Genomic DNA, 42,614 nt, shown 5'->3' on the forward strand with positions numbered 1-42,614 from the left:
TCGGCGACAGTGAGGAACTGTGTTCCGGCCAGAGCCGGTTGACCGTCCGGGGACGAACCCTTGGACGGCTTGTTTATAGACGCCATCAATCCACTTACCTCCGGCACGTCTCATGCGGCAGGCTTCCCCTCCTGCCGAACAGACACGCACGTGCTGCCCCCGAGCCTATAGGGACAGATGGGGTTACTGCGACGGGTGTGGGGAAAAGATTTTTTATTCTGCTGTGATGCCCATCTCAATCGATCGGGCGTTGGCTGCACCGAGAGCATCGAAAAACGCAGCTCGGAGGCCGTTTCGCTCCAATTCGCGTACCGCCGCGGCGGTCGTTCCGCCCGGGGAGGTCACGGCATACCGAAGCTCGCTGGCGGACTCGTCCGAGCGATCCAGCATCGCTCCCGACCCCACCATCGTCTGTGCGACGAGTGCAGACGCGACATCCCGGCTCAATCCCAGGCCCACTCCCGCGTCGATCATGGCCTCGGCGACCAGGAAGAAATAGGCCGGACCGGACCCGGACACGGCCGTCACCGCATCGAGCTGATGTTCCTTGACGACGACGACCTTGCCGACGGCCGAGAGGATGGAACGCACGAGCTCGAGGTGCTCGGCGCGGGCGTACTTCCCCGGCGCAAGCACACTGACGCCCTCCCCCACCAGCATGGGGGTGTTGGGCATGACCCGTACGACCGGGAATCCGGCGGGGAGCTTGGGCTCGAACTTGGCGGTGGGCACGCCTGCGGCGAGCGAGACGATGAGTTGTTCGCGGTCACCGTCGAGCTCGATCTTGGTGATCTGATTCAGTGCGCCCTCGACGTCGGCCGGCTTGACCGCCAGCACGATGACGTCGGCTCCCTCGGCCGCGTCGGCGACACTGGCGGTCAGCACTCCGAAGTCCTTCGCGATCTCTTTGGCGCGCGGCTCGGACTTCTCGGCGACCACGAGGTCGCGCACGGCATGACCGGCCTCGAGGAGTCCCGCAATCAATGCCTCGCCGATCCGTCCGCCACCGATCACTGCAATTCTCGTCATACGGCCAAGCCTGCCATGTCAGTTCGAGCGCGGCACCATCGCCAACTGTCGGCTCTGCACCACCACGGCACCGGTCGAGTCGAGTATCAGGTGGTCCTCCTCGAACCAGGTGCTGCCGATGACGGAGCTGGTCGCTGCCACTCGCAGCCACCCCGGAGCCGGGCGGCGACGCAGATATGTCGTCAGCTGGACCGTCGGCGCCCAGCCGAACATTCCGCGGTTCATCGTCACCGGGGCCGAGATGTCGCCTGCCATCAACGCGAAGAGCACCGACGTGTCGGCGTCGGCTTCGTCGCCCGCGAAGGGGCGCACCCACAGTCGAATTTCGGCCTCACCCTGCTGACCGGTGAGAAACGATGCCGACGACGGTTCGATCCGCATCTCGCAGCCCTTGGCGACGTGCACGATCGACGCCATGGGGTGATCGCCTGCCACCGCGAGGGTGTCCGCAGGAGGCTCCGCGGCCATCGACGTCAGCGACAACGGGGTTTCGTGGTTCGGTTCCTCCGAGTCGGGCCGACCGAGGGTGACCACCGCCCGCACTGCGACGCGTCCGGCCTGAGTCAGCTCGACGTCGACGTGCGAGACCTGCCTGCCGCGCTTGCGCACGATCGTCGTGAGCGCCACTTCGCCTGGGTCGGGCGCGGCCAGATAGCTGACGCTGACGGCCAAAGGCTGGATCTCGACCTGGGCCGGGTCGATCAGCACGATCTGCTGACGCGCCGCGGCCGCGCAGATGGCGAGCATCGCCCCGCCGTGCACTTTGGGGCCGATGGTCCAGGTGGAATCGATCGCACCGGCGAAGGACGCCGTGTCTGCGGAGACGTCGAGTGGGACCAGTGTGGTTGCGGCCCGGAACGGGCTGGTGGAACTCATTCCGGACAACTTACCGGCAGTCAGGACAGGTGTGCGCGGGCGAACTGCAGCGCCTGGTCCAGCATCGACGAACGCTCGGGCACCGTGCGCGCATTCTGAGTGTTGATCTCGATGACGGCTTGACCGTCGAATCCTCGCCGCACCAGTTCGGTGCAGACCTGGGCGCAGGGCTGGCTGCCGTGCCCCGGGATCAGATGCTCGTCCACGGACGCGCCGCGGCCGTCGGCCAGATGCAGGTGCGCTATCCCGTCGCCCATCCGGTCGAGCATCTCGAGTGCGTCCGAGCCTGCGGTCGCGGTGTGCGAGAGGTCGAGTGTGTAGTGGCCGTGACCGACGTCGGTCGGGTCGTACGACGGCGAGAACGCCGACAGCGCCGCTCCCGGGCCTCCCCGTCGTTCGAGCCGCTGGGCGGATTTCTCCTTGCGCCCGAAGAATCTGTCGGCACGCATCGGGAACATGTTCTCTACCGCGACCACGACGTGGGAGTTCGATTCGAGTTCCGCCACCTGATCGGCGAATCCATCGCTGTACTTGCGCTGCCAGCGGAACGGCGGATGCACGACGACGGTCGCCGAACCCAGCTTCTCGGCCACTTCGACCGACCGGGCCAGTTTGACGATCGGATCCGATCCCCACACGCGCTGTGAGATCAGCAGACACGGCGCATGGATGGCCTGCACCGGTATCGAGTACTCACGTGACAGCGCAGCCACCGCATCGACGTTCTGACTGATCGATTCGGCCCACACCATCAGTTCGACGCCGTCGTAACCCAGATCGGCGGCATAGCGAAACGCTGCCTCGGTGTTCTGCGGGTACACCGAGGCCGTGGACAATCCGACCTTGATTCGCTTCGCCGCCATCGTTGTCGAAACTCAGCCGGTACTGAGCTGGAAGGCCAACGGACCGAGTGTGACGAACACACCGACGGCTATGGCAATGACGATCGAGACCAGATCATCGGTACGCCGGAGAATCCTCACCACCGCGACGAGACCGACGATGACCAGCACCGACAGCACCAGCGCCACCCATGGCAGCACGTCCCACAGCTGCTCGAAGCCCTTGAACAGCAGCGCACCGACGACGATCGACACCACTGCCTGCCCGATGAGCACCAGCCACTGCCGAACCGCGCCGCCCTTGCCCTTGACCGGGGACTTGTCCTTGCTTCCCGTGTCCTTGCTCGCCGTGTCCTTGCTCGCAGTGTCCTTGCTCGCCTTGTCCTTGCTCGCCGACTTGCGTCGATCGGCACGCGAGCCGGTACTCGGGGTGTCGGCGGTCTTCGAGTCGGCAGGGTCGTCGTCGGTGGTCGGCTTCGTGAGGTCGACTACCTCGGGTATGACCTGAGTGCCGGCCTCGTCGGCCGATTCATCAGTGGCCTTCTCGTCCGCGATCTTCTTAACAGCGGTCTTTTTGTCGGCGGTCTTCTTGTCGTCGACCTCGTTAGCGCGCGTGATGCGCGGGGTGACCGCGGTCTTCGCCAGGTCGTCCACCTCGACGAGAGCGGCATGTGGGCTCTCCACGAGCGGCGCACGCGAGGTGACGTCGGTCTTGGGTTCGGCGGATTCGGTCGAACGCGGCGGCTGGAATCCCGCCGATCGACGGGCCCGTCCCTGCTCGGCCTGGGTCGACCCGTACGGGCGTCGCTCCGATGCTTGCGCGGCAGGAGCAGCGGGCCGCAACCCGCGCGCGGTGTCGTCGTGAGATCGATTGAGCAGGTCTCCGGCGACGGTCGTGGAGCCCGACAGCAGTTCCGGTTCGGGCTGCTGCTTGTCGCGCTTGCCTGCCGGTTGGTACGGGGTCGGGCGTGCGCTCTGGGGCCGGGCCGGTTGCGGCCTGGACGACGTGGTCGTGTCGCCGTCGGATGCGCTGCTCTTGGTCTCGTTCGCAGCGGTATCGGGAGCTTCGTCCCGCGGCTCGTCGACGACGGGTGCGCTGCGGTCGCCGGGTTCGTCACGAACGACGGGAATCTCCCCGGTCAGTTCGGCCACGGAGATGCCGCCCTTGACGCCTCGCCGGCGTCGCCCTCCTGCCGTCAGGTTGGTCTTCTGGCCGTTTCTGGCCAACAGCTCGGCGACCGAGATCTGCCCGGTGTCTTCCGGGTTGGCGTCGCTCATCTCGAACTCCCCACCAGATCGCCGTCGGCTTCGGTGTCCAGCTTCCTCAAAATCAAACCTTCCCTCAGCGCCCACGGACAGATCTCGAGTGATTCCACCGACAGTGCCCGCATGCTCGCCTCCGCTACCAGCGCCCCGGCCACCAGTTGTGGTGACCTGTCGGCACTGATGCCTTCCAATTCTGCACGGTCGGCGGCCGTCATCCGCGATATGAACGCGATGAGTTGCCTCAGACCGCTCGCCGTCAGCGTTCTCGTCACTCGCGGACCGGCTGCGGAAGGCGCAGCACCGGTCAAGCGAGCCAACGAACGAAATGTCTTCGACGTTCCCACCGCGCGGTCCGCATCGCCCGCAGCCAACAGTTCTTTGGCCGGTGTCGCGAGTTCGGCATCCAACCAGTCACGAAGAACGGCGATACGACGCTTTCCCGGAGGATCCTCGTCGAGCCAGTCCCGGGTGAGGCGGCCGGCACCGAGCTGCAGGGAGAACGCCACGTCGGGATTCTCGTCGCTGCCGCTGGTCAGTTCCAGCGATCCGCCGCCGATGTCGAGTCCGAGGATGCGCCCGGCGCTCCAGCCGTACCAGCGGCGCACGGCCAGGAACGTCAATCTGGCCTCGTCCACGCCGGACAGGGTTTCCAGGGCCACTCCGGTCTCGGCGAGAACACGCGCGAGAACGTCGTCGGAGTTGTAGGCGTCGCGCACCGCGGAGGTGGCGAACGCCATCAGTTCACTGCAACCCGACCGGGCGGCGATGGCGGCGAACTCACGCACCTCGTCGACGAGCCGATCGGCACCCGCAGGAGTGATGTTGCCGAACGCGTCGGTGTTCTCCGACAGGCGCAACGTCGCCTTGCTCGAGCTCATCGGCGTCGGGTGTGCGCCACGGTGTGCGTCCACTACGAGCAGATGCACAGTGTTGCTACCGACGTCGAGCACCCCTAATCGCACAACCCCACGGTACTGGGTCTAGCGTCGTCCTTTGTGACAGCAGGTCGTGAGCAGCCACCGTTCGCTGCAGAGGTCGAGATGGATTTCCCGCGAGAATGGGTCGAGTTTCCCGACCCCGACAATGCCGAACATGTCATCGCCGCCGATCTGACGTGGCTGTTGTCCAACTGGACCTGCGTGTTCGGTACCCCCGCCTGCCAGGGCACCGTCGAGGGTCGCCCCGACGACGGATGCTGTTCGCACGGCGCGTTCCTGTCCGACGAGGACGACAAACGCAAGCTCGACGAGTCGGTGAAGTTGCTCACGCCGCAGGACTGGCAGCTGATGGACAAGGGTCTGGACAAGAAGGGATACGTCGAATACGACGATCTCGACGACGAGCAATCTCTGCGCACGCGGCGGTACAAGGGTGCGTGCATCTTCCAGAACCGACCCGGGTTCGAGGGTGGCATCGGGTGCGCATTGCATTCGATGGCGCTGCGCAAAGGCATCGAGCCGCTCGAGGTCAAGCCCGACGTGTGTTGGCAGTTGCCCATCAGGCGCACCCAGGATTGGGTGACGCGTCCCGACGGCTCCGAGATTCTCAAGACCACCATCGGCGAGTACGACCGACGCGGTTGGGGCGAAGGCGGACTCGATCTGCACTGGTACTGCTCCGGCTCACCCGACGCGCACGTCGGCGCGAAGCAGGTGTTCGAGTCCTACAAGCCGGAATTGACCGAGTTGCTCGGCAAGGCCGCGTACGACGAATTGGCGTCACTGTGCAAGCGTCGCCGTGGCCTCGGTCTGATTGCCGTACATCCGGCCACTCGTGAGGCCCAGCGCCGGTAGAGCGGCTGGCGCCGCACGTGAGTGGAAACTCGTAGCCCACTACGCTTTTCCACTCACATGCCGCAGGCTCTACCCCTCGAGCTTGTAGCCCAGACCGCGCACGGTGACGAGATGCTCCGGCTTGGCCGGGTCGGTCTCGATTTTCGACCGCAGCCGTTTGACGTGCACGTCGAGAGTCTTCGTGTCGCCCACGTAGTCCGCACCCCACACTCGGTCGATCAACTGGCCCCTGGTCAGTACCCGGCCGGAGTTGCGCAGCAGGTATTCGAGCAGGTCGAACTCCTTGAGCGGCAACGTGATCTGATCGGATCCGACCATCACCACGTGGCGTTCGACGTCCATCCGCACCGGACCGGCTTCGAGCACTCCGGTGTCGGTGCCGCCATCGACCTCGGCGTCACTGCCGCGGCGCAGTACGGCGCGGATACGAGCGATCAGCTCACGGGCCGAATACGGCTTGGTGACGTAGTCGTCGGCACCGAGTTCGAGCCCGACGACCTTGTCGATCTCACTGTCGCGCGCGGTCACCATGATCACCGGAACGCCTGAGCGCGAACGCAATTGCTTGCACACGTCGGTGCCGCTCATTCCGGGAAGCATCAGGTCGAGCAGCACGATGTCCGCGCCGGCACGATCGAATTCGGCCAGAGCCGACGGTCCGTCGCCGACGACGGTGGCCTCGAACCCCTCTTTGCGGAGCAGGAAGGCCAGTGGATCGGCCAACGACTCTTCGTCTTCCACGATCAGAACGTTGGTCACTGATTCTCTCTTTCTGTAACCGCGGCGTCGTCTTCTTCTTCGAAGTACGCGGGGATCTGGAGGGTGAAGGTGGATCCGGTGCCCAGCTTGCTCCACAGCGAGATGCTGCCGTTGTGGTTGGCTGCGACGTGTTTGGCGATGGCAAGGCCGAGGCCTGTCCCGCCGGTGGCCCGCGACCGAGCTTTGTCGACGCGGAAGAATCTCTCGAAGACGCGTTCCTGGTCCGCCTTGGCGATACCGAGTCCGCGGTCGGTGACGGCGAACGCCACGTTCGATCCGCGCAGTGCCCTACTGACCGAGACGGGTGAACCGTCGGAGGAGTACGCGATCGCGTTCTGGATGAGGTTGGCCAGCGCCGTCACCAGTAGTGCCTGGTCGCCGAGTACTTCGAGCCCGCTCGGGTGGTCGGTGGTGACGGAGATGCCCGCGTTCTCGGCAGCGAGTTTGGACCGGTCCATCGCCTCGTTGACGACGGTGTCCACGTCGACCACTTCCAGGTCGGGCAGTTTCTCGGCCCCCTGCAGACGCGACAGCGCGATCAGCTCGGTCACCATGTTGCCCAGGCGTTTGGATTCGGCGACGACCTTGCCGCCGAAGTGCCGGACGGAATCGGGATCGTCGGCGGATTCGAGCAGCGCCTCGGCCAGCAGGCTCATCGCACCGACCGGCGTCTTGAGTTCGTGACTGACGTTGGCCACGAAGTCGCGACGCGTGGCCTCCATCCGTACCTGCTCGGAATCGTCGTCGGCGAAGAGAACGACGAACCGTCGGTCCTCTTTGCTGAGCAGTCGCGCGACGCACCGGACGGCGATCTTGTCGCGGCCGGGCCGGGGGGCCTTGGCACTGAGATCGACTTCGACGGGATTGCCGTCGGACAGCACTTTCGTCGCCGCGGCCCACGCCCGCTCGTCGATGGAACGGTTACGCACCAGGCCGAGCTCCTCGGCCCGAGGATTCGACAGCACGACGTCGTGAAATTGATCGACGACGGCGATACCGCTCTCCGACGCCAGCACGATGAGGTCCAGTACCTGCGACATCGTCAATCCGGAGGTGGCGCGGCGGCGCTCCGAGTGTCGAGTGTTGAGGTACGGGATCAGAACACCGCCGACGAGGTATCCCACGAAGGCCGCGGCAATTGCCAGTAGTACGGCCGATGCAACACTCACACCGGAATCGTACGTTCGATGGACGGCTCACATACGCAGGGTGCAGGCATTTCCCTGGTCGTCATAGCCCTCGTCGGCAGTGTTCTTCGTTCGTTCACCTGCAGTTTCGACAAACTGCCGGTTTGTGCGTGGCGGAGTTACTTGCCGCCCTGGTTTGCCACGGCAGCCGCACCCGCAGCCGCTGCTTCCGGATCCAGGTAGGTGCCACCCGGATTGGTCGGCTTCAGCTTGCCGTCGACCTCGGTGAGGTCGTACTGCAGTGGGATGCCGGTGGGGATGTTCAGTTCGGCGATGTCCGCGTCGGAGATCTCGTCGAGGTACTTCACGAGTGCACGCAGGGAGTTGCCGTGTGCGGCGACGAGCACATTCTTGCCGGCCTTCAGATCGGCGACGATCGTCTCCTCGAAGTACGGGATGAGCCGTTCGACGACGTCGGCGAGGCATTCGGTCAGCGGAACGCTGTCCAGGTCGGCGTAACGGGGATCGGCATCCTGGCTGAATTCGCTGCCGACCTCGATGGCGGGTGGCGGGGTGTCGTAGCTACGACGCCACAGCATGAACTGCTCGTTGCCGTACTTGTCCTTGGTCTCGGCCTTGTTCAAGCCCTGCAGTGCGCCGTAGTGCCGCTCGTTCAGACGCCAATCTCGCACGACGGGGATCCAGTGCCGCTCGGCCGCGTCGAGCGCGAGGTTCGCGGTGCTGATCGCGCGGCGCAGCAGCGAGGTGTACAGCAGGTCGGGCAGTACGCCCGCCTCGGCGAGGAGCTGGCCGGCGCGCTTGCCCTCGGCCTCGCCCTTCTCGGTCAGTCGCACGTCGACCCAGCCGGTGAACTGGTTGGACGCGTTCCATTCGCTCTCGCCGTGACGAAGCAGAATCAGGGTTCCGATACTCATGTGGTCAGTTTCTCATGCGGGACGCTGGGGAGTGGAGCCTGCGGAACGACCTAACGCTGGGGGGTCGTGGCCCGCGTGCGACGAGCACGCCGACGACGACGATCATGACGACCGCGGTGAGGGTGATCGGGATGGGAATGATCGGGTCGAACAACACGAGCACGGCACCGACCGGAACTGCGATGTTGACGACGCGATCCGCGTGGGCGCGGATGGCGATCAGCCAGACCCCGAGGACGAATATCGCAATCGGAACCGTGACGGTGAACGACGCGGCGACGTCGCCGAGCTTGCTGTGTTCGGTGAGCACATCGATCTCGACCTCGATGCCGGCCGAGAACGCGCCCGCCGCGGCGAAGATGAAGTAGTGCGTGTAGCCGTAGATCAGCGAGTTGCCGAACTTTCCGATGGCCCGGTGGTGCGGCGGCCAGAAGTAGATCCACCACAGACTCGCGGTGACGACGAGGGTGAGGACGGAAATCGAGATCAAGGGTGCCAGCGCCGTCTCGTCGTGCAGCGCTTCGATGATGGCGTTGGCCGATGCGAGCAGACTCTCGCCGAGCAGTATCAGCGTGAACAGCCCGTAGCGTTCGGTGATGTGGTGCGGGTGCCATGGCGTCGACCCGCTGCGTTCGGCGATCAGTGGAACCGCCATTTCCGCGGCTGCCAACACGAAGAACAAGACGACGGCGGCTGTGCCGTCGAACAGCACCAGCCAGAGAATCCACAGAACTTGAACGCCCGCAATGCCTGTCGCGTATGTCAGTGCGGTCTTCTTGTAGTCACCGGTCCGAGACGCTCGAACCCATTGCGTCACCATCGCCACGCGCATCACGACGTAGCCGAGCACTACGACCGCAAAATCCTTGTCCACGAACGCCGATTCGACTCCGGCGGCGAGCACCAGCACGCCGGCCATCTGTACGACGGTCAGCGTTCGATAGAGCCAGTCGTCGGTATCGAAGGAGGTGGCGAACCACGTGAAGTTCATCCACGCCCACCAGATCGCGAAGAACACGAGCGCGTAACTGAGCAGGCCGTCGGCGACATGGTTCTCGGTGAGCGCGTGATGGAGTTGCACCGCCGCGATACTGACGGCCACGACGAACACGAGGTCGAAGAACAATTCGAGTGGACTCGCCGCGCGATGCGGTTCGTTCGGATCGCGCGGACGCATCTGTACCAGCCGGGCCGTGGAAAGATTCACGAAGGCAGAGTAAGGCATCCGATTCGCGAATGTTGTCGTGATTGCGTTGCCGTAGTTGCCTTTACGGACATTTCGGGCAGGGTCGACGGTATGGCGTTGGCAATGCACGGAACCTCCCACCCTTTTGGGCGACCGCACGCCGGGGTTCCGCGCATAGCGGGGGTGCGAGGTCCGGAGAAAGGGTGTGAGGTTGCGGGACTACTCCCCCAGCGCCGCCCCGATCTCGCCGACCCGAGCTCCCACGCTCTGATCAACCTCTTCGGTGTCGACGAAATAGCGACGAAACACCGAGCGCATCAATTCGATGACCTCGATGTGTTGCCTGATCGCAACAGCCGCCGACCGTTCCTCACCATCGGCCAGTCGCTTGAACTTGCGACCCAGCTGTCGAGCTGAAGGAAGCGTGCCGAATGCGTCGATATCGACGAGAAACTCCGTCTTCTGCAACATGCCATTCAGGTGTCTGAGATATTCGGCGCACGCCTGGTCGCACTGGAACGCCACGCCCTCCGGAATCTCGAGCGCCCCCGCGGCCGCCTGCTCGGACAGGTTGCGCCACTGCTGCATCGACACTGCAAGACTATTGACGTTAGTCCCCACCAGATCCCCCATCCGTCAATTTGTTGCCGGAGGCAGCGACGAACGCAGAGAGCCTGCGATCCGCATGATCTCCACGCACGGGTCACCCTGCGGGTCTTCGGAACCCATTGTGTCGAGGACGAAATACACCAGACCCTTCTCCACCTCGAATGCCATGCCACAACTTCGTCCGGCGGGGCGATCGGCGCGGAGGAATTGGTATCCGCCGAGACCGTCGACCTTCGAGAATTGATTGAAGCGGTCGTTCGCCTCCAGATCGTCCAGCGAGTGGAAGCCCGAGAACGCGCCCAGGAAGTACCACGATCCAGGGTCAGGGTCTGTCCAGATACACGTCTTCCAGTCGTTGGACAGCGGGGCGTCTCCGAACAAGTTCGAGCTTTTGCTTTCCACATCCAATCCCGCAACCTCGACGGCATTGTCCGGGATGGTGCATGGATCCCAGGGCTCGGTGGCGATCGGCGCAGCGCTGGTCGACGTCGGCAACGCAGCATTCGGTGCACTCGGCGTCGACTCACCACATCCGGCGACCAGCATCATCAGTCCGACCACACCCGTTACCCAGCGCCCCGTTGCTCTCACAACTGGTTGGACGCGGCGAGCCCCGACTCGGTTCCCCGGCAACCTCACACCCTTACTACCGACTGCGCGCCCCCGCTCGCTCAGGAGCAAGGGCGCGCAGTCGACAAATGCGGTGTGAGGTCACCACCCAGCGGACATCAGCCGCAGTTCGACGGTGCCGGCTCACCTCGGAATCGTGCGTCCACGTACGCGTAGGCCTCGGGCAATCCGACCAGCGATCCACTGAAGTGCTCCGCCAATGGGTAAGCCCGGAACTGAACGGTTGCCCCGGCTGCGCAGTAGCGGTCGACCGTCTCCTTCACCGGCGCGTAGGGGGTGATGAAGTCGTTGATTCCATGCCAGATGTATACCGGGGCCGTGGGGACGCCGTCGTAGTCGACGAGACTGTTCTTCTTCAGTACCGCCTGCGCAGAGGGCAGGGACGCGATGTCGACGTTCGACAGATCTCTTGCGCTCTTGAACGCTCCGCCGATGATGATGGGGCGCCTGCATTCGTTGCTCACGCGATCTCGCAGGGCCAGGCCCGCTGCATTCAGGTTCTCCGAGACGGGGAATTCCGTCGGGTATTCACGTTCGAGTCCGAGTGATGCCGCGAGTGCCATTCCGAAGGCGGGGTGGGGAATCGCGCTGTAACCCAGGTTCTGTGCGATCAATCCCAGGTCCGCCGGAGTTCCACCGTGCACGCTGGCCACGATGTTCAGCTCCGGCGCGTATGCGGGTGCCATGGCACCGGCCCACGAGGTCGCCAGTGCGCCTCCCGAGTAACCCAACAGTGCAACGGGACTGTCCTTCAGCGGCAACTGCTCGAAGTTCTGCACGGCCCGCACACCGTCGAGCGTCAAACGACCTTCGTACTCCGCGGCTCCGTAGGCTCCGGTCGGGCCGAGGTAATCCGGCACCGCCACCGCCCAACCGCGGGCGACCATACCGACGTACAGGCTCGGCGCTTCACCGATCTCGTATGTAAAAAGACCATGCGACGGTGCACATTTGACGCCCAGGGCATTGATGACGGCTTGATAGGACACCAGTGGGGTTCCCGCGCCCTTGCCTCGCGGCATCAGCACGGTCGTCACCGCGGCGACGGGTGCACCTGCGGAGTTGGTGGACCGATACTTGAGTTGCCAGATGTCGGTGTTGGGGTACATCCAGGCGTCGGCCCGTCGGCTGGCCAGGATGTCACCCGGCGCGTGATCGGCGATGTCGGCCGGTGCCGCGTAGAAGACGTCCGGATCCGGGGCCGTCGGCGCGGGAGCCGCCGAAGCTGTTGTGCCCACTGCGAACAGGGACGCACAGAGCGCCACCAGGATGGACCCCAGGGTAAAGAATTTTCGGATCACAGCGAGCCCTTCGGGTGAGCAAAATCGAAGATCACGGGACTACGGGAAGAGAAAGCTGGTTGATCGGATCCGTCGAGGACACGGTGACGTCCGCTGGGCCCGGCCCACCTGCGAAGGACGGATCCGACGCGGTGATCTCGACGGCGACGCGATGACCGCGGTCGAATCGATGGACGATGCTGGGTAGCGAGATGGTCACCGGTTCAACGGATCCGGTGAGTACGGCGGGTGCGAGAAGTCCGTGAATCGGGCTTCGCGCACCGTCGGGTGCTACGTCGAGCACGGTGACGAAGACGGTCGCGGGACCGGACACCGTGGGACCGATCGACAGTTCCGGTGCGCCGACGACGTCGATGGGTTCGGTCAGTGGCGGCGTCGTCCAGTTCGCGGCAGAGTCGGGTAGCGAGACCCGCGGCACGGGCAACTCGGCCGCGAGATTCGGCAGTCCGAACGTGGTGGGTATCGGCGCACCTGCACCCCGAATCGTCTGGGTCCACAGTTCATTCGACGAATCCCCCTCCGCCAGTGATCCATTCGACAAACGGAACGTGCGGCGAGCACCGACGGGAAATGTCTCGGATTCGACGTAGGCCGGCGACGCGACACCGGTATAGGGCACCCAGTCCCGGAAGTAGGTGAAAGCCGGTCCTGGGTCGACGTCACGATCCTTGAGGTGTCGGTCGAGCCAATTGCCCACCAGTGCCGCTTCGTGCTGAGTGAACGGGTCGGGGGCCTTGATGTCGAACTCACCCGGATAACCCTTGCGATCGTTGTGTCCCCACGAGTGCCAGACCATGGACGTTTCCACTCCCCGCGCCCGCAGGGCCTCGAATGTGGCTGCAGCCTCGTCGAGACTGAACAGCGAATCCTTCTGCCCCTGCGTGAGCAACACCGGCACATCGACTCGATCGAGATAGTCGACGGGCGAGACATGACGCATCGCCGCCAGAGTTCCCAGGTCGGGTTCGCGATTGGCCGTGAAGGCGGACGCGGCGTCGCACACCCACTGGGCGTAGTTCGGGCACCGCTGTGCCCGTGCCGGATCCACGGCGTATCCGCCCGGTCCGGTCAGAACGGCACCGGCGGCCAGAAATGCCGAACCGAACACGCTCTTGACCGGCCCGACGGATCTGCGGCCGGCCCCGTCCGGTGCCAACGACCGCGCCAGATCGTTCCAGGTGATCATCGACGCGACGGTGTCCAATCGTGGATCGACCGATGCCGTCGCCAATCCCGTTGCGCCGGCGTAGGAACCGCCGAGGTAGCCGACGCGCGGGTCACCCGGTGCGTCGAGGCGAACGACATCCAGTGCCGGGGCGGCCACCGTCCGTGCGGGATCGGTGAACACCCCGCCGCTCTCACCGGCGAGATAGCCGATCAGAGCCGATGCGGCCATGCCGTCGTAATCGGGATCGGCGAAGTAGATCTTGCATGTCGAGCCGCCGAAACCCAGAGCCGAGTACGTCAGAACCACGTAGCCGTGAGTGGCGAATCTGGCCGCGGCACCGGCCTGGTCGTCCTTGGATCCGCCGAAACCGTTGCTGGTCAGAATGGCTGGAGCTCGGTGGTCCGGTCCCAGCCCGACAGGAACGTACACATCTCCGACGACGGTGCAGTGCTGATCGTGTTCGGGCCCCACTGCGACGTCGAAGTACCGAGTCTGCACCGAGAAGTCGCCGAGCGCCTGCGGTGCCAGGACCGGAAGCTCCGCTGCATATCCGGGCGCGGAAGCCGCGACCAGAGCCGTCGTCACAGCAGCGACGACGGCTGCCAGTCGTCTCATCGGAGGCAGTTCGTCGGCGGCGCGGCACCCCGGAACCTGTTGTCCAGGAATGTCAGTGCCGCGGGAAGACCCTCGAACGCCGCCTGGATGTGCTGCGGTGCATGGACGACGTCGAACTGCAAGGTGGCACCACGCGCGCAGTACCGAGCAGCAGTGTCACGCAACGCACCGATCGGAATGAGCGGATCGTTGTCGCTTCCCCACAGCAGTGTGGGTGCCGTCGGCACACCCGCGTACTTGACCAGACTGTTCTCGTCGATGATCTGCTGCGCCTCGGGGCTGTCCACCAACGACGTAGTGGTCGAGACCGCCAGCGCGCTCTTGAAGGCTCCGGTCGCAAGGATCACCGGCGTGCACGCATTCGACACCTGATCCTTCAACGCCAGACCGGTGGGATTGAGCTGCGCGGTGATCGGCAAACGATCCGGGTATTCACGTTCGAGTCCGAGGGCGGCCGCGAACGCGAGACCGAATGCCTGATGGGGCTGAAAACCCAAGGCGCGAGCGATGTTGTCCAGATCCGCAGGCACACCTCCGGCTGCGGCACCCACGATGTTCAGCTCGGGTGCATAGCTGGGAGCGAGCGCCGCGGCCCACGCCGTCGCCATACCGCCGCCGGAGTAACCGGCCATGCCTACCGGGCTCGCTGCCAAACCGAGTTCCGGCACGCGCTGTGCGGCGCGGACGCCGTCGAGCGTGATCTGTCCGCCCAACTTGGCTGCGCCGTACGCACTTTTCGGCCCGAGGTGGTCCGGTACCGTCACGGTCCATCCACGCATCAGCGCGAGGTTGAGGAATTCGCGTTCCTGCACACCGGTCGTCGGGTCGGCACCGAACAGGGACTCCGACGGTGCGCACTGCAACCCGAGCGCGTTGACGAACGGCTGATACGACAGTAGAGGCCCACCGGGTGCGCGGTTCGTCGGTGCCAGAACGGTTGTCACTGCGGCGATGGCGTCGCCTCGGGAATCGGACGACCGGTACTGGAGCTGCCAGATGTCGGCACCGGGATACAGGGGGCTCGAAAACCGCCGACTGGCAACGACATCGCCGTTGTTCTTCCCGTTCAGGTCCGCAGCCGCCGCATACAACGTGCCGGGTACCGGGGCCGGATCACCGGGCGCGGCCGACGCATGGGGAGCAGATACGAACAACAGCGACATCAACCCGACGACGAGTGTCGAGGTCACGAGGGTGCGAAACATGGTGTAACTCTTCTCGATTTCGATCGGCCCGAACTCCTGGTCCGGGTGAGACATTGTCGGATACTGTTGCGGGACAATCACTTAAGAATATTCACGGCACACCCTGGGAGACCATCGACGAGCTGCGTTCGACGACGCCGCGGGGCAGCGCGGCCGCGACTGCGGTGGCCACCACCATGGTCGCGGCCAGCCCGAACAACACCGTCCGCTGAGACGCCAGATAGTCCGCGGCAACCGGCTCCGCAGGAAGCAGACCGAAGTACAGGGCCCCGGTCACCGCGGTTCCCACAGCCGATCCCACTTGTTGGACGGTCGGCAGAATTCCCGAGGCCGAGCCGATAGCGTGCGGGGCTACCCCCGCGACGATGGTGCTCTGCAACGGCGCGATCACCGACCCGAGACCCGCTCCCAGTACCCCGAGCGGCACGACCGCCCACCAGGGAAAGCCGGCACGGTCCAGATATTCGGTGGTGACGCCGAGAACGAGCAGAGCCAGTCCCATGGCAGCCGCGCCGGCCGCAACGACGCGAGAATCCCAGTGGTGGAACGAGATCGGCGCGGCCACCGAAGCGAGCACCGCCCCGAGAGCGAAGGGAACAGTGATCGCTCCCACCGTCGACGCGCTCTCACCCAATCCGGATTGCAGTGTCACCGACATCGTCAGAACGAACCCGGTGAAGGTCCCGTACACGAGAGCCGATACGGCGCATCCCACGGAGAATCCTCGCTCACCGAAGACGCCGATGTTCACCATGACGTGTGCTCCTGCAGCACGTCGACGACGCTCCCACATCGCGAACCCGGCCAGTGTCGTCAGACCGAGCGCAACCGCGGGCAACGCTGCGGCGACACTCGAGCTGATCATGACGGGACAGACGATCAGCAGGGCCGCGATCGACCACAGGACGGCGCCGACCGGGTCGAACCGCCCGCCGTGTCCGGCCGGGACCTGCTCGGTACCCGGTGCCACGAACCTACGGCCGAGAACGATCGCCGCCGCCGCGATCGGGACGTTGATCAGAAACAGTGCTCGCCAACCGGTTTCGAGGATGTCGAGGTGCAGCAGCGCTGCGCCGATGGACGGCCCGGCGAGTCCGGCCAGCCCCGCGGTGCCACCGTACAGCGCGAACGCGGTGGTGCGCCGGGTGCCGGAGTAGGCCGCTGTCACGATCGCCACCGTCTGGGCCGACATCGCCGCTCCCGCGAGCCCCTGCAGCACGCGAGCGAGGACGAGCAGTTCGACGGTGGGCGCATACGCGCAGAGCACCGACGTCACGGCGAACAGTGCAGTGCCGGTGACGAATACCGTTCTGCGCCCGAACACCTCGCCTGCGCGCGCCATCGTGAGCAGCGCGCAGGCGAAGGCGAGCAGATACGCCGTCGGGATCCAGACCTGCTGGGTGCCCGACGCGTCGAGGTCACGCGCGATCGTCGGCAACGCCACGGTGACGGCGGTGACGTCGATCATCTGCATCGTGACGGCCAGCAGGCAGGCACCCAGCGTCAGCCACGACCCGCGGCGAGGGAGCGTCATACCCTGCTGACGTCCGGAAGCTCGTGGGCCAACACGTGAGCCTCGGGTGGCTGTGGGATGTAGTCGCCCTTGTCGACCACGGCGGCGTAGATTTCGGAAATCTTGGAGAAGTACAGGTCGATCGAACGATCGGCCTCGTCGGTGCCCGGGTACAGGAACTCGACGCCGGTGTGGTCCTCGAAGCGGTTGATCCACATGAAGACTTCCTCGGAACTGCCGCGGTTGCCGTACAGACCCGCTCCCGCCGCATCCAATTCGGCTTCGCCCGGCAACTTGCGAACGTCGACGTACGAGATCATCGGCGCGGTCCATCCCGGCTGCGTCGTGATTCCGTGTTCCGGCAAGGCCAGCTCGAGCACCCGGTGGTACGAGGTGTTCGCCAGCAACTTTCCCGAGTCGAATGCCGCCTGTGCGAGCACTGCGAGGGTACGGAACGTCGGCTGCTCACCGAGGTCGAATTGCACAGGAATCAGGCTCGAATACCACCCGATCGACGCGAATTCGCCCGGAGTCGCCCGAGTGCTCTTGGGCGTAAGACCGAGGTAGCTGCCCCGGCCGGCGAGCTCGTACTCCGCCAGAGCTGCGGCGGCGAAGATTCCGCCGATGAACTTGACTCCCACGGCTGCACACGCCTCGTCGACTGCCTGCGCGGTGGCACCATCGAACAACGGGAACGAACTGTGCGAGGTCCGGGTGTAGTCGGCGCTGCTGCGTCCCAACGGAAGTGGGAACGTCGGCAGATCGCCCCCGTTGTCGGTGACCAAGTCGATCCACGTCCGAACCGCAGGGCTCTCGAGAGTCGTCGCGTCGCTCTCGAGACGTTCGCGCTGGCAGTACTCGAGGTAGCTGCCCGGGGTGAACAGGCCGTCGGACTCCCCCGTCACCGCGTTGCGATAGAGCTGGCGCAGTTCGTTGTAGGTCAGGGCCTGCGAGATGCCGTCGGTGTCGAGGTGATCGACCGCCGCGTACACCACGAAGTGATCGTCGTGTTCGATCGTTCCGAACGAGAAGCAGTCCCAGCTCTCTGGACCGGGCGTGCTGTCCTGCACGTGACGCCGAATGGCCTCGGAGTCCGCAGGCGTTCCGAAATCGGTCGCTTCGAGCGCGATGTCGGCGACGTCGACAAGGTGGCGCGTCGAACCCTCGGCCGTCGTCGAGAACCAGCTACGGAACGAATCGTGTCGGGTGACGAACGTGTTGAAAGCTCGTCCCATCGCGGTGCGGTCCAGTGCGCCTTCGATCTTGAACGTCACCAGGCACAGCCGCGAGAATCGGAACGACGATCCCCGGTTGCGGTAGGCGGCTTCGAGATACGCCTGCTGGATGTGCGAGGGCGGTGCCGGGTGAACGGGCGCAGCCGCGGCAGCAGCTCGTGAGGCGACGGTGGGTGACCACGTGGTGAGCGGTCCTGGAGCGGGCTTCCACTCGTCGATGAGTCCGAATGCGACCACGACACAACCTTTCGAAGGAGACAGAGCGATTCGACGCGGCGAGGTGCGTCGGAGGGGTCAGTGCATCACCCGGGCAGAGGCCGAGAAACCCCGTCGACGAGCATTTTGGAAAATTGACAACGATTCGCGGGATATCTGTGTCAGAACTGAAGGATCGTCAACATTGTTGTCGACACCAGTGATCCGCATTACCGTCCAAAGGCACATCGCGCTCGCCGGAGATTTGTCGTGCGTGGCTCCCACAATGTCAGGAACCGTTGATGCCCAGTCGATTTCGCCTCGGTCAGGCGACCTTGTCGGCGCTGAGTGTGCTCGCTACCGTCGTCGTTCTCCTATCGATCACGACGGGGTCGGCTTCCGCCGACACCGTCTCGTCGGTGGTCGGCGTCGAGGGAGTCGCCGACCGACGAGACATCGTGTGGGTGCATTCGGCAGCCATGGACCGCGATATCCAGCTCGACGTATTTCGGTCGGCGCAGCCCGGTTCACCCACGCTCTATCTACTCAACGGGGCGGCGGGCGGTGACGGGGGAAGCAGCTGGTTCGACCAGACCGACATCGCCGGCTTCTTCGGAGACAAGAACGTCAATGTGGTGGTTCCGCGGGGCGGCGCTGCGAGCTATTACACCGACTGGTTGCACGACGATCCGGTACTGGGCCGAAACATGTGGTCCACCTTCCTCGGTCGCGAACTTCCTCCGGTGATGGATGCTCTGCTCGACGGCAACGGGGCCAATGCGGTCGCCGGGATCTCGATGGCAGGCACGTCCGTTCTGCAGTTGGCCATCGCCCATCCCCCGGTGTATCGATCCGTCGCCGCGTTCAGTGGATGCGCACGCACCAGCGACCCGGTGGGTGCCATGTACGTCAGGTCCGTCGTCGAGGCCCGCGGCGGTGGGTCGACCGCCAACATGTGGGGACCACAGGGCAGCGCCGACTGGATTGCCAACGACCCCTACGTCAATGCCGAGGGGCTGCGCGGCATGGCCGTCTACATCTCGTCCGGAACGGGAGCGCCCGGTGCGTTCGACGTGCCGGGCGGCCCCGGTATCGGCAGCGATTACGGCAAGCTCGCCCAACAACTCGCCGTCGGCGCAGTGATCGAAGCAACGACAGATGTGTGCTCGCAACAGATGCGGAAACGGTTGCAGGAGTTGAACATCGAGGCCACCTACAACTTCCGACCCAACGGGACCCATTCCTGGGCCTACTGGCAACAGGATCTGCACGATTCGTGGTCGGTGATCGCACCGTCGTTGGGGCTGCCGACCGGCCCGTCCTGAGCCGTGCACTCCTCGAGCGATGACGAAGGAAAAGCGATGAACCGAACCGACGTTGCGGGCACTCCGGCTCTGGCTGCCACCTGGGCCCGCTCTCCGTGGCCACTGGCAGACATCATCCGGGCCAAACGTGGCCGGACCGTCTCGGTCGTGCTGCCCGCTCTCGACGAGGAAGAGACCGTCGCCGGCGTCATCGCCTCGATGACTCCCCATCTGGGCAGCCTGATCGACGAGCTGGTGGTGCTGGATTCGGGGTCGACCGACCGCACCGCGGCGCGGGCCCGCTGCGCCGGTGCCACCGTCGTCTCCAGGGAGGACGCCCTACCCGGCACACCCGTGGTTCGCGGCAAGGGTGAAGCGCTGTGGCGCGGAGTGGCCGCCACCTCGGGCGACCTCGTGGTGTTCGTCGACTCCGATCTGGTCGATCCCGGTTCGCACTTCGTTCCCTCCCTCGTCGGTCCACTGGTCATGTCCGACGACGTCGAGTTGGTCAAAGGCTTCTACCGTCGACCGCTGACGATCGGTGACACCACCGACGAGGACGGCGGCGGCCGCGTCACGCAGCTGACGGTACGTCCTCTGCTGACGGCGCTTCGGCCCGAACTCGCCGGCGTCTTCCAACCGTTGGGCGGGGAATACGCCGCGACTCGTCGCCTCCTGGAAGCACTTCCGTTCGCCCCCGGCTATGGAGTCGAGATCGGTGTACTGCTCGATACGTGCGACCGGTTGGGTATCGGCGCGATCGGCCAGGTCGGACTGGGAACCCGACGGCATCGAAATCGGCCGACGTCGGAGTTGGCTGTCATGAGTCGGCAGATCATCGCCACGATGTTCTCGCGCCTGGGCCTGAGCGATTCCGGAGCCGGGTTCACCACGTTCTCCACCACCGGAACTCAGCTCTCGATGAGCGTGGCACCGTTGTCTCTCGTCGACCGTCCCCCACTGACCACCCTGGACGAATACAACCGCCTCACCCGATGCCCGGCGATGAGTGCACCCGGCTGATTCGAGCGCGGTTCCACGACAACCTCACACCCCTGCTACCGACTGAGCGCCCATGTTTGCGCCCGAGGAGGGTCGCGCGGTCGGAAAAATGGGTGTGCACTATCGAAACGTCTGCGCCACCACACAACACCCCGCCCCACTGAGTGTGAGACGGGGTGTTGTCGTGGAACGGAGTTTTACTTTCCAGCCTCCGCTGCCCGCAGATCCTTACGAAGAATCTTGCCGGCCGCAGACTTCGGCACGATGTCGATGAACTCGACGCGTCGAACCTTCTTGTGCGGGGAGACGCGCTCGGCGACGAACGCGATGATGCCCTCTTCGTCGATCGTGGCACCCTGCTGGCGGACGACGAACGCCTTGGGGATTTCCTCGCCCTCGTCGTCGAGCACACCGATGACGGCCGCGTCGGCGATTTCCTCGTGCGTGAGCAGCAGCGCCTCGAGCTCCGCCGGGGGCACCTGGTAGCCCTTGTACTTGATCAGTTCCTTGAGGCGGTCGACGATGTAGACGACGCCCTCGTTGTCGGCGACGGCGATGTCGCCGGTGTGCAGGTAACCGTCGGAGTCGAGGGTCTCCGCGGTGGCGGAGGGATTGTTCAGGTATCCCGCCATCACGTTCGGTCCCTTGACCCACAGCTCGCCCGGCTTGCTCAATCCCTCTGTGGGCAGCTCGATTTCCTCGAGCGTGCCCGGGTCGACGAGCTTGTTCTCGGTGTTGGCCAGTGGCTGGCCCACCGAGCTGAGCGGCATGTCGTCGCGATCGAACGGGATCGCGTGGCTGACCGGGCTGAGCTCGCTCATGCCGTAGCCCTGACGCACCCGCGTGTTCAAGCGCTTGGCGACGGCCTTGCCGAGCTCCTCGTCCAACGGGGCCGCGCCGGAGAAGATGGTGTGCACGCTCGAGAGGTCGTACTGATCGATCATCGGGTGCTTGGCGAGCGCGACGGCCACCGGCGGGGCGATGAACAGGTAGGTCAGCTTCTGGTCCTGGATGATGCGAAGGAACTCGACGAGGTCGAACTTCGGCATCGTCACCAGGTGCGCGCGCAGCTTGAGGGCGATGTTGAGCAGCACCGTCAGGCCGTAGATATGGAAGAACGGCAGCAGCGCCAGGATCGCGTCGTTGCTGTCGATGCCCACGCGCGGTTCCATCTGGGCCACGTTGGCGACGAGGTTGCGGTGCGTGAGGATGACGCCCTTGGGCACACCCGTCGTGCCGGACGAGTACGGCAGCACGGCAACGTGCGTGGCCGGATCGAACGAGACCTCGGGAGCAGGTGCGCCCTGGGTGAGCAGGTCGCGCAGGCTCGGGTGGCCCTCGGCGCCGTCGAGCACGATGACGTGATCGGCGTCGATGCCCACCTTGTCCGCGGCGGCCTTGGCCTGCGGGTACAGCGGGGAGACGGTGAACAGGAACTTCGCGCCCGAGCCGGTGAGCTGCTTGGCGATGTCCTCGGCGGTGTACAGCGCATTGATCGTCGTCGCAGTTCCGCCGGCACGCAGAATGCCGTGCAGCACCGACGCGAATGCGGGGACGTTCGGCGAATGCAGTCCGACGACGTCGCCGACCTCGAGCCCACGGGCAGCGAGCGCCCCGGCGATCGCGTCGACCTGGCCGATCAGGCTCTTGTAGGTGGTGACGTCACCCGACGTGCCGTCGATGAGCGCAGGCTTGTCCAGATCGGACTCGGCGATGGACCCGAACAGGAAGTCGTAGACGCTCAGATTCGGGATCTCGACGTCGGGAAAGGGACTGCGGAAGCTCATGGCTCTCCTTCGAAAAACTGCGGCAACAATGATCGAACCTTACAGTGAAAGCGGTCACATCGGACAGCGACCCTACCGCTGAGTCAGATGGCGAAACCGTCAACTCCTGGACGCGTACGGTTTGCCCGCTGCGGCCGGTCCTCGCACGTGGCCCACCAGGCCGGCGACGGCGAAAATGGTGACCACGTACGGCAGCATCAGCATGAACTCGCTCGGCACCGGGGACCCGATGATGCCCAGTACGTTCTGCAGATTCGACGCGAAGCCGAACAGCAATGCGGCCAGGGTGCACGCACCGGATCCCATCGGCCGAAGATGACCGCGGCGAGTGCGATGTAGCCGGCACCTGCGGTCATCTCCTTGCCGAAGGCTCCGACGGACCCGAGCGTGAAATACGCACCGCCGAGCCCGGCGATGGCACCGGCGAGGCAGACGTTCCAGAACCGCGTTCGGGCCACGTTGATTCCGACGGTGTCGGCGGCTTGCGGATGCTCACCGACGGCACGTAGTCGCAGACCCCACTTGGTGTGGAACAGACCGAAGAACACCAGGGCCACGGCGATGTACATCAAATAGACGATCAGTGTCTGTCGAAACAGCACCGGACCGAGGATCGGAATCTGCGAGAGCACCGGAATGTCGATGCGCGCGAAGCGCGGTGGCGAATTCAGCGTCTCGGCGTTCTTGGTGAGCACCACCGAGTACAGGAAGCTCGTCAGTCCGACGACAAGCACGTTGAGCACCACACCGACGATGACTTGATTGACGAAGTAGCGAATCGAGAACACCGCCAGCAGCGACGCGGTCAGTGCGCCGGCGACCAGAGCTGCGAGCAGCGCCACGTAGGTCGAACCGGTGATCGACGCGACGACGGCGCTGACGAAAGCCCCTGCCAGCAGCTGCCCCTCGATGGCGATGTTGATGACGCCGACACGCTCGGAGATCACTCCGCCCATCGCACCGAAGATCAGCGGTGTGCTCAAAGCGACTGCGCCGATGAGCAATCCGGGTACGGGGATCGTCTCCCCGTCCGCGGCCCACGCGAGAAATCCGAACACGAACAGCACTGCGAACACGGCGAGCAGCCACAGCGGCGTCGACCGGTAACGCGACGCCAACAGGGCCGCGTAGCCGGTGATGACGGCCAGCAATACGACCACGACCAGGCCGGCACCGTACGACGGTACGCCGACGGCGGGCAGTGCGAAGAAGTCGTCTTCGGAGGCCAGCGCGAATGTACTGGTGCCCGAGCCTTTTCGGACCACGAACAGCACCAACGCCAGCAGTGTCACGACCCCGAGGATCGTGGGCACCTTCCAACTACGACCGAGGACCGTCTCTGCGGGTGAGTCGACGGAGGTGGTCACAGTGCACCCACCTTCGCGGTCTCGGCTTTGGCGAGTTTCTCTTCACCGGGTTTGGGCAATCGGAACACCGCTCGCACCAACGGCGGTGCGGCGATGAACAGCACGATCACCGACTGCACGACGAGCACGATGTCGATGGGTACGCCCTCGGCCGCCTGCATGGCGAACCCGCCGGCCTTGAACGCGCCGAACAGGATTCCCGCGAAGAAGACGCCCCACGGTTTGGATCGCCCGAGCAGGGCCACGGTGATGGCGTCGAATCCGATACCGGCGTCGATGTCGGCACTGAAACCGGTGGTGACCGTACCGAGCACCTGAGCTACACCGGCCAGGCCGACGAGAGCTCCGGACAGGATCATCGCGTAGAGGTAGATACGGTTGACGTTCATGCCGGCGACGCGTGACGCGTGCGGGTTCTCACCGACGGCACGGAACCGGAATCCGAGGCTCGATCGTTCGAGCAGCCACCACACCGCGACCGTCACGAGGATCACTAGCACGAACCCGAGATGCAGGTTGTACTTGTCGCCGAACAGCTTCGGGAACACGGCCGTCGATTCGATGGGGGCCGTCTTGGGATTGTTCGATCCCGGAGCCTGCAGCGCACCGGGAGTACGCAGCAGGTACGAGATGAGATAGAACGCAACGTAATTGAGCATGATCGTGACGATCACCTCGTGAGCACCCGTGCGGGCCTTGAGGAATCCGGCGATGCCGCCCCAGACCGCGCCGCCGACAACGCCTGCGACAACGGCCACCAGCAGATGGATGCCGGCGGGCAGGCTCACCCCGAAACCGACCCAGCCCGCGCATGCGGCGGCGATCAGCATCTGGCCACGACCACCGATGTTGAACATACCGACTCGAAAGGCAAGGGCCACACCGAGTCCGGCGACGATGAGCGGTGTCGCGAATGTCAACGTCTCGGTCAACGGCCGGATGCCGTTCTCGAACCCGGGACGACGGAAGTTGTACACCGACCCCTGGAACAGCGACAAATACGCGCCGGACACCGAATCCCAGATCGCCGTCAGCATGTCCGACGGACGGGAGAAGAAGTAGCCTGCCGATTCCTGGACGCCGGAGTTGGTCGCGGCAATGAGGACGGCACCGACGATCAGCGCAAGCAGGACCGCGAGAACCGAGATGATCGCACTGCCGGTGAAGATCTGCCGAAGTACGACATGAGCTTTCGACGGCTGCTCGGTCTCACTCACCGCGCTCGCCGCCCATCATCAATCCGAGTGTTTCGCGGGACGTATCCCCGGGGACGATTCCCACGATTGCTCCTCGATACATGACGGCTATGCGGTCGGCCAGTGCGGCGACCTCGTCCAGTTCGCTCGACACCACGATGACCGGGATCCCCGAATCCCGGGTGGCGACGATGCGCTTGTGTACGAATTCGATGGATCCCACGTCGATTCCGCGAGTGGGCTGCGCGGCGACGAACAGTCGCAGATCGCGGCTCAGTTCGCGTGCGAGTACCACCTTCTGCTGGTTACCACCGGACAGGCGTCCGACAGCGGTTCCGATTCCCGGTGCCCGCACGTCGAATTCGGTCAGTTTCTCCGACGCGAACGTGTCGAGATACTCCCGCTGTACCGCTCCGCGCCGCACGAACGGCTCGCTGATGGAGCGGTCGAGCATCAGGTTCTCGGCAATCGAGAACTCCCCCACCAGGCCGTCGACGGTCCGGTCCTCGGGCACGAACCCCACGCCGGCGTCGAGCACCTGCTGAACTGTCGCCCCGACGAGCGAGCGGCCGTCGAGGGCGATCTTTCCGGATACGTTCTCCTGCAAACCGAGTAGCGCCTCGACGAATTCGGTCTGCCCGTTGCCCTGCACGCCGGCGATGGCGAGGATTTCTCCCGCGGCGACCTCGAGACTGATGTCGTCGACGGTCTTGTTGCCCTGGGCGTCGAACACCGACAGGTTCTCGACGACCAATGCGGCAGCACCCGGCTCGGCCGGTTCCTTCGAAACTGTCAGCTGCACATCACGTCCCACCATCAACGCGGCGAGTTCGGTGTTGCCTGCCGTCGGCTTCGCTTCGCCGACGACCTTGCCGAGCCGGATGACGGTGATCTTGTCTGCTACTTCGCGTACTTCACGGAGCTTGTGGGTGATGAACACGATGGTGGTGCCCGACGCCGCAAGTTCCCGCATGATCCGCATCAGATCGTCGGTTTCCTGCGGCGTCAGCACGGCCGTCGGCTCGTCGAACACGAGCACCTTGGCTTCTCGAGAGAGCGCCTTGACGATCTCGACCCGCTGCTGAACGCCGACGGGGAGATCGTCGACGAGAGCATCGGGGTCGAGGTCGAAGCCGAACCTCGCGGATATCTCTCGTACCAGCTTTCGTGCTGCCACGAGGTCGAGTCGTCCACCGAGCGAGGTGGTTTCGTTGCCGAGCACGATGTTCTCGGCCACGGTGAACACCGGAATCAGCATGAAGTGCTGATGCACCATGCCGATTCCTGCAGTCATCGCCTCGCCCGGTCCGGCGAAGTTCTGCTCGACGTCGTCGAGCAGGATCTGGCCCTCCTCGGCGCGGTACAGGCCGCTCAGCACGTTCATCAACGTGGACTTGCCAGCACCGTTCTCACCGAGGAGGCAGTGGATCTCGCCGGATTCGACCGTCAGATCGATGTGATCGTTGGCGATCAACGAGCCGAATCGTTTGGTTATACCGCGAAGTTCGAGCTTCATATCCCTTTACGACCGAGGCTACTTGGGTGCCGACGGCGATTCGACGGTGATGGACCCGTCGACGATGCCGGCCTTGATCGTGTCCAGTTCGCCCTGCAGCGCGGGGTCGACCTGGGACTCGAAGTCGTGGAACGGCGCGATGCCGACGCCGTCGTTCTCGAGGGTGCCCACGTACGGGCTGTTGTCGAACTTGTCTGCACCGGAGTTGGCCACTACCTCGTCGACACTGGTCTTGAGGCCCTTGGTCACCGAGGTGAGCAGCAGGTCGCCGACCGACGGGTCCGACTCGAAGACGTCGGCATCCGCACCGATCAGCGCGACCGGACGAGAGGAGTCCCGAATGGCCTGCGCCGCACTCTGATAGATGGGTCCACCGACCGGGAAGATGACGTCGGCGTTCTGGTCGATCAGGCCCTGGGCGGTGTTCTTGGCGACCTCGTTGGCGGTGAATCCACCGGTGAACGAGCCGTTCTGGGAAGGCACGTCCCAGCCGATGACGCGGACTGCCTTGCCCTTCTGCTCGTTGAAGTAGTTCACACCGTCGGCGAAACCGTCCATGAAGATGGTGACGGTCGGCAGCTGCGAGCCGCCGAAGGTGCCGACGACTCCGGTCTTGCTGTAGCTGGCGGCGGCGTAACCGGCCAGGAATGCCGACTGCGACGCGTCGTAGGTCAGCGGCTTGACGTTCGGCAGATCGATCGAGGAGTCGTCGATAATCGCGAAATCGATGTCGGTGTTCGCCTCGGCCGCGACCTTGGTGGCGTCGGCCAGGTCGAATCCGACGGTGACGATCAGGTTGCAGCCCTGATCGACGAGGTTGTTGATGTTGGGGGCGTAGTCGGTGGGCGACGTGGACTCGACGGTGCGCGGCTCGACGCCGAGCTCGCCTGCAGCCTCGGTGAGTCCCTCGAATCCGAGCTGGTTGAACGACTTGTCGTCGAATCCGCCGCTGTCGGAGACCATGCAGGGCAGGAAGTCACCCGAGCCGCCCCCGCCCGATCCTTCGTTCTCGGGTGCGGATCCACAGCCTGCGATCAGGGCGATGGCACCGAGCGACGCGACGCCGCCGAGTGCTGCCTTCCGAGTACTCGTGCGGGTAACGAATGACAAGATGTCCTCCAATATCGATGTGTGTTTCGTCTGTTTCGGGACGGTACTCGCGCGAACCTGGGTGCGCAGGATTTCACTCAGGTATCGGACTCGGGCGCGACCTTGCCGGGCAAGGTTCCGCCTTCGCCGAGTACCCGTGCTTCGTCCTCGCGCACCATCACTGCCGGGCCCGCGGCGACCACCGATGGATTCGACGGCGTACCGGGCTTGAATACGTTGAAGAATACGTTGAGCACCACTGCGACAATGCTTGCGGCACTGATTCCGGAATGGAACACCGTGACGAACCAGTCCGGGAACTCGTCCCAGAAGTCGCTCGCAACAACAGGAATGAGACCGAAAGCCAAGGTCACCGCCACGATGACGACGTTGGCGTTGTTGTCGTAGTTCACCTTGCCGAGGGTGCGGATTCCACTGGCGGCGACGGTTCCGAACAAGGCGATTCCGGCGCCGCCGAGCACGGGCAACGGAACGACGCCGACGACCGCCGCGAGAACCGGCGAAAGACCCAGCAGCGCAAGCACGCCGCCGCCCAGGGCGACGACGAAGCGGCTCTTGATGCCGGTCATCGCGACCAGTCCCACGTTCTGTGCGAACGCCGTGGCCGGAAACGTGTTGAAGATGGGGGCGACGGCCGAGGAGACCATGTCTGCGCGCAAACCGTCGCCGACACGTCGGGAGTCGACGTCGGTTCCGACGACCTCTCCCACGGCCAGGATGTCGGCCGTGGTCTCCACCATCACCACCAGGATCACGATCGTCATCGACACGATCGCGCCGACGGCGAAGATCGGCGAGCCGAAGGCGAACGGGGTGGGTACCTCGACCACCGCGGCGTCCCCGACGCCGCCGAAGTCCGTCTTGCCCACGATCAGTGCTGCGATCGTCCCGACGACGAGCCCGAGCAGGATGGACAGGCGCGAGAGCACCTTGATCTTGGTCATCACCAGCACCGCGAGCAGGGTGAACATCGCCAGTCCGATGTTGCCGGGGTCCAGGTACTCGGGGTTCGGCGCACCGCCCACCATCTCCTGGCCGCTGATCCAGCGTGCGGCGACCGGCATCAGCGACAGCCCGATGACGGTGATGATGCTTCCGGTCACCAGGGGTGGGAAGAAGCGGACGATCTTCGAGAAGAACGGGGCGATGGCCAAGCCGATCAGCGCGGCCACCAGGACGGCCCCGAGGACCGTGCGGAGCCCGGTTCTACCGTCCTCCGCGCTGCCGATGATGGTCAGCACCGTCGACACCGATGCGAACGAGATGCCTTGCACCAGCGGCAGTTGCGAGCCGAAGAACGGAACTCCGACGGTCTGCAGCACGGTCGCGACGCCACTGACGAACAGCGCGCACGAGATGAGCAGCGCTTGATCGGCCCCGGACAGTCCCGCTGCTCCGCCCACGATGATCGGGACGGCGATGACACCGCCGAACATGGACAGGATGTGCTGCATGCCGTAACCGAACATCTGCAGCAGCGGCGGGCGAGTGTCCTCGGGCCTGGTCATGACCTCAGGCTAGGAACCGGACGTTACCGAGGGCAATACCCAGCCGTTTCCGGCGAGTTACGGATGTTCCGGCTCGTCGCTGCTGCCACTGGCCACCAGGTGCTCGAACGCCTTCAGATTCGCGAGCGATTCACCGCGTGACACACGCCAGGCCCATTCGCGCTTGATCGACTCCGCGAAACCCAGCTCGAGCAACACATTGAAGTCGCCGTCGGCGGCCTCGAGGGTCTGACCGAAGATCCGATCGAGTTCGTCACCGTCGACGGCGCGCAACGACATTCGGCCCACCAGGTAGATGTCACCGACCTTGTCGATCGTGTAATGCACTCCGTACAGCCGACGGTTGCGACGCAGCAGGTATTTGTAGACGCCCTCGAAGTTCTCGTCGGGCTTGCGGCAGACGAACGCCTCGATGCGCACCCCGTGGTGTCCGACGGTCAACATCGTCGTCGTCTTCAGTTTGCGTTCCCCGGGCAGTTCGACGGTGAACACCTCGCCGCGCCGCGTGTAGTCCAGTTCGCGGTCCTTCAGGACCCGGTCGATCAGTTCGGCGGTTTCGCTCATGCAGTCACTGCTCCCGATCTGCGCAATTTCGACAATCCTCGGACTCGACGCGGCGAGAATTCACTCGGTGCCTCGCCTCGATCGAAGTGGAATCGGGCCTGCCGGTAGCTCTCGATCAGGCCGTCCGCGGTGTGTTCCCACGAGAAGTTTCGCGCATGGAGGGGTGCGGCAATTGCCATCTCGGACAACGCCGCTCGATCGACGAGCATCGACGCCAATCCGTCGGCCCAGTCCGTGATGCGGTGTCCCTGCACCAGTCGCCCGGTTTCACCGGATCGCACCGCGACACCGAGCCCGCCGACATCTGCTGCGAGAACCGGTGTTCCACAGGCCTGGGCTTCGATCGCCACCAGACCGAACGATTCGTTGTAGCTCGGCACCGCCACGAGATCGGCGGCTCGGTACACCTGCGCCAGGCGAGCGGACGGCTGCGGCGGCATGAAGGTGACGTGCGGGGTGATCCCGAGCGTATCGGCCAGATCGATCAGACTGTCGGGTCGGTCCAACCCGCTGCCGGACGGCCCGCCGACGATCAGGATCCGCAGCGGCATGCTCGGATGTCGTTGCAGCACTTCGGCAGCCGCTGCGACCAGAACATCGGGGGCCTTGAGCGGTTGGATCCGCCCGACGAACGCGACGACGGCCTCGTCCTGCGAGAGTCCGAGTGCGGCGCGTGCGGCCCGCTTGTCTCCCGGATTGTATTGCGCCAGATCGGCTCCCGGGGCAACCACGTCGATCGACTCCTGCCGAGCCCCGTAGATCTCGACGAGCGATTTCGCTTCCTCGGTGGTGTTGGCGATCAATCGATCGGCCTCGGCGACCACCTGCTGCTCACCGATCTGACGGGCCGCGGGCTCGGGTGCATCGCCCTGAGCCAGGGACGCGTTCTTGACGGCGGCGAGGGTGTGCGCCGTGTGCACCAACGGCACTCCCCAGCGGTCACGCGCCAACCACCCCACCTGACCCGACAGCCAGTAGTGCGAATGAACCAGGTCGTAGTAGCCGGGCTCGTGCCGAGCTTCCTCACGGAGGACCCCGGCCGCGAACGCACACAGTTGAGTGGGCAGGTCGTGTTTGTCCAGACCCTCGAACGGCCCCGCGACGATGTTGCGTACCAGCACCCCGGGAGCGGCCTCGACGACCGGCGCGTCGCTCGACGACGTCGCGCGGGTGAATATCTCGACCTCGACGCCGCGTTCGGCCAACTGCTTGGCGCTCTGCAGTACGTAGACGTTCATTCCCCCGGCATCGCCCGTTCCGGGCTGCGCCAGCGGGGAGGTATGCAAGGACAACACAGCGACCCTGTTCAGCCGGCGTCCAGTCACTTCTTCAGCGTGCACGCCTCCACATTACGTCGCCACGTCTTCCGCTTCGCACGGCCTGCGCTTTTGCTCACCCGTCCAGACCGTCGACGAATTCGCTCACCTCGCCGAGAAAGCGCTCGGGATCGGCGACGAACGGGCCGTGGTCGACGCCGTCCCAGTACGACGCGCCGGCTCCGGGAATGAGGTCCGCGGCGTGCCGACCGGCCGAGACATCGACGACGGTGTCGTCGGTTCCGTGCAGCACGAAGGCGGGGACATCGAGGTTGCGCAGCAGCTCGTCGTGGCCGACGGTGCGATCGAACAACGCGGCGCGAACCCTCGGCCGGGTGGACAGGGTCAGCCCGAACAGGGCCTGCGCCTCGGTGCCCTTTCCCTCGACAGGGCCCGTCAACGCGTTACCGAAACTACCCAGCGCCTTGATCGCGATACGCGGTTCTTCCGCCATCGCCCCGGGGATCGCCGCCCGCATGGCCGTGCCCACCCGTCCGCCTGCCTCGCCTCTGCCGATACTCGTGATCGCGCCCACGAGCACGATGCCCGCGATCGCGTCCGAGCCGTGAGTCGCGAGATAATCGCAGATCACCAGCCCGCCGTACGACCACCCCAGCAGCACTGCGCCCGCCGTGATGTTCTCGGCGTCCAGCACCGCGGCCACGTCCCCGGCCCAGATCTTCGAGTCGTCGTATCCGGCCTCGGGGGCATCGGAGTAACCGTGGCCACGCAGGTCGACGGCGACGACGCGGTAGCGCGACGAAAGATCGGCCAGCAGCCCGTCGCCCCAACACGACGAACTCTGCGCCCACCCGTGCAGCAGAACCAGCGGTCTCGCCGCCGGGTCACCGGTGACGCGATAGACGATGTTCGTTCCGTCGATGCCGGTGGCCTGCCGAACCGGTCCTGCTGCAGGGGTGCTCATGTGGGGTCAACTTACGCGGCTGCTCGGCGCATCGAGGCCAGTGGATCCGAGTACAGGGAACTGAGCGAAACCACCGTTGCGGCGAACTCCTGCACCCTGTCGCCGAATCCGGTGACCCGAATGTCCCTGCGCGGCAACGTCGAATTGGCGGCGAAGGCCTCCCCCACGTGCGGAATCCCGGCGGGATACGCCGTGAACGCCTGGCCACCGAGTACCACTCGATCCGGATTGAACATGTCGCGTAACAGGGCGACCGTCCGACCCAACGTGACGGCGCGTTCGACGAGCAATTCCCGGGCCGCCTCCGAGCCGTCGGTCGCGGCTCGGTACACGGCGGAGATAGTCGGCCGGGCTCCGCGGGCTACGCTCGCGAAAATTTTGCGGTCGATCGCCGCGGTCACGATCGCGCGATCGCTGACGGCCGCTTCGAGGCATCCCCGGTTGCCGCAGCTGCACAGCACCGACGAGCCGGTGGGTAGGTGAGCGATCGACCCGGGTCCGCTGGACGGAGTGTGCACGCGGCCGTCGATCGTCAGCGCCATACCTGCGCTTTCGCGTGCATAGAAGTAGAGCGAGGTGCCGGTGCTGCTCGGCGGAGCAGCGACGTCCGATACGCGGGGCGCGAGCAGAAGTTCCGACGCCGCCATCGCTTCGACGTGGCCGGAAACAGAGATCGGTAGCCCCAACCCACCGCCGATGACGCCCGCCACCTGGGCGTTCTCCCAGCCCAGACGCGGATGATCGACGGTGCCGGTCGTCGTGTCGACACGGCCGCCGAGGGCAACCCCCACCCACAGTGGGGTGCGCCGATGCCATCTGCCGGCGAAGGCCCCGGCGCTGCGGGTGATCGAGGCGAGCGCCGCATCGGCGGACCCGCTGGGCGTGGGAATCTCCACAGCCCCCAGGATCTTTCCGCGCGGGTCGCTGACGATGATCCCGGTGACGACGGCACCGATATGGATCCCGATGGTCGAGAACGGCTCGTGATTGACCTCGAACGGCACGCGGGGGCGTCCGATCGCACCGGCGGCCGTGAGGTCTGCGCGCTCGCGCAGCAATCCGACGCCGAGCAGAGCAGACACCTGACGATTGACCGTGGCAATGCTCAAACCCGTTGTGCGAGCCGCACTGTCACGCGAGATCGGGCCTTCGACGCACGCGACCCGCAGTACCGACGCCGCGGGACTGTCGGCAATCCGAAGATCGGGCGCGACGAGCTGGACCCGCGATCGCAGCGGGGTGTGGGAGGCGGACCGCGCCGGCGAGCGCAACGCGGTGGGGCGAGAGTGGTGGTGCAGCGTGGATACGGACATCCGTCGTGTTCCTCAGCAGTGAAAACCTTCGTCTCGTGTGCAACGTCGACGAAAGAGCGAAGTGATGCAGGTCAAGGGTGAGGCAGACCGGGGAGGTCCACGTCACGCGAATCGACTGCCCATAGCGCGAGAATGCTAGAGACAGGTTCCTTGGCCGAGACAACACAATTCCCGAGGAAGCGGGAGGCGAGACCCGAGGGACGCGGTCACATAGGTGACCCGCATCGCGGTGGTCTCGCTGGCGGACATGAACCCAAAATTAGCACTCGAAGCCCGATTGTCCAATCGGGCCCGTCCGGATGCACTGTTTCTACCGAACTAGAATTTCTGCATGACCTCGCCCGAACACATCGCACCCGATACCCGCATCGCCGTCGTCACCGGAGCGAGTTCCGGCATCGGCGCGGCCACTGCGCGCCAACTCGCCGCCGACGGATTCCACGTCGTCATCGGCGCACGCAGGCTCGACCGACTCGAAGAACTGGCCTCGGAGATCGGCGGCACCGCCCTGGAACTCGATGTGACGGACGAGGATTCCGTGGCCGCCTTCACCGCTGTCATCCCCCGCGTCGACGTCCTGATCAACAATGCCGGTGGCGCAAAGGGATTGGCCCCGGTGATCGACGCCGACCTCGACGACTGGCGCTGGATGTGGGAGACCAACGTTCTCGGCACACTCCGCGTCACGAAAGCGTTGCTGCCCAAGCTGATCGATTCCGGTGACGGCCTGATCGTCACCATCACCTCCGTCGCGGCATTCGAGGCCTACGACAACGGCTCGGGATACACCTCCGCCAAACATGCTCAGGCCGTACTGCATCGGACGCTGCGCGGCGAGCTGCTCGGCAAGCCGGTGCGGTTGACCGAGGTCGCACCGGGCGCGGTGGAAACCGAATTCTCACTGGTCCGCTTCGACGGCGACGCGGCCAAGGCCGACGCGGTCTACCAGGGCATCACGCCGTTGGTCGCGAGCGACATCGCCGAGGTGATCGGCTTCGTCGCCTCCCGCCCGTCGCACGTCAACCTGGACCAGATCATCATCAAGCCACGCGATCAGGCCGGTCCGGGGCGCTTCTCCCGTAAGTAACCCATGTGAGTGGAACTTCGTAGTGGGCTACGAGGTTCCACTCACATGCGCGCAGCGCTCTACCCCGCGGGCGCAGGTGCCGTTGTCGTCGCGGGTGCCGTTGTCGCAGGCGTCGTCGTCGCTGGCGCCCCGCCGGCAGGGAGCGCCGACATCGACTCCCACGTCGGCCAGTCGATGGCCCAGTCGTACAGGTCACCGTCCGCTGCGGAGAGGTCGATGCGGGTGCCGGTGACCTCCACCGGATCGCCGTACATCGCCGTGCCGAAGTACTGCTGCGCGTCCTCCGTCGAGAGGTTGATACATCCGTTCGTGACGTTCGATGCGCCCTGCACGCCGGTGGTCAGCGGGTTGGCGTGAATGAACTCGCCATTGTTGGAGATGCGCACCGCCCAGCGTTCGCGCACGTTCTCGTAGAACGGCGGGTTCGACATCAGGAAGTCCTCGTGCTTCTCGGTGACGACGTGGATGCCGCTGCGGGTGACGTTGCGATCCTCGTTGCCCTCGCCGTAGCTGACGGGAATGTCCATGATCGTCGCGCCGTCACGCACCACCTGCATGCGGTGGCTGGTGGCGTCGGCGACGACGACCTGGCTGCGTCCGATGCTGAAGTTGAGGGTGACGTCGTCGGCCCCGTAGGCACCGTCGCCGTAGTTCACGCCGTAGAGCTTGGCGTTCACCGAGACCGTCGTGCCGGGCGTCCAGTAGTTGGTGGGACGCCAGTGGATGCGCGAGCCGTTGTCGTCGGGGAACCACGCCCAGGCACCGGGCGTCGGCGGGTTGGTGGTGACGGTCAGCGCCTTCTCGACGGCTGCCTTGTCCTCGATCGCCGAGTCGAACTGCAGGATGATCGGCGCTGCGATGCCGACTTCCTGGCCGTCGCCGATGTTGGTGCTCACCGAGGTGCGGCTGTCCGGTTCGACGGTGGTGAAGCTGCCCTCGATCGGCACGGTCTTGTTGTCCGCGCCGACGGCGGAACCGGACCACGTGTATTTCACCCCGTACCCGAGTGGCTCGGTGACGGCGTAGGACGCCTTGTCGGGTGCCAGCGCACCCTGAACGATCTTGCCGTCCGGGTTCGTCAACTCGACCTGGGTGAGCGTTCCGTTCGTCACCGACACCGAGATCGGTGCCACCGGGCTGACGTCGGTGGCACCTTCGGCCGGGTTCTGCGTGATCTGCGCGACGGGCGCTGCCTCGGTCGTCGGTGCCGAAGCACCGGGGCTCTTGTCGCCCGATCCGACGGTGCAGCCGGCTACTAACGCAACCAGTGCGACGAGCACGGTGACCAACCACACCATGCGCGTCCGTTTTGTCTGTTCTACCTGCTCATGCACGTTGTCCAACGTACCTGCGTCTGCGAACTACCCCACATTTCCCACTGTTTTTGGGGGCAGTCTCACAGCGAACCGTCGACGACGAGTCAGAGCTTCTGCGAGCGCAGCTCGTGTCCCTTCGACGTCAGGCAGCGGCCCGAGTCCAGGTTCCAGTCCCAGCCGTGCAGGTTGCAGGTGAGCTTGTTGCCCTCGACGATGCCGAACTTCGTCAGGTCCGCCTTCAGGTGCGGGCAGCGACGTTGAATTTCGTAGCCGCCCATCGTGATGGTGGCGGTGTCGTCGTGCGCCTCGGAGAACCAACCGTCCGCGTAGGCGATGCGTTCGTCCGTGAGGCACTTGAAGAACGTGTAGAGGAACTCGTTGTACCCGCCGACGCGTCGGGCCCGGAACCGGGTGGACAGGAAGATCGAGTTGACCCAGTCCGGCTCCTGATCACGCACTGCGGTGCGTACGAGTTCCGGCGGGATCGTGAAGCTGTATCGGAACTTCTCGTTCGAGATAGGCTCTCGGACAATCCTTTTCGGGAAGTCCAGCACAACCGTCTCGTCACCCATCGTGATGCCGACGGGGTAGCCGATGCCATCACAGATCAGATCCGTCTGCGCCATGATCGGCTCGAACAGTCCGCGCAGCGGCTCGAGCAGCGGCTCGCCCTCGGCCGGTGCCCAGCCTGCCTTCTCGGCTGCGATGACCGACGCCTGACGCTGGGCGTAGGCCTCGATGTAGTCGGCTTTGCCGGTGGTGAAGATGGCTTCGGCGTCGGCCGTGGGGATGGGATGCTCGTGGGACTTCAGATCCGAACCCTCGAACGTGGCCGTCGTGCCCGGAATCATCAGCAGACCCTTGTCGTGACCGTGCAGGCGCATCTGCTCGAGAAACACCATCTGGTCCGGGAACACGTTGGCCGGGTCGCCGTAGACGTCGTTGAGCGAGCGCAGTTCGTCGTCGAGGAAACACGGCGGGCCCGCCGACGGAATGACCCACGTGGAGCCGACCTGCTCGATGTACTGACGCGCACGATCCATCTGTCGCTGACGCTTCTGGATACCGAAGTTTCGCTTCGCACGCGAGACCATGTCGTAGACCATCGGGTACCAGATCGCGCCCGAATACTGCAGCATGTGGACGTCGACGGGACCGAACTGCTCGGTCATCATGTCCAGGTCCACCGGCCGCGCGTCGTTCATGTTGAACGCGACGGTCTTCCCGTCGGACACCACCAGGCCGGAGTCGCCGATCGGGCCGTCGGCAGGCGCGCGAAGCGCGATGATCATGATGTCGAGATCGCCCTTGGGCCCGGTCAGCGTGTGCTTGACCGAGTCGGTGGTCTCGTAGAACTTGTGGAAGCCGAGCTTCTCCAGCTCGTGCTTGAGATCGAGCACCGGGTAGTCCGGCAGCAACACCGTCGCGTCCTTGTTGACGTGTTCGGCCAGGTTCTTCGGATCGAAGTGGTCCTTGTGCAGGTGCGAGACGTAGAGGTAATCGCAATCACCCAACTCGTCCCAGTCCAGGCCCGAGTTGTCGGGGAAAGGGAACCACGACGCGTAGAAGGACGGGTTCACCCACGGATCGCACAGGATGCTCCCCGCCTCGGTCCGAATATGGAATCCCGCGTGCCCCACGCTGGTGACCTGCACTGACTTACCTCCTACGAGCCGAACTCTCGAATCTCCATCGTATGCGCCGTTTCGAGCGTCCCTAACCCAGAGCGCAGTTGACGAGGTCACACTCGGGGGTCAGCGTGACCCCGAACTTCTCTCGCACACCGTCTCGGACGTGCGCGGCAAGAGCCATGATGTCCGACGCGGTGGCCCCACCCCGGTTGGTGATCGCGAGTACATGTTTGGTCGACAGGGCCGCGGTACCGCGGCCGAACTCGGTGCCGTAGCCCCGCGGGAATCCCGAGTTTTGAATGAGCCAGGCGGCCGGAATCTTCGTGCCGGCCGGGTCGGGAAAGCTCGGCGCGTGGGTTGCCTGCTCCGGCACCTCCGGCAACACCGGGTTGAGGAAGAAGGACCCCACGCTCCACGTGTCGTGATCGGCCGCGTCGAGCACCATCCCACGCTCACCGCGCAGCGCGAGCACTGCTGCGCGGACGTCGGGCACCGGAACGACGTCGCCGATCTGCACATCGAGCCGCTCGGACAACGCCGCGTAGCGCACCGGCAGCGATTCGGTGGTCTTCTTCAGCGCGAACGTCACGTCCAGAATCACGTAGCGCGACGATCGCTTGAACACCGACGACCGATGTGTTCCGAATCCGCACTGCTCCGGCGTCCACACTGCCGTCTCTTGCGTCTGCCGGTCGTAGACGGTGAGGCTGTGCAGCAATTCCGACGTCGACGCACCGTAGGCCCCGACGTTCTGAATCGGCGTCGCGCCGGTGGTGCCCGGGATCCCCGACAGCGCTTCCATACCGGACAGCCCGGCATCGATAGTCGCCTGTACGACGGCATCCCACTCGACACCGGCGTCGACGGTCACCCGCTCGCCGTCGATCTCCAACCGCGAGCCGGTCACCCGAACCACCCGGCCGTCGAACCCGTCGTCGCCGACGACCAGGTTGGATCCGCCGCCGATGACCAGCACATCCGTCCCTGCACGGTCCGCGTCACGCACCAGGGAGACCAACTCGTCAGCGTTCGTCGCGACGGTGAATTCACGGGCTGGGCCGCCCACCCGGATGGTGGTGAGTTCGGAAATTGCAGTAGGCACGGACTCTCACGCTACCGGTCGCGCACGAACGTCCTCAGTCACCCGGTAACCTGCGGGGATGCCTCGCCCTATTGAGCACAGCTCGACTGTGCCCGCCTCCGCCGACAAGGTCCACGCAGCGCTGACGTCCGAGCAGTACTGGAAGGACCGCATCGAGCAGATCGGCGGCCCCGGTGCCAGCTTGAAGAGCGTCACCGTCGGAGACGGCACCATCGACGTCGTCATGACCCAGTCGGTCCCCGAGGAAGAGCTGCCGTCCGCGGTCACCGCCTTCAAGAAGGGCGACCTCATCATCGAACGCACCGAGAGCTGGGGACAGTTCGACGGCACCCACGCCGCGGGCACCTTCGGAGCCACCGTCGAAGGAGCACCCGCGCGCATCACCGGCACCACCACCCTCGACGGCAAGGGCGAGACGACCACCGTCGCTCTGGCCGGCACCACCGAGGTCAAGGTCCCCATCTTCGGCGGGAAGATCGAAGCGATGATCAGCGAGCAGGTTCTCTCGCTCATCGACAACGAGCAGGACTTCACCGGTAACTGGATCGCCGCGCAAGCAAGCAGCTGAGCCTGGTCGTTCCGCAGGCTCCACTCCTGGGTAACCTGGTCGCTCCGCAGGCTCCGCTCCTGGGTAACCTGGCGCACTATGGCTCGCCGAATGAACTACTCCGCCCGGTTCACCCACTCGACGCAGCAGGTCTATGCAGCGCTGTCCAGTCGCGAGCACTGGGACGCGCGCATCGAGGAGATGCGTAAGTATTCGGAGAACGAGCTGAAGAGCTTCGAGGTGTCCGACGCCGGAATCGACATCGTGATGCACCACGTCATCCCCCGTACCGAACTGCCCGACATCGCACAGACGGTGATGAAGAAAGACATGGTCATCACCCGCAACGTGCATTTCGACGCGTACGGGGAAACCACTGCGGGGCACTACGACGCGTCGATTCCGGCCGGACCCGGCTCACTGAAGGGCACCACGTCACTGTTCCCCACCAACGGTGGCTCGACGTTGCGCACGTCCTCCGAGGCCAAGGTGTTCCTGCCGTTCATCGGCGGCAAACTCGAGCAACTGATGCTCGTCAACCTCATCGACCTGTGGCGCGGCGAGGGCGAAGTAACCGCCGACTGGCTCGAGAAGAACGCCTAGCCCACTGAAGCCTCCTCACAGGGGTCGTTCCGCAGGCTCCACTCCTGCAGAAGGCGTCATCACCCGCGGCACCACCGGCATCAATCGGTTGCGTCGCAGCGACCGGTGGTTGATGCACGATCCCGATGTCCGACGCGTCCTGCGCGAATCACCGGACCCCCTCGTCGTCGACCTCGGGTACGGGGCGATGCCGAACACGACTCTCGAACTCGCGGGCCGACTTCGCACCGTCAGGCCCGATCTCCGAGTCACCGGTCTCGAAATCGATCCCGCGCGGGTGGTCGAAGGAAGCGGTGGCGTCGAATTCGCCCGTGGCGGTTTCGAGTTGGCCGGACTGCGACCGAATCTGGTGCGGGCCTTCAACGTGCTGCGGCAATATCCCGAGGACGCGGTTCCCGGTGCCTGGCACCGCATTCTGTCGGGCCTGGCACCCGGCGGCCTGTTGGTCGATGGCACCTGCGACGAACTCGGTCGACGCTGCGCATGGGTGCTGCTCGACGCCGATGGGCCGCGATCTCTGACTCTGGCCTGGGACCCGTTCGATGTCGAGATGCCGTCGGACATCGCGGAGCGGCTTCCGAAAGTGTTGATACACCGCAACATCGAGGGCGAGCTGATCCACGATGTGCTCCGCCGCGCCGACCGCGCGTGGTCGGTCTCGGCACCACTGGCCCCGTTCGGCCCCCGACTGCGTTGGCGGGCGGCATTGAAAGTGCTTGCAGAGCAAGGACTCCCGGTCACACTCCCCCGCCGCCGCATGCGAGACAACGTGCTCACAGTGCCCTGGTCGACGGTAGCCCCGGCACCGTGAATCTGGCGCTACGTACAGGCGGACAGCGCCAGTTCGACGCGTTCGGCCACTCGATCGGTGCTGCTGCCGGCCTCGGAGTACAGCGCCTGCGGGTCGACGCGACCGATAGCCACGGCGTCGCCCACCACCTCGTCGAGGGTGATCTGCGAGATGCCACCTGCGGCGAGGTCGAGGACCGTGCGTACGGGAGTGGTGATGTTGAACGTGCCGGCCGATTCGACGTCACGCGGCTCGAGCCGCAGTCGATGCACTGCCAGGCGAGTGTCGGTGAGTCGTAGGTCTCCGAACGCGCAGAGATGTACGAACTGCGGGTGCAGGTGTCCGAAACCGTGCAATTCGGCGGCGCTCTGGTGTGAGATCACTGCCTCGCCGCCGAACCACGCGCACCACATAGCGAACACTTCGAGTTCGCTGTGCGGCCACTGCCCGAGCCGAAACAGGTTGCGCTCGACGCGAGTCCACGTGGCCGTCGCCAGGTTGACGCGCACCATCGCAGAGTCGAAGCCGAGTTCACCGGCCTGTTCGGCGGTGAAGTAGCCGTCCTGCCGGGTAGCGAGCGAGTGCAGCTCCTGCACACTCGGTCCTATCGTGCTCATGCAGCAAGAGTACGTCAGAATGTGTTACACATCACAAACTTTCGAATCGAATCCCCGGACTCGGCGAGTTTCACAGAGCTTGCTCAGAAACTTCGGGAAGACTGCCGGGAATGACATCCTCAGCCAGGCGCAGCACAGTACCGCTGATCGCAGTCTCCGTTGTTGTCGTCCTCCTCGTCGCCGTCATCGGCGGAGAACTGTTCGTTCGGCAGCAGATCAAATCCTGCCTCGCCGGCCAGCTCGAGTCCGAGCTGGGCAGCCAGGTGGAGGTGGGTCTCGGCTTCAAGCCGGTCTTGCTGTCCTTGGTCGACAAGAAGGTCTCGTCGGTGACCGTCGACAGCGACGATGCTCGATTCGGCCCGGCCGAGGGCATGGTCGTGCACGCCGAGGCGAACGATCTGAACCTGACCCAAAGCGCCGACTCGGGCGGCACCATCGGTAGCTCGAGTGCCGACATCTCGTGGTCGACCGACGGCATCACCCGCACCCTGCAGAGCCAGGGCATCGGTGCCATCGTCTCCGGGGTCACGTCCGACGCGTCGGCGGGCACCCTGGAGTTCGCCGTCGGCGCGCTTGCGAAGCTGACCGTCAAGCCGCAGGTCACGGGCGGCAAGGTCGACGTCCAAACCGTCGACGCATCGATTCTGGGCCTGGGAATCCCCACCGATCTGGTCGATTCCGTCGTCGGCGTGCTCACCGACAGCCTGCAGGCGTACCCGCTGGACATGGCTCCGACGTCGCTGACCGTCACCGACTCCGGCATCGAACTCGCCCTCGAAGGCGGCCAGTACACCATCCCGGCCACCCAGCAGAACCAGAATCAGCAGACGCCCGAGGGTTGCTCCCTGGTTGCGTAAACCATGTGATGCTCCTATGAGTGTCAAGTGGCAGTTTTCTGGGTGAGATGTTGGAACATTTCGCGGGCGACGGCTCGCTTGAGGCAGCGGATGATGTCGCGTTTGCTCTTGCCTTCAGCGAGTCGTCGGTCGCGGTATTGCTGGGTGCGGGTGTCGTATTTGAGGCGGGCCATGACGATGACGTGTAACGCTCGGTTGGCCTGCCGGTTGCCGCCGCGGTTGAGTCGGTGGCGGGTGGTTTTGCCCGACGATGCGGGTATGGGTGCGACGCCGCAGAGGCTGGCGAATGCTGCTTCGGAGCTGACGCGGTGGGGGTTGTCACCGACGGTGATCAGCAACTGTGCTGCAGTTTCGTAGCCCACCCCGAACCGGCCGACGAGGTCTCCGGCGGCATCGTCGATGAGCACTGCGAGGTTCTTGTCGAGTGCTTTGATGTCGGTGTCGAGGAGCTGGATCCGTCGCGCCACCGACCGCAGTGCAGTCTTGATCGCCGCGGTCAGTGCACCTGGAGTGACGGCGGTCGGGCGCAGTGCTGCGCATGCGTCGATCAATGCGACTGTTGTCAGACCCCGGAGCTGTTCTCGAATCGGTTCGGGTGCGTTGACGACGGCAGATTTGAGACCTGTGATCGCCTCGGCGCGAGCTTTCACCGCGGAGCGACGAGCGTTGTGCAGGAACCGAATTGCCTCGACGTCCCCGTCGTGGGTCTTCGGGATCGTGCGAGCGAGCCCGGCCGCAGCGATGCGAGCAGCACTGTAGGCATCGAGCGGATCGGATTTGCCGTGAAAGCGCCGCGAGCGGCGGTCGGTGCGGTCGACATCGACGACCTCGAGGCCCGCTGCGAGCAGGACCGTGGTCAGCGCGGAGCCGTA

The 42,614-nt window shown here is 65.0% G+C and carries 40 protein-coding genes (1 of these 40 cut by a window edge); 8 read left to right on the forward strand and 32 right to left on the reverse strand.

What is annotated here, in order from left to right; genetic code table 11:
- The 6 genes from AB0O58_RS01975 to AB0O58_RS02000 all read right to left on the reverse strand — a co-directional run.
- A protein-coding gene (locus AB0O58_RS01975; RefSeq protein ID WP_008713658.1) for a helix-turn-helix domain-containing protein crosses the window boundary here: on the reverse strand, window positions 1-86 show its 5' end (the start). Its footprint begins 151 nt before the window's first position; only the first 86 of its 237 coding nucleotides appear in the window; it begins with the start codon at window positions 84-86; its stop codon lies beyond the left edge, outside the window.
- Between the two features lie 127 nt (window positions 87-213).
- The gene (gene proC / locus AB0O58_RS01980; protein WP_027498355.1) at window positions 214-1,029 is read right to left on the reverse strand and encodes a pyrroline-5-carboxylate reductase; all 816 of its coding nucleotides are present in this window, start codon (window positions 1,027-1,029) and stop codon (window positions 214-216) included.
- Window positions 1,030-1,047: 18 nt separating this feature from the next.
- Window positions 1,048-1,905 (reverse strand): thioesterase family protein, encoded by an 858-nt coding sequence (locus tag AB0O58_RS01985; protein WP_032369773.1) that lies wholly within the window; start codon window positions 1,903-1,905, stop codon window positions 1,048-1,050.
- 20 nt (window positions 1,906-1,925) lie between these two features.
- A complete protein-coding gene (locus AB0O58_RS01990; protein ID WP_032365210.1) occupies window positions 1,926-2,768 on the reverse strand; it encodes a sugar phosphate isomerase/epimerase in 843 nt (280 codons plus the stop codon).
- A 12-nt stretch (window positions 2,769-2,780) separates the two neighbouring features.
- A complete protein-coding gene (locus AB0O58_RS01995; RefSeq protein WP_366237777.1) occupies window positions 2,781-4,025 on the reverse strand; it encodes a hypothetical protein in 1,245 nt (414 codons plus the stop codon).
- Window positions 4,022-4,975, reverse strand: a complete 954-nt coding sequence (locus AB0O58_RS02000) for a Ppx/GppA phosphatase family protein (protein WP_032365208.1) — start codon at window positions 4,973-4,975, stop codon at window positions 4,022-4,024. The genes AB0O58_RS01995 and AB0O58_RS02000 overlap by 4 nt, the downstream gene beginning before the upstream one ends.
- A 78-nt stretch (window positions 4,976-5,053) precedes the next feature.
- Between AB0O58_RS02000 and AB0O58_RS02005 the strand changes: the two genes are divergently transcribed.
- Window positions 5,054-5,806: a hypothetical protein gene (locus AB0O58_RS02005; RefSeq protein ID WP_052061317.1), complete on the forward strand. Its 753-nt coding sequence runs from the start codon at window positions 5,054-5,056 to the stop codon at window positions 5,804-5,806.
- Window positions 5,807-5,875: 69 nt separating this feature from the next.
- Here AB0O58_RS02005 and AB0O58_RS02010 read toward each other — a convergent pair whose 3' ends face one another.
- The 11 genes from AB0O58_RS02010 to AB0O58_RS02060 form a co-directional block, all read right to left on the reverse strand.
- On the reverse strand, window positions 5,876-6,565 hold the full coding sequence (locus AB0O58_RS02010; RefSeq protein WP_027498361.1) for a response regulator transcription factor: 690 nt from the start codon (window positions 6,563-6,565) through the stop codon (window positions 5,876-5,878).
- A complete protein-coding gene (locus AB0O58_RS02015; RefSeq protein WP_032372357.1) occupies window positions 6,562-7,734 on the reverse strand; it encodes an ATP-binding protein in 1,173 nt (390 codons plus the stop codon). Before AB0O58_RS02015 ends, AB0O58_RS02010 begins: the two co-directional genes overlap by 4 nt.
- 137 nt (window positions 7,735-7,871) lie before the next feature.
- The gene (locus AB0O58_RS02020; RefSeq protein ID WP_032365206.1) at window positions 7,872-8,627 is read right to left on the reverse strand and encodes a phosphoglyceromutase; all 756 of its coding nucleotides are present in this window, start codon (window positions 8,625-8,627) and stop codon (window positions 7,872-7,874) included.
- Window positions 8,628-8,631: 4 nt separating this feature from the next.
- A complete protein-coding gene (locus AB0O58_RS02025) occupies window positions 8,632-9,804 on the reverse strand; it encodes a low temperature requirement protein A (RefSeq protein ID WP_052062818.1) in 1,173 nt (390 codons plus the stop codon).
- 228 nt (window positions 9,805-10,032) lie between these two features.
- Window positions 10,033-10,401, reverse strand: a complete 369-nt coding sequence (locus AB0O58_RS02030) for a hypothetical protein (protein WP_283348424.1) — start codon at window positions 10,399-10,401, stop codon at window positions 10,033-10,035.
- A 48-nt stretch (window positions 10,402-10,449) separates the two neighbouring features.
- Window positions 10,450-10,983 carry a DUF3558 domain-containing protein gene (locus AB0O58_RS02035; RefSeq protein WP_366237778.1) on the reverse strand — a complete coding sequence of 178 codons (534 nt, stop codon included), beginning with the start codon at window positions 10,981-10,983 and terminating at the stop codon, window positions 10,450-10,452.
- Between the two features lie 167 nt (window positions 10,984-11,150).
- The gene (locus tag AB0O58_RS02040; protein ID WP_366237779.1) at window positions 11,151-12,290 is read right to left on the reverse strand and encodes a lipase family protein; all 1,140 of its coding nucleotides are present in this window, start codon (window positions 12,288-12,290) and stop codon (window positions 11,151-11,153) included.
- Between the two features lie 94 nt (window positions 12,291-12,384).
- Window positions 12,385-14,136 (reverse strand): CocE/NonD family hydrolase, encoded by a 1,752-nt coding sequence (locus AB0O58_RS02045; protein WP_366237780.1) that lies wholly within the window; start codon window positions 14,134-14,136, stop codon window positions 12,385-12,387.
- Entirely contained in the window at window positions 14,133-15,395 is a 1,263-nt protein-coding gene (locus tag AB0O58_RS02050; RefSeq protein ID WP_366237781.1) for a lipase family protein, read from the reverse strand. The genes AB0O58_RS02045 and AB0O58_RS02050 overlap by 4 nt, the downstream gene beginning before the upstream one ends.
- Before the next feature lie 37 nt (window positions 15,396-15,432).
- Window positions 15,433-16,875, reverse strand: a complete 1,443-nt coding sequence (locus AB0O58_RS02055) for an MFS transporter (RefSeq protein WP_283541841.1) — start codon at window positions 16,873-16,875, stop codon at window positions 15,433-15,435.
- Entirely contained in the window at window positions 16,872-18,326 is a 1,455-nt protein-coding gene (locus AB0O58_RS02060; RefSeq protein WP_366237782.1) for a condensation domain-containing protein, read from the reverse strand. Before AB0O58_RS02060 ends, AB0O58_RS02055 begins: the two co-directional genes overlap by 4 nt.
- A 260-nt stretch (window positions 18,327-18,586) precedes the next feature.
- Between AB0O58_RS02060 and AB0O58_RS02065 the strand changes: the two genes are divergently transcribed.
- Both AB0O58_RS02065 and AB0O58_RS02070 read left to right on the forward strand, forming a co-directional pair.
- Window positions 18,587-19,609 carry an alpha/beta hydrolase family protein gene (locus tag AB0O58_RS02065; RefSeq protein ID WP_283541839.1) on the forward strand — a complete coding sequence of 341 codons (1,023 nt, stop codon included), beginning with the start codon at window positions 18,587-18,589 and terminating at the stop codon, window positions 19,607-19,609.
- Between the two features lie 36 nt (window positions 19,610-19,645).
- Window positions 19,646-20,611, forward strand: coding sequence for a glucosyl-3-phosphoglycerate synthase (locus tag AB0O58_RS02070; protein ID WP_032365200.1), 966 nt, complete (start codon window positions 19,646-19,648; stop codon window positions 20,609-20,611).
- Between the two features lie 176 nt (window positions 20,612-20,787).
- Here AB0O58_RS02070 and AB0O58_RS02075 read toward each other — a convergent pair whose 3' ends face one another.
- From AB0O58_RS02075 to AB0O58_RS02120, 10 genes are all read right to left on the reverse strand, one after another.
- Complete coding sequence (locus tag AB0O58_RS02075) at window positions 20,788-22,377, reverse strand: AMP-binding protein (RefSeq protein WP_032372350.1); 1,590 nt, start codon at window positions 22,375-22,377, stop codon at window positions 20,788-20,790.
- 197 nt (window positions 22,378-22,574) lie between these two features.
- Window positions 22,575-23,744 carry an ABC transporter permease gene (locus AB0O58_RS02080; RefSeq protein ID WP_366237783.1) on the reverse strand — a complete coding sequence of 390 codons (1,170 nt, stop codon included), beginning with the start codon at window positions 23,742-23,744 and terminating at the stop codon, window positions 22,575-22,577.
- Window positions 23,741-24,961, reverse strand: coding sequence for an ABC transporter permease (locus AB0O58_RS02085; RefSeq protein ID WP_366237784.1), 1,221 nt, complete (start codon window positions 24,959-24,961; stop codon window positions 23,741-23,743). Before AB0O58_RS02085 ends, AB0O58_RS02080 begins: the two co-directional genes overlap by 4 nt.
- Window positions 24,954-26,456 (reverse strand): ABC transporter ATP-binding protein, encoded by a 1,503-nt coding sequence (locus tag AB0O58_RS02090; protein ID WP_032372349.1) that lies wholly within the window; start codon window positions 26,454-26,456, stop codon window positions 24,954-24,956. The genes AB0O58_RS02085 and AB0O58_RS02090 overlap by 8 nt, the downstream gene beginning before the upstream one ends.
- An 18-nt stretch (window positions 26,457-26,474) precedes the next feature.
- Complete coding sequence (locus AB0O58_RS02095) at window positions 26,475-27,566, reverse strand: BMP family ABC transporter substrate-binding protein (protein WP_230593384.1); 1,092 nt, start codon at window positions 27,564-27,566, stop codon at window positions 26,475-26,477.
- A 77-nt stretch (window positions 27,567-27,643) separates the two neighbouring features.
- Entirely contained in the window at window positions 27,644-29,074 is a 1,431-nt protein-coding gene (locus tag AB0O58_RS02100; RefSeq protein WP_366237785.1) for a nucleobase:cation symporter-2 family protein, read from the reverse strand.
- Between the two features lie 57 nt (window positions 29,075-29,131).
- Window positions 29,132-29,638, reverse strand: a complete 507-nt coding sequence (locus tag AB0O58_RS02105; RefSeq protein WP_032365194.1) for a YbjN domain-containing protein — start codon at window positions 29,636-29,638, stop codon at window positions 29,132-29,134.
- Entirely contained in the window at window positions 29,635-30,963 is a 1,329-nt protein-coding gene (mshA, locus tag AB0O58_RS02110; RefSeq protein WP_032399590.1) for a D-inositol-3-phosphate glycosyltransferase, read from the reverse strand. The genes AB0O58_RS02105 and mshA overlap by 4 nt, the downstream gene beginning before the upstream one ends.
- Before the next feature lie 67 nt (window positions 30,964-31,030).
- Complete coding sequence (locus tag AB0O58_RS02115) at window positions 31,031-31,879, reverse strand: alpha/beta hydrolase (RefSeq protein WP_201011084.1); 849 nt, start codon at window positions 31,877-31,879, stop codon at window positions 31,031-31,033.
- Between the two features lie 11 nt (window positions 31,880-31,890).
- The gene (locus tag AB0O58_RS02120) at window positions 31,891-33,192 is read right to left on the reverse strand and encodes an ROK family protein (protein WP_032372345.1); all 1,302 of its coding nucleotides are present in this window, start codon (window positions 33,190-33,192) and stop codon (window positions 31,891-31,893) included.
- A 331-nt stretch (window positions 33,193-33,523) separates the two neighbouring features.
- Here AB0O58_RS02120 and AB0O58_RS02125 point away from each other — a divergent pair, with 331 nt between their 5' ends.
- Complete coding sequence (locus tag AB0O58_RS02125) at window positions 33,524-34,279, forward strand: SDR family oxidoreductase (RefSeq protein WP_027498379.1); 756 nt, start codon at window positions 33,524-33,526, stop codon at window positions 34,277-34,279.
- 59 nt (window positions 34,280-34,338) lie between these two features.
- On the opposite strand, the gene AB0O58_RS02130 is transcribed toward AB0O58_RS02125, so the two are convergent.
- The 3 genes from AB0O58_RS02130 to AB0O58_RS02140 all read right to left on the reverse strand — a co-directional run bounded on the left by AB0O58_RS02130 (window position 34,339) and on the right by AB0O58_RS02140 (window position 38,328).
- Window positions 34,339-35,577 (reverse strand): Ig-like domain-containing protein, encoded by a 1,239-nt coding sequence (locus AB0O58_RS02130; protein ID WP_176456700.1) that lies wholly within the window; start codon window positions 35,575-35,577, stop codon window positions 34,339-34,341.
- 122 nt (window positions 35,578-35,699) lie between these two features.
- Entirely contained in the window at window positions 35,700-37,250 is a 1,551-nt protein-coding gene (locus tag AB0O58_RS02135; protein ID WP_032399557.1) for an MBL fold metallo-hydrolase, read from the reverse strand.
- 61 nt (window positions 37,251-37,311) lie between these two features.
- Window positions 37,312-38,328, reverse strand: a complete 1,017-nt coding sequence (locus AB0O58_RS02140; protein WP_032399558.1) for a UDP-N-acetylmuramate dehydrogenase — start codon at window positions 38,326-38,328, stop codon at window positions 37,312-37,314.
- A gap of 58 nt (window positions 38,329-38,386) precedes the next feature.
- Between AB0O58_RS02140 and AB0O58_RS02145 the strand changes: the two genes are divergently transcribed.
- The 3 genes from AB0O58_RS02145 to AB0O58_RS02155 all read left to right on the forward strand — a co-directional run bounded on the left by AB0O58_RS02145 (window position 38,387) and on the right by AB0O58_RS02155 (window position 40,289).
- Window positions 38,387-38,896: a DUF2505 domain-containing protein gene (locus AB0O58_RS02145; protein ID WP_032386177.1), complete on the forward strand. Its 510-nt coding sequence runs from the start codon at window positions 38,387-38,389 to the stop codon at window positions 38,894-38,896.
- Window positions 38,897-38,974: 78 nt separating this feature from the next.
- A complete protein-coding gene (locus AB0O58_RS02150; RefSeq protein WP_032381240.1) occupies window positions 38,975-39,478 on the forward strand; it encodes a DUF2505 domain-containing protein in 504 nt (167 codons plus the stop codon).
- 112 nt (window positions 39,479-39,590) lie between these two features.
- On the forward strand, window positions 39,591-40,289 hold the full coding sequence (locus AB0O58_RS02155; RefSeq protein ID WP_032381239.1) for a methylase: 699 nt from the start codon (window positions 39,591-39,593) through the stop codon (window positions 40,287-40,289).
- 8 nt (window positions 40,290-40,297) lie between these two features.
- Here the strand turns inward: AB0O58_RS02155 and AB0O58_RS02160 are convergent, their stop codons facing one another.
- A complete protein-coding gene (locus AB0O58_RS02160; RefSeq protein WP_032365186.1) occupies window positions 40,298-40,885 on the reverse strand; it encodes a type IV toxin-antitoxin system AbiEi family antitoxin in 588 nt (195 codons plus the stop codon).
- 110 nt (window positions 40,886-40,995) lie between these two features.
- Between AB0O58_RS02160 and AB0O58_RS02165 the strand changes: the two genes are divergently transcribed.
- Entirely contained in the window at window positions 40,996-41,742 is a 747-nt protein-coding gene (locus AB0O58_RS02165; RefSeq protein WP_027498387.1) for a DUF2993 domain-containing protein, read from the forward strand.
- 23 nt (window positions 41,743-41,765) lie between these two features.
- Here AB0O58_RS02165 and AB0O58_RS02170 read toward each other — a convergent pair.
- The coding region (locus AB0O58_RS02170) for a transposase (RefSeq protein WP_366237786.1) at window positions 41,766-42,614 on the reverse strand (849 nt) is incomplete at its 5' end.

Origin of the sequence: Rhodococcus sp. NPDC080181 (genome assembly GCF_040702225.1) — a bacterium.
Lineage (GTDB): Bacteria > Actinomycetota > Actinomycetes > Mycobacteriales > Mycobacteriaceae > Rhodococcoides > Rhodococcoides fascians.

Coding starts and splice junctions, on each gene's coding strand:
- AB0O58_RS02120 (WP_032372345.1), bottom strand. CDS start 33,192: ATGTCCGTATCCACGCTGCACCACCACTCTCGCCCCACCGCGTTGCGC.
- AB0O58_RS02075 (WP_032372350.1), bottom strand. CDS start 22,377: ATGAGCTTCCGCAGTCCCTTTCCCGACGTCGAGATCCCGAATCTGAGC.
- AB0O58_RS02105 (WP_032365194.1), bottom strand. CDS start 29,638: ATGAGCGAAACCGCCGAACTGATCGACCGGGTCCTGAAGGACCGCGAA.
- proC (WP_027498355.1), bottom strand. CDS start 1,029: ATGACGAGAATTGCAGTGATCGGTGGCGGACGGATCGGCGAGGCATTG.
- AB0O58_RS01990 (WP_032365210.1), bottom strand. CDS start 2,768: ATGGCGGCGAAGCGAATCAAGGTCGGATTGTCCACGGCCTCGGTGTAC.
- AB0O58_RS02045 (WP_366237780.1), bottom strand. CDS start 14,136: ATGAGACGACTGGCAGCCGTCGTCGCTGCTGTGACGACGGCTCTGGTC.
- AB0O58_RS02100 (WP_366237785.1), bottom strand. CDS start 29,074: ATGACCAGGCCCGAGGACACTCGCCCGCCGCTGCTGCAGATGTTCGGT.
- AB0O58_RS02155 (WP_032381239.1), top strand. CDS start 39,591: ATGCACGATCCCGATGTCCGACGCGTCCTGCGCGAATCACCGGACCCC.
- AB0O58_RS02070 (WP_032365200.1), top strand. CDS start 19,646: ATGAACCGAACCGACGTTGCGGGCACTCCGGCTCTGGCTGCCACCTGG.
- AB0O58_RS02090 (WP_032372349.1), bottom strand. CDS start 26,456: ATGAAGCTCGAACTTCGCGGTATAACCAAACGATTCGGCTCGTTGATC.
- AB0O58_RS02150 (WP_032381240.1), top strand. CDS start 38,975: ATGGCTCGCCGAATGAACTACTCCGCCCGGTTCACCCACTCGACGCAG.
- AB0O58_RS02145 (WP_032386177.1), top strand. CDS start 38,387: ATGCCTCGCCCTATTGAGCACAGCTCGACTGTGCCCGCCTCCGCCGAC.
- AB0O58_RS02065 (WP_283541839.1), top strand. CDS start 18,587: ATGCCCAGTCGATTTCGCCTCGGTCAGGCGACCTTGTCGGCGCTGAGT.
- AB0O58_RS02025 (WP_052062818.1), bottom strand. CDS start 9,804: ATGCGTCCGCGCGATCCGAACGAACCGCATCGCGCGGCGAGTCCACTC.
- AB0O58_RS02030 (WP_283348424.1), bottom strand. CDS start 10,401: ATGCAGCAGTGGCGCAACCTGTCCGAGCAGGCGGCCGCGGGGGCGCTC.
- AB0O58_RS02165 (WP_027498387.1), top strand. CDS start 40,996: ATGACATCCTCAGCCAGGCGCAGCACAGTACCGCTGATCGCAGTCTCC.
- AB0O58_RS02005 (WP_052061317.1), top strand. CDS start 5,054: ATGGATTTCCCGCGAGAATGGGTCGAGTTTCCCGACCCCGACAATGCC.
- AB0O58_RS01985 (WP_032369773.1), bottom strand. CDS start 1,905: ATGAGTTCCACCAGCCCGTTCCGGGCCGCAACCACACTGGTCCCACTC.
- AB0O58_RS02020 (WP_032365206.1), bottom strand. CDS start 8,627: ATGAGTATCGGAACCCTGATTCTGCTTCGTCACGGCGAGAGCGAATGG.
- AB0O58_RS02125 (WP_027498379.1), top strand. CDS start 33,524: ATGACCTCGCCCGAACACATCGCACCCGATACCCGCATCGCCGTCGTC.
- AB0O58_RS01995 (WP_366237777.1), bottom strand. CDS start 4,025: ATGAGCGACGCCAACCCGGAAGACACCGGGCAGATCTCGGTCGCCGAG.
- AB0O58_RS02160 (WP_032365186.1), bottom strand. CDS start 40,885: ATGAGCACGATAGGACCGAGTGTGCAGGAGCTGCACTCGCTCGCTACC.
- AB0O58_RS02115 (WP_201011084.1), bottom strand. CDS start 31,879: ATGAGCACCCCTGCAGCAGGACCGGTTCGGCAGGCCACCGGCATCGAC.
- AB0O58_RS02050 (WP_366237781.1), bottom strand. CDS start 15,395: ATGTCTCACCCGGACCAGGAGTTCGGGCCGATCGAAATCGAGAAGAGT.
- AB0O58_RS02130 (WP_176456700.1), bottom strand. CDS start 35,577: ATGGTGTGGTTGGTCACCGTGCTCGTCGCACTGGTTGCGTTAGTAGCC.
- AB0O58_RS02055 (WP_283541841.1), bottom strand. CDS start 16,875: ATGACGCTCCCTCGCCGCGGGTCGTGGCTGACGCTGGGTGCCTGCCTG.